Origin of the sequence: Halalkalirubrum salinum (genome assembly GCF_005543295.1) — an archaeon.
Classification (GTDB): Archaea; Halobacteriota; Halobacteria; order Halobacteriales; family Haloferacaceae; genus Halalkalirubrum; species Halalkalirubrum salinum.
Genome location: NZ_SRSG01000029.1, coordinates 1 through 55212, shown reverse-complemented (window position 1 = coordinate 55212; position 55212 = coordinate 1). Strand labels below are relative to the sequence as shown.

At 59.6% G+C, this 55212-nt stretch carries 58 protein-coding genes and 1 tRNA gene (1 of these 59 only partly in view); 23 read left to right on the top strand and 36 right to left on the bottom strand.

Features of this window, described 5'->3' with window-relative positions; translation table 11 throughout:
• Nucleotides 1–123, bottom strand: the 5' portion of a protein-coding gene (locus tag E5K03_RS11405; RefSeq protein ID WP_138006969.1) for a J domain-containing protein. 483 nt of this gene lie to the left of the window's left edge; the window shows 123 of its 606 coding nt (coding positions 1–123); its start codon is at nucleotides 121–123; its stop codon lies beyond the left edge, outside the window.
• Between the two features lie 79 nt (nucleotides 124–202).
• On the bottom strand, nucleotides 203–460 hold the full coding sequence (locus E5K03_RS11400; RefSeq protein WP_138006968.1) for an MTH865 family protein: 258 nt from the start codon (nucleotides 458–460) through the stop codon (nucleotides 203–205).
• Between the two features lie 123 nt (nucleotides 461–583).
• Here E5K03_RS11400 and E5K03_RS11395 point away from each other — a divergent pair, with 123 nt between their 5' ends.
• Together E5K03_RS11395 and E5K03_RS11390 are read left to right on the top strand one after the other, a co-directional pair.
• The gene (locus E5K03_RS11395) at nucleotides 584–1633 is read left to right on the top strand and encodes a M42 family metallopeptidase (RefSeq protein ID WP_138006967.1); all 1050 of its coding nucleotides are present in this window, start codon (nucleotides 584–586) and stop codon (nucleotides 1631–1633) included.
• A gap of 67 nt (nucleotides 1634–1700) precedes the next feature.
• Nucleotides 1701–2333 carry a halocyanin domain-containing protein gene (locus tag E5K03_RS11390; protein WP_138006966.1) on the top strand — a complete coding sequence of 211 codons (633 nt, stop codon included), beginning with the start codon at nucleotides 1701–1703 and terminating at the stop codon, nucleotides 2331–2333.
• Nucleotides 2334–2358: 25 nt separating this feature from the next.
• Here E5K03_RS11390 and E5K03_RS11385 read toward each other — a convergent pair whose 3' ends face one another.
• On the bottom strand, nucleotides 2359–3432 hold the full coding sequence (locus E5K03_RS11385; RefSeq protein ID WP_138006965.1) for a glycosyltransferase family 4 protein: 1074 nt from the start codon (nucleotides 3430–3432) through the stop codon (nucleotides 2359–2361).
• Between the two features lie 104 nt (nucleotides 3433–3536).
• Here E5K03_RS11385 and E5K03_RS11380 point away from each other — a divergent pair, with 104 nt between their 5' ends.
• Entirely contained in the window at nucleotides 3537–3956 is a 420-nt protein-coding gene (locus E5K03_RS11380; protein ID WP_138006964.1) for a cobalamin B12-binding domain-containing protein, read from the top strand.
• A gap of 6 nt (nucleotides 3957–3962) precedes the next feature.
• Nucleotides 3963–5027, top strand: coding sequence for a methylmalonyl Co-A mutase-associated GTPase MeaB (meaB, locus tag E5K03_RS11375; RefSeq protein WP_138006963.1), 1065 nt, complete (start codon nucleotides 3963–3965; stop codon nucleotides 5025–5027).
• Nucleotides 5028–5043: 16 nt separating this feature from the next.
• Here the strand turns inward: meaB and E5K03_RS11370 are convergent, their stop codons facing one another.
• Together E5K03_RS11370 and E5K03_RS11365 are read right to left on the bottom strand one after the other, a co-directional pair.
• On the bottom strand, nucleotides 5044–7503 hold the full coding sequence (locus E5K03_RS11370) for an efflux RND transporter permease subunit (protein ID WP_138006962.1): 2460 nt from the start codon (nucleotides 7501–7503) through the stop codon (nucleotides 5044–5046).
• A complete protein-coding gene (locus E5K03_RS11365) occupies nucleotides 7504–9261 on the bottom strand; it encodes a COG1361 S-layer family protein (protein WP_138006961.1) in 1758 nt (585 codons plus the stop codon). It lies immediately after the preceding gene.
• A gap of 190 nt (nucleotides 9262–9451) precedes the next feature.
• Here E5K03_RS11365 and E5K03_RS11360 point away from each other — a divergent pair, with 190 nt between their 5' ends.
• Nucleotides 9452–10261, top strand: coding sequence for a TrmB family transcriptional regulator (locus E5K03_RS11360; protein ID WP_138006960.1), 810 nt, complete (start codon nucleotides 9452–9454; stop codon nucleotides 10259–10261).
• Between the two features lie 91 nt (nucleotides 10262–10352).
• Nucleotides 10353–11279, top strand: a complete 927-nt coding sequence (locus E5K03_RS11355) for an alpha/beta fold hydrolase (protein WP_138006959.1) — start codon at nucleotides 10353–10355, stop codon at nucleotides 11277–11279.
• Between the two features lie 27 nt (nucleotides 11280–11306).
• On the opposite strand, the gene E5K03_RS11350 is transcribed toward E5K03_RS11355, so the two are convergent.
• The 7 genes from E5K03_RS11350 to E5K03_RS11320 form a co-directional block, all read right to left on the bottom strand.
• On the bottom strand, nucleotides 11307–11732 hold the full coding sequence (locus E5K03_RS11350; RefSeq protein ID WP_138006958.1) for a Zn-ribbon domain-containing OB-fold protein: 426 nt from the start codon (nucleotides 11730–11732) through the stop codon (nucleotides 11307–11309).
• Nucleotides 11729–12895 carry a thiolase C-terminal domain-containing protein gene (locus tag E5K03_RS11345; protein ID WP_138006957.1) on the bottom strand — a complete coding sequence of 389 codons (1167 nt, stop codon included), beginning with the start codon at nucleotides 12893–12895 and terminating at the stop codon, nucleotides 11729–11731. The genes E5K03_RS11350 and E5K03_RS11345 overlap by 4 nt, the downstream gene beginning before the upstream one ends.
• A gap of 70 nt (nucleotides 12896–12965) precedes the next feature.
• The gene (locus tag E5K03_RS11340; RefSeq protein WP_138006956.1) at nucleotides 12966–13733 is read right to left on the bottom strand and encodes a proteasome assembly chaperone family protein; all 768 of its coding nucleotides are present in this window, start codon (nucleotides 13731–13733) and stop codon (nucleotides 12966–12968) included.
• A gap of 85 nt (nucleotides 13734–13818) precedes the next feature.
• Nucleotides 13819–14013 carry an RNA-protein complex protein Nop10 gene (locus E5K03_RS11335; protein ID WP_138006955.1) on the bottom strand — a complete coding sequence of 65 codons (195 nt, stop codon included), beginning with the start codon at nucleotides 14011–14013 and terminating at the stop codon, nucleotides 13819–13821.
• A gap of 33 nt (nucleotides 14014–14046) precedes the next feature.
• Nucleotides 14047–14847, bottom strand: coding sequence for a translation initiation factor IF-2 subunit alpha (locus E5K03_RS11330; RefSeq protein ID WP_138006954.1), 801 nt, complete (start codon nucleotides 14845–14847; stop codon nucleotides 14047–14049).
• A 3-nt stretch (nucleotides 14848–14850) separates the two neighbouring features.
• The gene (locus E5K03_RS11325) at nucleotides 14851–15024 is read right to left on the bottom strand and encodes a 30S ribosomal protein S27e (protein WP_138006953.1); all 174 of its coding nucleotides are present in this window, start codon (nucleotides 15022–15024) and stop codon (nucleotides 14851–14853) included.
• Nucleotides 15025–15026: 2 nt separating this feature from the next.
• Entirely contained in the window at nucleotides 15027–15311 is a 285-nt protein-coding gene (locus E5K03_RS11320; protein ID WP_138006952.1) for a 50S ribosomal protein L44e, read from the bottom strand.
• Nucleotides 15312–15445: 134 nt separating this feature from the next.
• Between E5K03_RS11320 and E5K03_RS11315 the strand changes: the two genes are divergently transcribed.
• Nucleotides 15446–15712 (top strand): HAH_0734 family protein, encoded by a 267-nt coding sequence (locus tag E5K03_RS11315; RefSeq protein WP_138006951.1) that lies wholly within the window; start codon nucleotides 15446–15448, stop codon nucleotides 15710–15712.
• Here E5K03_RS11315 and E5K03_RS11310 read toward each other — a convergent pair whose 3' ends face one another.
• Entirely contained in the window at nucleotides 15713–16252 is a 540-nt protein-coding gene (locus tag E5K03_RS11310) for a DUF7097 family protein (protein ID WP_138006950.1), read from the bottom strand.
• A 222-nt stretch (nucleotides 16253–16474) separates the two neighbouring features.
• Here E5K03_RS11310 and E5K03_RS11300 point away from each other — a divergent pair, with 222 nt between their 5' ends.
• From E5K03_RS11300 to E5K03_RS11285, 4 genes are all read left to right on the top strand, one after another.
• A complete protein-coding gene (locus E5K03_RS11300; RefSeq protein ID WP_138006948.1) occupies nucleotides 16475–16825 on the top strand; it encodes a DUF192 domain-containing protein in 351 nt (116 codons plus the stop codon).
• Nucleotides 16826–16952: 127 nt separating this feature from the next.
• Complete coding sequence (locus E5K03_RS11295; RefSeq protein ID WP_138006947.1) at nucleotides 16953–18515, top strand: (R)-citramalate synthase; 1563 nt, start codon at nucleotides 16953–16955, stop codon at nucleotides 18513–18515.
• Nucleotides 18516–18534: 19 nt separating this feature from the next.
• The gene (locus tag E5K03_RS11290; protein ID WP_240730008.1) at nucleotides 18535–18897 is read left to right on the top strand and encodes a hypothetical protein; all 363 of its coding nucleotides are present in this window, start codon (nucleotides 18535–18537) and stop codon (nucleotides 18895–18897) included.
• Between the two features lie 110 nt (nucleotides 18898–19007).
• Nucleotides 19008–19769, top strand: a complete 762-nt coding sequence (locus E5K03_RS11285; protein WP_138006946.1) for a hypothetical protein — start codon at nucleotides 19008–19010, stop codon at nucleotides 19767–19769.
• Between the two features lie 399 nt (nucleotides 19770–20168).
• Here the strand turns inward: E5K03_RS11285 and E5K03_RS11280 are convergent.
• Nucleotides 20169–20253 (bottom strand) — tRNA-Ser (locus tag E5K03_RS11280).
• Between the two features lie 244 nt (nucleotides 20254–20497).
• On the opposite strand from E5K03_RS11280, the gene E5K03_RS11275 reads away from it, so the two are divergent.
• Entirely contained in the window at nucleotides 20498–21466 is a 969-nt protein-coding gene (locus E5K03_RS11275; RefSeq protein ID WP_138006945.1) for an AAA family ATPase, read from the top strand.
• Between the two features lie 57 nt (nucleotides 21467–21523).
• Here the strand turns inward: E5K03_RS11275 and E5K03_RS11270 are convergent, their stop codons facing one another.
• The 7 genes from E5K03_RS11270 to E5K03_RS11240 all read right to left on the bottom strand — a co-directional run bounded on the left by E5K03_RS11270 (nucleotide 21524) and on the right by E5K03_RS11240 (nucleotide 28816).
• Nucleotides 21524–22051: a DUF7519 family protein gene (locus tag E5K03_RS11270; protein WP_138006944.1), complete on the bottom strand. Its 528-nt coding sequence runs from the start codon at nucleotides 22049–22051 to the stop codon at nucleotides 21524–21526.
• Nucleotides 22048–23313 (bottom strand): DUF58 domain-containing protein, encoded by a 1266-nt coding sequence (locus tag E5K03_RS11265; RefSeq protein ID WP_138006943.1) that lies wholly within the window; start codon nucleotides 23311–23313, stop codon nucleotides 22048–22050. The genes E5K03_RS11270 and E5K03_RS11265 overlap by 4 nt, the downstream gene beginning before the upstream one ends.
• Nucleotides 23310–23969, bottom strand: a complete 660-nt coding sequence (locus E5K03_RS11260; protein ID WP_138006942.1) for a DUF7269 family protein — start codon at nucleotides 23967–23969, stop codon at nucleotides 23310–23312. Before E5K03_RS11260 ends, E5K03_RS11265 begins: the two co-directional genes overlap by 4 nt.
• Nucleotides 23962–24924: a DUF4129 domain-containing protein gene (locus tag E5K03_RS11255; protein WP_138006941.1), complete on the bottom strand. Its 963-nt coding sequence runs from the start codon at nucleotides 24922–24924 to the stop codon at nucleotides 23962–23964. Before E5K03_RS11255 ends, E5K03_RS11260 begins: the two co-directional genes overlap by 8 nt.
• A 61-nt stretch (nucleotides 24925–24985) precedes the next feature.
• Entirely contained in the window at nucleotides 24986–25729 is a 744-nt protein-coding gene (locus E5K03_RS11250) for a hypothetical protein (RefSeq protein ID WP_138006940.1), read from the bottom strand.
• 2 nt (nucleotides 25730–25731) lie between these two features.
• Nucleotides 25732–28272, bottom strand: coding sequence for a DNA topoisomerase I (locus E5K03_RS11245; RefSeq protein WP_138006939.1), 2541 nt, complete (start codon nucleotides 28270–28272; stop codon nucleotides 25732–25734).
• 94 nt (nucleotides 28273–28366) lie between these two features.
• Nucleotides 28367–28816: a universal stress protein gene (locus tag E5K03_RS11240; RefSeq protein WP_240730007.1), complete on the bottom strand. Its 450-nt coding sequence runs from the start codon at nucleotides 28814–28816 to the stop codon at nucleotides 28367–28369.
• A gap of 180 nt (nucleotides 28817–28996) precedes the next feature.
• Between E5K03_RS11240 and E5K03_RS11235 the strand changes: the two genes are divergently transcribed.
• Nucleotides 28997–29317: a hypothetical protein gene (locus E5K03_RS11235; protein WP_138006938.1), complete on the top strand. Its 321-nt coding sequence runs from the start codon at nucleotides 28997–28999 to the stop codon at nucleotides 29315–29317.
• 29 nt (nucleotides 29318–29346) lie between these two features.
• On the opposite strand, the gene E5K03_RS11230 is transcribed toward E5K03_RS11235, so the two are convergent.
• The gene (locus E5K03_RS11230) at nucleotides 29347–31161 is read right to left on the bottom strand and encodes a S9 family peptidase (RefSeq protein ID WP_138006937.1); all 1815 of its coding nucleotides are present in this window, start codon (nucleotides 31159–31161) and stop codon (nucleotides 29347–29349) included.
• A gap of 125 nt (nucleotides 31162–31286) precedes the next feature.
• Between E5K03_RS11230 and E5K03_RS11225 the strand changes: the two genes are divergently transcribed.
• Nucleotides 31287–31961, top strand: coding sequence for an NAD-dependent epimerase/dehydratase family protein (locus E5K03_RS11225; protein ID WP_138006936.1), 675 nt, complete (start codon nucleotides 31287–31289; stop codon nucleotides 31959–31961).
• Between the two features lie 33 nt (nucleotides 31962–31994).
• Nucleotides 31995–33398 carry an MATE family efflux transporter gene (locus tag E5K03_RS11220; RefSeq protein ID WP_138006981.1) on the top strand — a complete coding sequence of 468 codons (1404 nt, stop codon included), beginning with the start codon at nucleotides 31995–31997 and terminating at the stop codon, nucleotides 33396–33398.
• Between the two features lie 37 nt (nucleotides 33399–33435).
• On the opposite strand, the gene E5K03_RS11215 is transcribed toward E5K03_RS11220, so the two are convergent.
• The 9 genes from E5K03_RS11215 to E5K03_RS11175 form a co-directional block, all read right to left on the bottom strand.
• Entirely contained in the window at nucleotides 33436–33681 is a 246-nt protein-coding gene (locus E5K03_RS11215) for a hypothetical protein (protein WP_138006935.1), read from the bottom strand.
• Complete coding sequence (locus E5K03_RS11210) at nucleotides 33678–34796, bottom strand: PASTA domain-containing protein (protein ID WP_138006934.1); 1119 nt, start codon at nucleotides 34794–34796, stop codon at nucleotides 33678–33680. Before E5K03_RS11210 ends, E5K03_RS11215 begins: the two co-directional genes overlap by 4 nt.
• The gene (locus E5K03_RS11205; protein WP_138006933.1) at nucleotides 34796–35170 is read right to left on the bottom strand and encodes a hypothetical protein; all 375 of its coding nucleotides are present in this window, start codon (nucleotides 35168–35170) and stop codon (nucleotides 34796–34798) included. Before E5K03_RS11205 ends, E5K03_RS11210 begins: the two co-directional genes overlap by 1 nt.
• 9 nt (nucleotides 35171–35179) lie before the next feature.
• Entirely contained in the window at nucleotides 35180–35833 is a 654-nt protein-coding gene (locus E5K03_RS11200; protein ID WP_137197130.1) for a hypothetical protein, read from the bottom strand.
• A gap of 169 nt (nucleotides 35834–36002) precedes the next feature.
• Nucleotides 36003–36764, bottom strand: a complete 762-nt coding sequence (locus E5K03_RS11195) for a cytochrome bc complex cytochrome b subunit (RefSeq protein ID WP_137197131.1) — start codon at nucleotides 36762–36764, stop codon at nucleotides 36003–36005.
• Nucleotides 36765–36770: 6 nt separating this feature from the next.
• A complete protein-coding gene (locus E5K03_RS11190; protein WP_138006932.1) occupies nucleotides 36771–37565 on the bottom strand; it encodes a cytochrome b in 795 nt (264 codons plus the stop codon).
• A gap of 7 nt (nucleotides 37566–37572) precedes the next feature.
• A complete protein-coding gene (locus tag E5K03_RS11185; protein ID WP_138006931.1) occupies nucleotides 37573–37962 on the bottom strand; it encodes a DUF7318 family protein in 390 nt (129 codons plus the stop codon).
• A complete protein-coding gene (locus E5K03_RS11180; RefSeq protein WP_138006930.1) occupies nucleotides 37962–38603 on the bottom strand; it encodes a halocyanin domain-containing protein in 642 nt (213 codons plus the stop codon). The genes E5K03_RS11185 and E5K03_RS11180 overlap by 1 nt, the downstream gene beginning before the upstream one ends.
• A gap of 74 nt (nucleotides 38604–38677) precedes the next feature.
• Nucleotides 38678–39544 (bottom strand): DUF7319 domain-containing protein, encoded by an 867-nt coding sequence (locus tag E5K03_RS11175; RefSeq protein ID WP_138006929.1) that lies wholly within the window; start codon nucleotides 39542–39544, stop codon nucleotides 38678–38680.
• A 105-nt stretch (nucleotides 39545–39649) separates the two neighbouring features.
• On the opposite strand from E5K03_RS11175, the gene E5K03_RS11170 reads away from it, so the two are divergent.
• Nucleotides 39650–40138: a DUF7321 family protein gene (locus tag E5K03_RS11170; RefSeq protein ID WP_138006928.1), complete on the top strand. Its 489-nt coding sequence runs from the start codon at nucleotides 39650–39652 to the stop codon at nucleotides 40136–40138.
• A gap of 44 nt (nucleotides 40139–40182) precedes the next feature.
• On the opposite strand, the gene nth is transcribed toward E5K03_RS11170, so the two are convergent.
• The gene (nth, locus tag E5K03_RS11165; protein ID WP_138006927.1) at nucleotides 40183–40866 is read right to left on the bottom strand and encodes an endonuclease III; all 684 of its coding nucleotides are present in this window, start codon (nucleotides 40864–40866) and stop codon (nucleotides 40183–40185) included.
• A 111-nt stretch (nucleotides 40867–40977) separates the two neighbouring features.
• Between nth and E5K03_RS17720 the strand changes: the two genes are divergently transcribed.
• The gene (locus E5K03_RS17720) at nucleotides 40978–41109 is read left to right on the top strand and encodes a hypothetical protein (RefSeq protein WP_265338728.1); all 132 of its coding nucleotides are present in this window, start codon (nucleotides 40978–40980) and stop codon (nucleotides 41107–41109) included.
• A gap of 66 nt (nucleotides 41110–41175) precedes the next feature.
• On the opposite strand, the gene pan1 is transcribed toward E5K03_RS17720, so the two are convergent.
• On the bottom strand, nucleotides 41176–42390 hold the full coding sequence (pan1, locus tag E5K03_RS11160) for a proteasome-activating nucleotidase Pan1 (RefSeq protein ID WP_138006926.1): 1215 nt from the start codon (nucleotides 42388–42390) through the stop codon (nucleotides 41176–41178).
• A 138-nt stretch (nucleotides 42391–42528) separates the two neighbouring features.
• Between pan1 and E5K03_RS11155 the strand changes: the two genes are divergently transcribed.
• The 4 genes from E5K03_RS11155 (at nucleotide 42529) to rad50 (ending at nucleotide 47318) form a co-directional block, all read left to right on the top strand.
• A complete protein-coding gene (locus E5K03_RS11155; RefSeq protein ID WP_138006925.1) occupies nucleotides 42529–42789 on the top strand; it encodes a MarR family transcriptional regulator in 261 nt (86 codons plus the stop codon).
• Between the two features lie 124 nt (nucleotides 42790–42913).
• Nucleotides 42914–43153: a hypothetical protein gene (locus E5K03_RS11150; protein ID WP_138006924.1), complete on the top strand. Its 240-nt coding sequence runs from the start codon at nucleotides 42914–42916 to the stop codon at nucleotides 43151–43153.
• 110 nt (nucleotides 43154–43263) lie between these two features.
• A complete protein-coding gene (mre11, locus tag E5K03_RS11145; protein ID WP_138006923.1) occupies nucleotides 43264–44640 on the top strand; it encodes a DNA double-strand break repair protein Mre11 in 1377 nt (458 codons plus the stop codon).
• Nucleotides 44637–47318: a DNA double-strand break repair ATPase Rad50 gene (gene rad50, locus E5K03_RS11140; protein ID WP_138006922.1), complete on the top strand. Its 2682-nt coding sequence runs from the start codon at nucleotides 44637–44639 to the stop codon at nucleotides 47316–47318. Before mre11 ends, rad50 begins: the two co-directional genes overlap by 4 nt.
• 6 nt (nucleotides 47319–47324) lie before the next feature.
• Here the strand turns inward: rad50 and E5K03_RS11135 are convergent, their stop codons facing one another.
• The 3 genes from E5K03_RS11135 to E5K03_RS11125 form a co-directional block, all read right to left on the bottom strand.
• Nucleotides 47325–47807 carry a DUF7346 family protein gene (locus E5K03_RS11135; RefSeq protein WP_138006921.1) on the bottom strand — a complete coding sequence of 161 codons (483 nt, stop codon included), beginning with the start codon at nucleotides 47805–47807 and terminating at the stop codon, nucleotides 47325–47327.
• Between the two features lie 25 nt (nucleotides 47808–47832).
• Nucleotides 47833–48234, bottom strand: coding sequence for a DUF7322 domain-containing protein (locus E5K03_RS11130; protein ID WP_138006920.1), 402 nt, complete (start codon nucleotides 48232–48234; stop codon nucleotides 47833–47835).
• Nucleotides 48235–48348: 114 nt separating this feature from the next.
• Complete coding sequence (locus E5K03_RS11125; protein ID WP_138006919.1) at nucleotides 48349–48528, bottom strand: DUF7331 family protein; 180 nt, start codon at nucleotides 48526–48528, stop codon at nucleotides 48349–48351.
• 271 nt (nucleotides 48529–48799) lie between these two features.
• Between E5K03_RS11125 and E5K03_RS11120 the strand changes: the two genes are divergently transcribed.
• Together E5K03_RS11120 and E5K03_RS11115 are read left to right on the top strand one after the other, a co-directional pair.
• Nucleotides 48800–53938: a DNA polymerase domain-containing protein gene (locus E5K03_RS11120; RefSeq protein WP_138006918.1), complete on the top strand. Its 5139-nt coding sequence runs from the start codon at nucleotides 48800–48802 to the stop codon at nucleotides 53936–53938.
• 197 nt (nucleotides 53939–54135) lie between these two features.
• Nucleotides 54136–55056: an ABC transporter ATP-binding protein gene (locus E5K03_RS11115; RefSeq protein WP_138006917.1), complete on the top strand. Its 921-nt coding sequence runs from the start codon at nucleotides 54136–54138 to the stop codon at nucleotides 55054–55056.
• Nucleotides 55057–55212 lie beyond the last annotated feature (156 nt).

The window sequence follows — 55212 nt, the reverse complement described above, 5'->3', positions numbered from 1 at the left end:
GGGTGCCGGAAAGAATCGTTCGCCGAAATAAAACGCGCTCCCAACGGCGATCGAAGCGCCAACTCCACCTAACACGCCGAAAAGGAACCAGGAGGGAATTGTCGAAAGAGCGTCAAGCGGCACACTGTGCAGTAGAACGTCGGGAAACAAGAATTGCTCGCTCGCGTGGGTCGATCGGCTGAAATCCGTGCTCGTAGCTAATTTAGATCATATCTTCGGCTTTGAGTCCCTCGATCACGTTGTCAACGAGGTCTTCAACGTTGTCGTAAGGGAACTCTTGGTGGCTACCGAGCTTTGCGGCCATCTCCATCGCGGTGAAGCTCACGTCGCCCGCCTCAAATTTTGTACCGGGGCCGTTCGGAAGTGCCGGCACGAGATCCATCTGGTTACTCACGGGGAAGTCCGCACCCTCGAACGCCTCAGTGAACTGCTCTCGAAGCTCCGCTTCAACATCTGTCATACCTGCACATGCACGTATCGGAGTCAAAAGCGTTCCGGAATCACTCCAAACTAATTGAAAGTTTTACCGATCGCGCTCGCCGGGAACTCGGCGTTTTAGTATCCACCAGCCGAATCACTCGGTATGGAGTTTGATTTCGACCTGCTGTGTGAGCTGACTGAAACGAGCGGCGTTGCCGGCTACGAGGATCGGGTACGGACGATCGTGCGCCGAGAGTTCGCTGAAACCGTCGACGACGTTCAGACTGACGCGATGGGTAACGTCGTTGGAACGATCGAAGGCGATTCACCCTACTCTGTCGCGGTTGCGGCGCACATGGACGAGATTGGGTTCATGGTTCGGCACATCACCGACGAAGGATTCGTTCAGCTCGACGCCCTCGGTGGGTTCGATCCGCGCGTGCTCCGCGCCCAGCGAGTCACCGTCCACACCGACGACGAGGACCTCACCGGAGTCATCGGGTCGGTTCCGCCCCACACACTTACCGACGAGCAGCGATCGGCCGACGACAAGGTCAAAGACGTCTACGTCGATCTCGGCCTCGACGGAGAGACAGTCGAGGATCGCGTCTCCGTCGGTGACCTGGTCACACTCCAGCAGACGACGATCGAGATGGGCGAGATGGTCACCGGCAAGGCGCTCGACGATCGCGTCTGTCTGTTAGCCATGCTCGAAGCGGCGCGTCGGATCGAGGACCCTGCGGTGACGATCCACTTTGCGGCAACCGTTCAAGAGGAGGTGGGCCTGCGCGGCGCGACAGCGCTCGGGGTCGACATCGATCCAGATCTGGCGATCGCGCTCGACGTGACCGTCGCAAACGACGTGCCGACGATCGGCAGCGAGGCCGACGCAGTGACGTCGCTCGGGGATGGTGTGGCGATCAAGCTGAAAGACTCTTCAGTCATCACGAGCCCGAAGGTCCACCGACGGATGAAAACGCTCGCCGAGGATCGTGAGATCCCGTTCCAACTCGAGGTGCTTCCCGCCGGTGGCACCGACACCGCCGGATTCCAGAACACCCACGGCGCGACGCCCGTTGGTGCGCTGTCAATCCCGACGCGGTATCTGCACACAGTGACTGAAACCGCCCACGTCGACGATATCGACGCGACGATCGAGCTGCTCACCGCGCTTTTAGAAACCGAGACGGGCGAACACAACTATACCCTGTAGTGTAGCGGCCACCAATCGACGACGGCGAACCAAAGTATTCACTACGATCGGATACAAACCCCGAGGTATGAGCGAAAACGCAGACGTTTCTCGCCGGGGATTCATGCGCGCTGCGACCGGAGCGGCGGCCGGCGGTGCCGCCGTTGCAGGCGTCTCCGGAACGGCAGCGGCACAGGAAGAAGAGCCCGACTGGGGCAGTTGGTTCGGTGAAACGAATGAAGGCACCTACGAGGACGCCCGCGGCTCCGACGAGGTCACGGTCTCGGTCGGTGCAGGTAGCGATGGGCTCGCCTTCGATGCGACCGGTGTGTGGGTCGATCCGGGAACGACGATCGTCTTCGAGTGGACAGGAGAGGGTGGTGGCCACAACGTCGTTGCCCAAGACGGGCCGGCGGAAGGCGACCTCGACAGCGGCGATCCAGTCGACGAGGAAGGCGAAACGTACGAGTTCGAGGCAACTGAAGACCACGAGGGGATCACCCAGTACGTGTGCGTGCCACACGAAGACCTCGGAATGATCGGCGGCGTCGCTGTCGGCGAGGTTGAAACAGTTGAGGCCGGCGGTGGTGGGGGCGGCGGTCCACCATCAGTGCCAGATTCCGCGCTCACGCTTGGCGTGGCCTCGTTCGTCGCAATGGTCTCGACGCTCGCGTTCGCGTTGTTTTTCTTGAAGTACGGCGGCGACTACGACGATCAGTAACCGTCGCTCGAACGGATTAGGCGTCTCAGAACAGTCCGCGGTTCGATCGCGCCCGCTCGTACACCGACTGGTAGCGATCAACCACCGACTCATAGCTGTACGCCTCGTAGGCCTCGTCGATCTGTTTTCGTTCGAGCGATCGGGTTGCAATGACCTCGTCGGCCAACTCCTGCGGGGAGGTGACCAACCGCCCACGCGTCCCCTGCAGTTTTGATTTGCCCTCAACGAGTTCGTGGGCGCTGGAGCCGACCTGATACTCGACAATTCCAACGCACCCACACGCCAATCCCCACAGGAGATCCGTCGCAAAGGGTTCGAATTCGGCCGTTTGGGCGAACACGTGCGCTCCTTTCATGTATGCGACACGCTCGTCGATCGGCAGATCACCGACAAACTCGACCTTGTCGTCGATTCGCAGATCTGCAGCGGTCTGAACAGCCGTATCCTTGTTTGGGCCATCACCAATAACGACTGCCGACCAGTCGCGGCGGCGCAACTCTGCGAGCGCCAACAGGAACGTCTCGACGTTGGCGTGCTCGTCGAGTCGCCGGCTGTAGACCAGATCCACATCCGAAGCAGGTCGTGTCTCTCGGATGAGGTCCATGTTGATGCCTTCGGGGATGACATCCAGAGCTGATTCGCGTGCGCCGTGTTCGCGGACCATCGTTGCGACCATTCGCGAGGGAACGACGATCCGATCGCACCCAGAGACCGCCTTGCGATAGCCACGCACGGGATCGCTATCGACATCTGACCACCAGTCGACGACGACCGGTACCCGGAGGAACGTCGCGGTTGCGTTGGCCGCCCGAACGTGTGCCGGTGGGCTGTTGATCGCGTGGATTACGTCCGGTGAGAGTTTTCGGAGCGCAAACGGCAGCTTCGTCGCAAACGCTCGCAGCGATCGGTCGTCGGTGATCGCCCGGTAGGTGATTCCGTGTTGCTCGAACGTCTGGTGTTCGCCGTCCCACCACCGCGCACAGCAGACGAAAACGTCGTGATCGAGCCGAGCAAGCGCCCGCGCGAGCCGGTGGAGTCGGACAACAGCGGGGGTATCGCGCCAGTGTGGCGTCTCCATCGACACGAACACGATACGCATACGCCATTGGAAGGACCGTCTGGTGAAAAACCCACCCGATCTGATAATCGAATTGTCCCTGATTTTCCGTTAGAGTCAAGCGATTGGTAGCCGAATGAGCCGCTATGAGCACAGATACCGCGCAACGGTCGATCCGCTGTCTCGTGGCGAAGGTCGGACTCGACGGCCACGATCGCGGCGCGCACGTCATCGCCCGTGCGTTCCGAGACGCGGGATTCGAGGTAATCTACTCGGGATTACACCGCGCACCCGAAGAGATCGTTCAGGCGGCTGTCCAAGAGGATGTTGACGTTCTCGGTATCTCGATCCTGTCGGGCGCGCACAACACCCTCGTTCCGAAGGTGATCGAGGGGCTCAAATCGTACGATGCCCTCGAAGATACGCTCATCATCGTCGGGGGAATCGTTCCTGAAGACGACCGTGAGAAGCTTAGATCACTCGGCGTCGCAGAGATTTTCGGGCCGGGGACGCCGATGGAAGAGACGATCGAGTTTGTCCGCGAAAATGCCCCGGAGCGTCCCTGAGCCTCGATGAGTCGGGTTGATCAAGACGAGCTTATTTCGGCGCTGTTGGCAGGGAAACACCGTGCGCTCGCACGAGCCATCACGAAGATCGAAAACCGATCGCCAGGGTACCGCGAACTCGTCTCCGAACTCCACAGACACACTGGCACAGCGAGTGTTGTCGGGATCACCGGCAGTCCGGGCGCAGGGAAATCGACACTCGTCGACAAACTCGCAAAACGCTACCGCGATCGAGGCGAGACTGTCGGTGTCATCGCAGTCGACCCCTCCTCGCCGTACACCGGTGGCGCAGTGTTAGGCGATCGCATCCGGATGGCCTCAAACGTCGGCGACATGGACGTCTTCTTCCGATCGATGAGTGCCCGCGGCCAGCTCGGTGGACTCTCGACGGCGACCGCCGACGCAGTCAAAGCCCTCGATGCGTTTGGAAAAGACCGGATTCTGATCGAAACCGTCGGCGCAGGCCAAAGCGAGGTCGACATCGTCAAAACGGCCGATACGGTCGTCGTCCTCGTCCAGCCTGGCTCAGGTGACGACGTACAGATGCTCAAAGCGGGGATCTTAGAGATCAGCGACGTCTTCGTCGTCAACAAAGCCGACATGTCTGGGGCAGCCAAAACCGTCGCGGACCTCGAAGAGATGATCCACATGCGCAACGATCCCACCCACGGCCTGCAGACGGGCCACCACGGATTTGAGATACCCGATCACCTCAACCGCGCTGATCCAGCCGACGAGGGCGATCGCTGGGAGCCGCCGGTTGTCGAAACAGTCGCCACAGCGGGAGACGGGCTTGCGGATTTACTCACGGCGCTGTCGTCGCATCGCGAGCACCTCGAAACGACGGGCGGGCTGGATCGAAACGCGCGAATCCGGGCAGCCGAAGAGATCAGACAACACCTCCGATCGGATGCTGCGACACTCTTAGAGGCAGAAATCGATCGACGTGGCGGCATCGACGCGCTTGCGGAGCGAGTTGCGGCTCGCGAGACAGACCCCTACACGATCGCCGACGAACTTTTAGAGCCGCTTCGAGAGACGATCAAACCACGCTCTGATCGACAGGAGTAGTCTCCGCGACTCGCTTTTAGGGGAGACGCTCTCGAATCCGACCGACTGCCAGCAACATCGGTTGGCGATCGATGATCGAAACCCAAACCACGAGCGCAGGCGGGAGCACGATCAGTGATGCGAGGTACGCAAGAATAATACTCACTGCTGTTAACAATCCAAACTGTCCCAAAAGGGGGGTAATTGCGAGCACCAGTACTCCCGTCCCGAAAGCAGTCGTCGCCATCGTTCCGGTGAGCGCACCACCGGTTCCACGGAGTGTCGTCACAACGGCGTGGTTGACGTCACCAGTCTCTTCGTACACATCGTAGAATCGGTGGGTAACGTGGACCGTGTAGTCTACTCCGAGCCCGATTGTGATGGCCAGTATCGTCGCTGTGAGCGCGTTGAATGGGATTTCCGCGAATCGCATCGAGGCAGTCAACACCGATATTGCAACCGTCACTGGAACAAGTGTGACGAGCCCAAGTGATGGACGGCCCAAAAAGACGCCGAATAAAACAATAAGGAAGACTGCCGAGAGCCCGATCGCCGTAGCAAGCGAGACGATTGCCGAGTCGAAGATTTCGTCGGCCACCGCCTGGAACACGATGATTTGGCCGGTTGCTATCGCGTCGCCGCGGTACCGCTCAGCGACAGCGCGGGCGTCAGCGGTGATTTCATCGTCAGCAGCGTCTGAGCGGACCTCGTAGACGACCCGAGTCGCACGGTTATCGTCAGTGAGGTACTGGTCAGTGAATCCCTCGAAGTCTGAATCGCGCAGTTCGCTGTATATCCGATCGGTATTACGATTCGGCTGGCCGCCATCGAGTGCCGATTGGTCGACGAGCGCAGCGAATTCTGGATCCTCATCGGCGTAGGCGTCGATTGGGTCGGCGACGCTGTCCGTTCGTGCGCGGCCATCGGCTTCAACAAACGTTGACGGCGGGTCTACCTCGGCGCGTTCAAGCGACCGCAGCGCCGTATCGTCTGCCATGCGTGTCTCAATATAGATCGTGACCGTGTCGTCTTCGGAGCTCTCAAAGGTCTCTTCTAAGAAATTGATCGTGCCGGTAACCGTGTACGCTTGTGGTTCAAGCGGTCCCGGCAGATACTGGACGTACATGGGCTCTTCAGACGGCGGGAGAAAGTCCTCGTCCTCGAAGGTAGTGTCAACCCCGGATCCGTACACCGCCGCCCCACCAGCAAGCACCAGCATGAAGGCGACGAATATCGCAGGTGCAGGCCGCGACAGCCGATACAATCCTGGCAGTACCGATCCAAGAATAGATCCCTCCGATCCCATGGGTCTGTCACTGAACACTGGGACGCCACGATCGAGCCGCCACTCGTCGACCACAAGTTTGGCTGCTGGCAAAAATCCGACAAAGATGACCAACGTGAACACGATCCCGATCGCGGCGACGATTCCGAACTCTCGAAGGGGATCAAGGCCGCTTGTCAGGTTCGCAAGAAAGCCAATAATTGTCGTTCCCGCAATAATCGAATACGCGATTGACAGCTGTTGTAACGAAGTTTCCATTGCTGTCTCGGGGTCACTACCAGTGATCCGCTCCTCACGGTACCTGTTGATTGTGTGAATGCCAAAATCGATACCAATCGCAAGCAGCAGAACCGGCACCGAAATTAACACGTCCGAGAATGCGATTCCGACGTACCCAGTAAATCCAAACGTCCAGATGATCGTCATGACCAGTGCGATCGCGCCGAGAAGGAAGTCAAAAGGATCACGATACGCGTACGCCAACAGCCCGAGGATGATCACGAGTGCGGCCGGGACGACGATCGCCAACGAGTCGAAAATAACGCTTTCAAACTCATCGTCGACAATACCACTGCCAAAGACAGTCACATCGCCAGGAGACCGCTCGGCGATGGTTTGAGCGTCTGTTTGGACAGTGGTCAGATCCGGCTCTTCCGGGAAGTCATGGGTAAAGACAGCGAGGGATGCAGAGGCAGTTCCGGACTCCGGGTTGTAATCGTCTGCGAGGAGAGTCGAAAACGCCGGGTCTTCACCGGCATCGATGACCGCATTGCGGACTTCACCCTCAGTCGAACCCTCTATTGCCGATCGTTGTGCAGCGATCGTGTCCGCATCCGGATCGAGTTCTTGGGCAACATCGGAGGCGGGTGAATTAAATTCCGAAACACGGAGGTCATCGCGGTTTTCGATCCGCTCAGCAGTCTCGAGCATATTGAGAAGCCCCCTGCGGTCAAGCACGTTCGTATCGCGTTGGATGAGCTGTGTGCTCGGATCGTCACCACCGAAGGCCGGCTCAAACTGTTCGTTGACCTGATCGAGCGCGTCGGACTCAGGAATATCGTCTGCAAACTGATCGCTCCCTGCCTCAGACTCTAACAGTGCCATTCCCGGCGCAAATGCAACCGTGATGAGGAGACAGACAACGACGATCTGTCGACGTCGATCGATCGTGGCCGTCGCGCTGTGTTTGAGGAGGCGTTCGGTGCGTCCCATCTACTTGAGGCGGCGCTGGAGCCAGTCACGGGACCGCGTAGCCGCAGTTGCAATTCGACCACGAGTATAAACGACTGCAATCCCGAACACTCCGACACTGAGGAGAATAATCGATCGTCGGTCCGCCGTGAGCGCGGTGAGCACTGACTCGAGGAGTCCAGGGTCCGTCGATTCGACGACATCGACAGGCAGTCGATAGGTGTCTGTGAGCTGCTCGTCCCCATCCTCATCGAGATATCGGAGATCAATGCTTGTGGCGTACGTCTTTGCGGAGGCGCTGCCGTCAATCTCGACTTCGAAGCTCATTGTCGTAGACTCGTTTGGCTCGAGGGCGGTTACGAACGCCTCGTCGTCGGTTGCATCCAGCGGATCGTTTGCGAAGAGCTTCGCCTGGACGTCTTCGACGCGCTCGTCGCCAGTATTTTCGACGACAACATCATACCGAACGGTGTCGCCGGGAGTTGCGTTCGACGGCACGGTTGCGTTTGGTGTCGCTGGCGATACCGCAAAGACATCTTGCTCCTCCGCGACGGGGACGACAACATCGAGTGGATCCGAAACCGAAACATCTCCGTCAGCTGTGCGGTACCGCGTTGCGATGTTCAGTGTGCGATTGCCAGCGAGGGCGTCGGTTCGGATTCCTGCTTCAAGTGTTACTGTGGCGGACTCACCAACATCGAGTGTGCCAACAGTCGCCTGGGTTTCCCGCGGAACAACGTTCGGGTCGGTCGGCACCGCCTCTTCAGTTACCCCTTCAACCGCCGGGGCCTCGTTGTCGAATACGACGATCACGTCCTGAGCGGGCACTGGTCCATCGTTCGTGACCTCTGCAGTAAAGTGTCCGTCCTCGCCGATCTGCAACGAGCTGTTTATTCCTTGAGCGCCAAACGATTGTTCGCCGAGTGGTGTGACCCCGGTCCGAACCGTTCGTGCGGTCGCGTCCGCAGACTCGTTGTCACGGTACGCAACGTCGAGTTCGAACGTCGAAGGACGTTCTGTCGAATCGGCGGCCGCATCCATTCGGTAGGTAAAGGTTCGGTTCTCACCGGGTTCCCACCGATCGACGAACGTGTCAGTTGTTCCTGAGTCCGTCGAAAACGAAATATCTCCGTCGACTGGCGTCGCCGTGACGTCTGTATCACGTGCGAGGCCGTCCGCGACGTTCCGCATCGTCACGTTTACCAGCCCGGATGTGCCTGCTTGAACCGTCGAATTGATGTCAACGACGGCAAACTGTGCACGATCCGTGATCTCTACTTCGACGTAGACTGTTTCTGTCTCGTCGCGCTCGTCTTGGATCGTGGAACCGTCTTCGATCTCTGAATTGTAAGCGTGGCGGTACTCCAACTCGATCGGCACCTTGTAGACGCCCGGCTCAGCGTCAGCATCCGGAACGACGGTGAACGAAACGGGGCCAGTTGTTCCTTCGCCGATATCACCGACGGCTTGTTCGCCTGTCCGAACGTCGAATGGGACATCGTCCTCAGTTTCGTCGTCTGTAACGATGCGGGCAGTGGCAGACTGCGCCGTAATAACGTCAGTTTCGAGATCCTCACGGCCGCGATCGCTGAGATCACCGCGGTTGTTGAACGTAACGTCGAGGCTGGCTTCTTCACCCGGAACGAACGCAGTCTCTGGCGCATACGCTTCAATTTCCGGTTCACCACGGGAATCGTCAACATCCTGAGCGGTTCCGATTCCAGAGACAATGACGGCAGTTACAAACAAACAGATAGCCGCCAACTGGAGCGCTCTCATATGTACGTAGATATGATTATGCCACGTACGTGTAATACACTTCGCAAACAGGAGGAAACAAATTATTTGTTTCTTGATAAGTATGCCACTGTGCAGACGAACCAGAGAGAATAGTACGCCGACAGATTCTGGCCCAAGAGCGCGGTGAGTCGATCGTACGCTTTTTTGTGTTCAGTTCCTGTGAGAATGTATGGAAACACTTCACGAGTTGGGGCTGTCGAGTTACGAAGAGCGATCGTACCGGGCATTGCTTTCGCTCGGGAGCGGGACTGCCTCGGATGTTGTCGAAGAAAGTGGTGTTCCGACTGGGAGGATCTATGACTCACTTGGTGGCTTAGAGTCACGTGGGTTGGTCCGAGTACACACCACCGAAAAGCCAAAACGGTATGTCCCTGTCGAACCGGAGACGGCAGTATCGCGACTTGTTGAATCGCGTACTTCCGAACTGTCAGCCGAAATCGATCGGCTGGAGGCGAACCAATCAACACTCGTTGAATCGCTCTCAGGTATCGATCAGCCGGTCGATGACTTCTGGACCGCTGCGGTAGGACCCGATGATTCACTCGATCTCCTGTTAGAGCGGCTCGATACGGCAGCAGAATCCATTGTGCTCACCGCTGCGGGAGTCTCCGAGCAGTTCGACGTCGACAATGAAGGAACGGCGTTGCTTGAATGGCTACTTGACGCAATCAACGACGGAATCGACGTCTCTGTGTTGCTCTCACCGCCAGTGTACGCTGACGCGGTTTCGGCAGTCGATGCTGAAACAGCCGCATTCACGATTGCCAAGCCACCGTTCGAACTCCGCGTCAGCGATGCAGTGTACGGAAATTTCTATCTCATTGATCGCGCCGAGGTCTGTCTTGAGGTTCCAGATCCGATACAGCCGAACCACCTTTTCGGCATGCTCAACCTCCGCACGCCACGGTTTTCCGCCCGGGTCGCCGACGGATTTGAATCGATCTGGGCGGCAGCTGAGCCGATCGAATCGATCGAATGAGTACGACAGATGGCGGACAGCACGCAGTCTCTGTGTGAGCGACCACCGGTTCGAAGAGGGGTTTAACACTCCTGACGGACTATTCGTCTGTATGAATCTTCGACGAGCGATCGGCTACACGGCAGCCGGACTCGGTGGACTCGTAGCGGTCAACCGGCAACTCCGAAACAGCGCTCCAGAACTCGAAGCACCACTTACGGGTAGCCACGACGTGTATCGTTGGCGCGGGATGGACATCGCCTACACGGAGGCTGGCGATCCGGGCACCCAGACTGTCGTCTTGCTCCACGGGATCAATGCAGCCGGATCGAGCGGCGAGTTTCGAGCAGTATTTGACGAACTGGCCGAGGAGTATCACGTCGTTGCGCCTGACCTTCCGGGCTTTGGCTGTTCGGATCGACCGCCGCTTCGGTACTCTGCGGCGCTGTACGAAGACTTCGTGACCGAGTTCCTCGCAGAATACGACGAACCAGCCGTGGTTGCCTCCTCACTCACAAGCGCGTACGCGGCCACCGCGGCCACCGAGACGGCGGTGTCGTCGCTGTTTTTGATCTGCCCGACGGCGATCGCCGGGCCCGAGCCGCCGAAGGGCTGGCTCCACACGCTGGTTCGATCGCCGATCGTCGGCGAAGCGCTGTACAACCTCATCGCCTCGAAGCCGTCGATCCGCTACTTCAACGATGATCACGGCTACTACGACGCCTCGAAGGCTGGGCAAGAGTGGCAGGACTACGAATGGGCAACCGCCCACCAGCCGAACGCCCGCTACGCGCCGGCATCGTTCATTAGCGGCTATCTCAACTCGGATATCGATCTCGCAGAGACGCTCTCATCACTTTCGATTCCCGTGACGATGGTCTGGGGACGCGAGACAGACATCACGCCGCTGTCTGACGGGCGCGAGCTGGCACAGGAAACGGATGCACGCCTTGTCGTTTTCGATCGCGCGATGTTGCTTCCGCACGTCGAATTTCCCGAGGAGTTCCTCTCGGTCGCAACTGAAGCGCTCCAAGAGTAGTCGATCGCCACGTTCGATTGCAGTCCGCTACGAATCCTCGACTGGTCGAAAGACCACGAGCCGATCGTCTGTCGTCTCGCGGGTTTCGACGCCGATCCGTACCTGCTGGCCCGTTTTGACTGCCACAGGATCCCGTCCGCGGACGATTCCAGATACCCTGACAGGACCGAAATCAATCATTGCGGTGGCATAGGGCACATCGTCGGCAAAGCCGGGCGCTGCGACGTGGACGACGGAAACGGACACGATCACCCCCGACTCGGGAAGCGGTTTGTGTGTCAACGCTGGGGAACCAGTGTGTGGACAGACCCGCCGCGGCGGCAGCGAGCCGTATCCGGCCGGAGATTCGAGATAGTATCCCTCCCCATTGGCGATCGCGTCCAGCCACTCCTCGTAGGAGCCGTGTTCACTCGACCACGCGGTCTCGTCAGCAGAGTCACGATCGTCAGTCATCGGTCCACCTCCAGCACGTGAACGACAGCACTCGCGACTGTCCCGCCGGCGTTGTGCGTGACGCCTACTGTCGCCTCAGGGACGTGATCGCTGTTCGGATGATCGCCGCGCAACAGCCGCGTCATCTCGGCGATCTGGCTCCCGCCGGTCGCGCCCACCGGATGGCCTTTCGCTTTTAACCCGCCCGAGAGGTTGATCGGACGCTGGCCGTCAGCAGTCGTTTCACCGCGGCGGGCTGCGCCGATCCCCTCACCTGGTTCATAGAAGCCAAGCGATTCGATCGCGAGCACCTCCGCGATCGTGAAACAGTCGTGGACCTCTGCGACATCGACATCTTCGGGGCCGACTCCCGCGTCCTCGTAGGCCGCAGTTGCAGCTGTCGTGGCTGCGGGAGTCTGGGCGATGTGGGTTCGTTCCGCAAGCGCCGCCCGATCGCCGCCCTGGCCACTGCCGGTGATGGTAACCGGCGCGTCAAGGTCATATTCCTCGACGTACGATTCGGAGACGAGAACGAGCGCACTCGCGCCGTCAGTGATCGGACAGGCGTCGAATAGCCCGAGCGGCGACGCCACCATCGGCGCGTCAAGGGCCTCCGCGACACTGATCTCGCGCTGGTACTGCGCGTACTCGTTCACCAACGCGTTCTCGTGATTCTTCGAGGCGATGTGGGCCAGATCGGTTCGATCGCCGCCGAAGGCATCGAAGTACGCCTGTGCCATCAGCGCGTACGCACCGGGGAAGGTCACGCCCGCACGAACCTCAAAGAGTTCGTCGGCAGCAATCGCTAATGCATCCGTCACCGCCGGCGTGTCGAGATTCGTCATTCGCTCTGTGCCCCCAGCGAGGACCACGTCCGCATCACCTGCCCGGATCGCCCGGACGGCCTGACGGACGGCCACGCCGGCGGACGCACACGCCGACTCGTACCTCGTTGCCGGACACTGGACGCCCGCGGCGTCGGCGAGAATTGGACCCTGGTGGCCCTGTCGCTCCGCGTCAACACCCATGAAGTTCCCGACCGCGAGTTCCTCAACAGCCGATCGATCGACATTGGCGTCCGCAAACGCACGATCGGCTGCCTCGGCGAACAGTTCTCTGCCGGTTCGTGCTGGCGTGCGGCCAAAGTGTGTGAGCCCGACACCGGCCACGCGTACGGGTTCCATACCCAGACGGTCCTCGTGGAAGGGGTATATGTTTGCCGGCTACGGCGGTCCGATCGACAACCGCGCGCGATCAGCCGATATATCGGAGTTCGTCGTCAGTTGGCAGTTGGGCCTGCTGTTGGTCTTGCATCTCGCGGATCTTCCCGACGACCTCTTCCATCTCTTCTGCACGATCTTCGAGCGAGCCGAAGTCAACCTCGAAGTCGAGGATTTCCTGGAGGACCTCAAGAACTGCCTGTGCGCTTTTCGGATCGACGAGATAGCCGCTCGTCTCACCCATCAGACAGACCGAATCGAAGCCGCGACGACCTCCAAGTCCGAGGATCAGCCCGCTGACGCCGACGATCCCACCGGCGGGCTCGTCAGGACGAAACTCGACGCCTGCGTCCTCCAGCGCAGCCTTTTGTTCTGCGGCCGTTACCGCCCCCAACACGGTGTACTCTTCGACGAGTTCGCCGGTCGGAACGCCACCGAGTGCGAAGGCTCGCTGGGAACCAAACTCCTCAGCAACATCGAGGATTGCGTCCGTCAGCCGGTAGTGGCCGTCGTTCGTCGACGCCTGGTGATCGCCGGTCAACACCAGCAGATCCGGGCCGTCTCCGTCGGTGTATACCGCGTGGAACGACGCGCAGGTGAGTGAGGCGATGCCTTCGTCGTCGATGTCCACTTGCGGCGGAAACTCGTCGGCGTAGAGTCGAGCGACCAGTTCGCTGTCCAACTCTTCGAGGAGGTGCTCGGCGGCGAGTTTCCCCACGTGACCGACGCCTGGCAATCCCTCGATCAACACCGGCTCCGCCAACTCCGGTGATTCGACGTACTCGATATCGATCGAATCCATGCTATGTACTCGTGCGTGCGCCGCATAAGATACCGTCGGAACCGATCGATCCGATCGGGCTTTTTATCCGATGAAAAATACGTGGCTACTCACGGCCGTCGTGAGCGCGTTTTTGTTTTCGGGTCCGCCGGTATTCGCCGTAGGAATCTTCCGGACTAAATGGTGCGGGCGCACTGTTTTCGGTGGGCGCCCCACAGTCGGGGCAGGTCGATCCGAGCGAGTACACCGGTCGATCGTGTGCATCGCGCCACGCCGAGCACACTCGGATATCAGATTTCATGAATATAGTTGAGAGCCACAGGGGCAGATACGGTTACTCGTCGTCTTCGTGTCGTTCTCGGTGGAAGTCGCCCTCGCCGCCGATCGTCTCGATCGCTTCCTCGGCGCGCTTGGCGCTGGCTTCGAGTTCTGCCTCGGCGGTCTTGTAATCGGGCGCTTTGACCGTGATCCGGTACTCTGGTGAGCCGACGTACGAGACCGACAGTTCGACCTCGTCTGGAACTTCGCCGTTGCCCTCCGCCGCCTGTAGCGCCTCCTTGATCGCGTCAACGCCGTCGCCGGTCGCGATCGACAGGTCAACGTAGCCAGTGACATTCACGTACGGCACAGAGACGTTCTCGCGGGCAGTCGAGACGATCGCCTCGATCTCCTCGTCGTCGAGATCCGTGTCTTCGAGGGCTTCCGTGCCGTGGATCGCCGCCGCCTCGAAGGCCTCGTACATCGTCTCGTACTCCGCGAGCATGGCGTTCGCGACGGCGCTGTAGGTCTCGTCGTCAACGTCCTCGCCGAGGGCGAGCAGCATCCAGTTGTCTGCTTTCTGTTCGTTTTTCCACTCCTGGATCTTCTCTTTGTGTTGGTGTTCGTTGACGTCTTTGATCGAAAGGTCGATCTGCTGGGAGGATTCGTTGACCTCTAACACCTTTGCAACCACAGTCTGTCCTTCTCGGACGTGATCGCGAACGTTCTTGATCCAGCCGCTGGCGACCTCACTGATGTGGGCAAGCCCGCGCTTGTCCTCGTACTCCTCGAGATCGACAAAGACGCCGAAGTCGGCGATTTCGTCGACTTTCCCCACCACGAGGTCGCCAGGTTCGGGCCAGCCGCTGTACTTCATCGGTTATCGTGCCTCGACAGTCTCGACGATCTCGTGTTCGATCTCGGCCTTGCCGCCGGTCGGGGTTGCGAGCGTGGTGCCGCAGACCGCACAGCCGACGAGGCTTGCAGCCTTTTCGAACACGATCTGTTCGTTCTCACAGTCGCCACATTTGACGCGAAGGTATGCTCCTGGCATGATTACTCCTGGAATTCGAGACGGCCGGCGCGCCATCCTTTTCGCATGTGGGCCTTGCCACAGTCGCTGCAGCGGTACTTGAGGTTCGTCTTCTTTGTCGGCTTGTCACCGCCGGGGACCTTCGAGAACTTCCCGGAGTTGCCGATCGTCGACGTCTGGCGGCGTCGCTGGCGGTCCTGGACTTTTTTCATCCCAGTCGATCGGCCGGTACGGACCTTTTCGACCTCGTGTTCCTGATGGGAGTTACAGTGCGGACAATACGTATTCAGTCGGCGTGGCATCTGCATAACGATCTACCTTGCCGGAGGTTTGGCATCGGACGTTAAAACCCGTTTGGTTCGCTCCGGACGCGAGCGATCGGGGGTCGATCCGATCTCGCCGCATCGAAGCCGTTAAGCGGTGACCTGCCGAACCACCGCTCATGCAACACCTCATCGTGAGAGGGGATCCCGGTATTCGCAAGGGAGCGATTATCAACTACGATGGGACCGAACAGATCTGTTTTTCCATCCAACGACAGGGCGACTGGCACGGCCCTGACGAGGTCCAACTGTGGTGTACGATCGGCACCGAAGACGAGTACGAAAGCTTCCAAAAACGCGAATACGTTCCGCATTTCCTCGAGGTCGAGACGATCGACGCTGCGGCACTCGACGTGGTGCAGGCCCGCAACGAGCTGTCTGTCTGATCACTGATCGCTCGGTTCGCCGTACCGATCGAGCGCTGAGTCAAATCCGAACTCTGTCTGTTCTTTCGATCGCCGCGCTTCCCGTTCGGCGATCGCCTCCAGGTCCGGAGACGCATCGTCGTCGATCCGAGCGAAGCTATTGTGAACCTTCCCGTGACACCACCGGCAGAGCGAAACAGTTAGCTCGTGGGTTGGGTCATCGCTCTCGGGGTGGTCCGAGCCGCTGCCATAGGAGAGATGGTGTTCTTCGATCAGGGGGCGGTCGGCCTCGTGGGCGATCCGAATCTCTTCGAGCCCACACCGAACGCACTCGCTCTCGTCAGTCGTCCAGCGGTACTTCGGACACGCCCGCCAGTCGCCGGACTCGCCGACGTGACACCGGAACTCGTCGGCCGCACGATCGGCCGCGAACGACGGATCGGCTCCGGCGTACTCCAGCGCGAATCGACAGCGTCCGTCGTCAGTGAGGTGGTCGCAGTGTCCCGCGACCTCGTAGGGGTCGTCTACACCGACCGGCGTCCCGTTCGGCGTCTGTGCCATACCTGCCGTAGCACACCTGCCCGAATATATGCTGCGGCACTCGGAGCATGAATACGACGGCGATCGCTCTCCGCCGCTCTCGAACCGATCGACACGACCGACACAACCGGCACGATCGACACGACCGACACAACCGGCACGATCGACACGACCGACACAACCGGCACGATCGACACGATCGAAACCCGTACGCCTATCATTCCAGACAGCCTGTGGCAATTCGTGAAGATCGTCCACCGAGACAGCGATGGCAACCGCGAGCCGATCGCGACGACCGGCGAGGTTGCGGATTCGTTCCTCAGCCAGGCGCGCGGGTTGATGTTTCGTCGATCAGTTCCTGAGGAATACGCGCTCGTCTTTCGGTTTGACGGGCTGAAGCGTCGGGACCTCCACATGGTGTTCGTTCCGTTTGCGATCGACGCGGTCTGGCTTGTCGACGGTGAGGTGACCCATGTCAAACAGCTCCGGCCATGGATCGGCCGTGGAAAAGCCCGTGCGGACACGATCATCGAACTCCCAGCTGGGGCGGCTGAATCGGTTGAACCGGGCGATTCGATCGAGATTGTCGATTAATCGCCGAAAAGAAGCCGAATCGGTGTCGATACCTACGATTTTATCGCCATCGTCCGTTTGATCCATGTAGTCGGCAGATATGGCTGAGAAGCCGCTCCTTTTAGTAGATCGAGCTACTGAGTCTCGAATGAATATATGTCTCGTGATCGATTTATTGGGGTCTTCCCCCGATAACCACCCACTCCCAGTCGACGACGTACAGCTGCTTGACACGACGCTTCGTGACGGCGAACAGGCCCCGGGCGTTTCTCTCACCCCTGAGGAGAAAATTGAGATCGCCCAGGCGCTCGACGCGGCGGGTATGTCGGTCATCGAGGCCGGTAGCGCCTGCACCAGCGAAGGCGAGCGAAACTGCATCCGCGCAGTTACTGATCTCGGGCTTGAGGCGAGAGTCACAAGTTTCGCCCGTGGTGTGCAATCTGATATCGACGACGCGCTTGCGTGCGACGTCGATGGCATCACACTCGTGGTTCCGTCCTCGGATCGCCACATCGAGACCAAGGTCGGAACGACCCACGAGGCGGTGATCGATCGCTCTGCAGAGCTGATCGACTACGCGAAGGATCACGGCCTCTGGGTCGAGTTCCTCGGCGAAGACGGCTCACGGGCGGATCCAGACTATCTGGTCGAACTGCTCGGATCGGGGCTTGAGGCGGGTGCCGATCGGATCTGCTTTGCGGACACAGTCGGCCACACCACGCCAGAGGCAACCTACCGGACCGTCTCACGGCTCACAGAACTCGGACCCACGAGCGTTCACACCCACGACGACCTTGGACTCGCAGTGGCGAACGCCCACGCCGGGCTCTCGGCCGGTGCAAATATGGTCCACGGCACGATCAACGGTATTGGCGAGCGTGCCGGCAACGTCGCCCTCGAGGAGGTTGCAATCGCACTCAGCCACGGCTACGGGATCGAAACGCTCGAACTCGAAGCCGTCTACGAGCTCGCAACAACGGTCGCCCGAAACACGGGCATTCCGCTCGCACCGAACAAGGCCGTCATCGGCCAGAACACGTTCACCCATGAAAGCGGCATCCACACCGATGGCATGTTGAAAGACGTGGCGACGTACGAGCCGTACCCGCCAGAGACCGTCGGCCGCGAACGCCGGCTCGTGCTCGGTAAACACGCCGGGCGTGCGGGTGTCGAGGCCGCACTGACAGAACACGGCGTCGACGTGACCGACGAGGAACTCGCTGCTGTCGTCGAGCGCGTCAAAGCCCTCGGCGATCGCGGCAAGCGCGTCACCGACGCCGACCTGTTGGCAATCGCCGAAGACGTCCAGGGTCGCGATCGCGATCGCTACGTCGAACTCATCGAGTTTTCGGCGATCAGCGGCACCAACGTCCCGACCGCGAGCGTGAAGCTCCGGGTCGGCGACGAGGAACATGTCGCCTCAGGCACCGGATCTGGGCCGGTCGACGCTGCCCTGAAGGCGGTGCGGACAGCGCTAGGCCAGCGTGCACACGCTGACTTAGAGTCCTACCACGTCGACGCAATCACTGGTGGGACAGACGCGGTCGTCACCGTCGAGGTCGAGATGTCCCGCGGCGATCACACGGTGTCTGTCGCCGCCTCGGAGGCAGACATCACGCAGGCGAGTGTGACCGCGATGGTCAACGCGCTCGATCGACTCCTCGTTGCCGCACCACCTGAGGAACCGGTTCCCGGGCCAGCCGACGACTGAACGAGAGCGAACGGCTGGTTTGAAATTCGGAGCGTATTTTATTCAGCCGGTCGAACGCGCTGACGTGTTCGTCGTCGATATCAAACCCTCGGCCCGAAAGCGAAACCCGAACGTCGGCGAGGTAGTAAACCGCGAGGGGTCGACACACACCTTCGAGAGTCGGCAGGCCGCCGAAACATGGGCCGAGGAGTTTGTTTCCTCGACGCGCGATCGCGTGTGGATCCAGGCCGCCCATCCAGCGGACCGATCGGACGTCGACGGCTATCTCCTCTCGCGAAACACCCGCGGCGCTGTCGAACAGCTCGAGCGCGCCTACGACAAGCGGCGACGACGGCTCCGCGGCGGCGATCAATCCGCCCAGTCTGGGTTGCCGATCGAGTAGCCAGGTAGCCGAACACCGGAGGCGCCCAGCCGAATGGACGGATATTCCCGTCCGGGCGACGAGAGTCAGGATATGCAGCAATCTATCGTAAACAGCGGTGAGTTCGCTCGATGACGCCAAATCGTGTCGATTTCATCGTCGATCTGTTGTATGGGGCCTTGATTTTCGTCGCCGTCGTACTCATGCTTGCCGTCGGAACGATCACAGGGATCGCCTTCGGAATCGGGGTTCTCGTGTCGTACGTTATCCATATCGCCTGGAAGATGATGCGGTTCGACCCCGACTGGATGACACGTGAGGTCGAAAGGACGGTTGGTGATTCGGTTCGCAAGGAGGTCGAGAAATCGGTTGAGGATACCGTTAGCAAGGAAGTCAAAAAAACAGTCGGTGACTCGGTCGAAAAGACGGTCGAAGATACCGTTAGCAAAGAAGTCGAGAAATCGGTCGAGGATTCGGTCGAAAAGACGGTGAAAGATACCGTCGAAAAAACGGTCGAAGATACCGTCGAAAAGGAGGTGGAGAAATCAGTCGGCGATTCGGTTGAGAAGACGGTCGAAGATACCGTCGAAAAGCAGGTCCGCAAGTCTGTCGAGGACACTATGAGCAACGAAATAACAGGGGTGGCCGACCAAGTCGGGCGGATCGTAAGCGACGAGGTGACGAATCAGATTGGTGAGTCGGTGAGCACAGAGGTCGAAAATGCCGTCGGCCGGCAGGTAAAAGAGGCGGTCGCCGCGGAGGCGCGAAAGGCGATCGAAGGGAAGGAATCAGACTCAGACACGACCGATACGCTGTCAGATGGCGACGAAGAGAACGAGGGAGACGACGAGTCAGATAGCGATGCAGCGGACAACGAAAAGAAGGACAAATAACATCACACTGGGTTCGATCGGCGATAAAAACGCCGAGAGTGAGATTTGAACCGTAGTCGCTTCGCTCCTTGATTCAAATCTCACGGCTCACGCACAACCACTCACGGATCCGAAATTCACAGAGGAATCTCAGAGTGATGTTTACGATAAAAACGCCGAGGGTGAGATTTGAACCGCAGTCGCTTCGCTCCTTGATTCAAATCTCACGGCTCACGCACAACCACTCACGGATCCGAAATTCACAGAGGAATCTCAGAGTGATGTTTACGATAAAAACGCCGAGGGTGAGATTTGAACCGCAGTCGCTCCGCTCCTTGGTTCAAATCTCACGGCTCACGCACAGCCGCTCACGGGTCCGAGATCCCCAGAGGGATCTCGGAGTAGTGTTCGCGGCAGAAGCGCCGAGGGTGAGATTTGAACTCACGTGTCCGAATGGACAGTAGATTTCGAATCTACCGCCTTGGCCAGGCTAGGCTACCTCGGCGTACATTCGCATCTGGCTGCCGCGGAATATAAACGCTTTCGATCGCACGCGGGCGCCGTGTGTCGATCGCTCTTGGTCGAGCACGCCGACACTCCTGAGCATGCAAGCCACCAGTTCTCGGGCGAGCACGCTGACAGTCCATGAACAAGCACGCCACCCGTCCTCAATCAAACACCGAACAAATGCCGAACAGCCTAGAGCGATATCCAACAACTGCTAAGTCGATCGCGCCTCCTTGTCCGGCATGGAACGACAGGAAGCCACCGCCGCCTGCCGCGAGGTGACAGACGCGATCGGCGCTGCTGTCATCTGCGAGGAAGCGTTCCTCGATCGCGTCCTCCTCGGGCTGCTCGCGCGCGGACACGTCCTCTTAGAAGACGTCCCCGGCACCGGAAAGACCCTCACCGCCAGAAGCGTCGCAACCGCGCTCGGACTCGAGTTCTCCCGCGTCCAGTTCACGCCTGATTTGCTCCCCTCCGACGTGACAGGCACGAACATCTACGACGAGTCCGACGGCAGTTTCTCGTTCTCGCCAGGGCCGATCTTCGCAAACGTCGTCCTCGCTGACGAGATCAACCGCGCGCCGCCGAAAACACAGGCCGCCCTGCTCGAAGCAATGGAAGAGGGCCAAGTCACCGTCGACGGCGAGACCCACCAGCTGCCGTCCCCGTTTTTTGTAATGGCCACCCAGAACCCTGTCGAAAGCGAGGGTGCGTTCCCGCTCCCGGAGGCTCAACTCGATCGCTTCGCGGTCAAAACGAGCCTCGGCTATCCCGATCACGACGGCGAGGTCGAACTCCTCGAACGGCGCGTCGGTCGGATCGATCGCAGCCCCTCGGTCCGATCGGTGCTCTCACCTGAAGCGGTCAGCGCCCTCCGGCAGGCACCCGAATCGATCCGTGTCGATCCCGATCTCTTCGATTACATGGTCGACATTGCACAGGCAACCCGCGCGGACCGACGTGTCGACGTTGGCGTGTCACCACGTGGTACCCAGCGACTGTTAGAAACCGCCCGCGCGCAGGCGATCCTCGCCGGACGATCGTTCGTTACCCCTGACGACATCACAGCGATCGCCGAGCCTGTGCTCGCACACCGACTCGTGCTTACACCAGACGCACTCGTCAACGATATCAGTCGATCGTCGATCGTCGCTGACGTGCTCGATCGGGTGCCAGTCCCAACCGTCGACCCGGAGTCGATCGGCGCGTAGATCAGCACAACAGTGTCTCACGGACACGCGCTATTGCTCACCGAAACGCGCCAACGCTCACCGAAACGCGGAGACGACAATTACCGCACCAAAAAGCAACAAAACGACCGCAGTCGTCGGCTGCCCGCCCGCGGTCGCGGCGTACAGTCCATAGCCCACTGCGGCTGAAGCGATCCCAACAGCGAGAATCATCGCGGCGTGGACAGACTCAAAGCGCGCGGTAGATGCATCCCCGCCGACCCGATCGCCGAGTTCGATCGCCGTCTCTGCGAGATCCCACGCGAGGACGGCACACACCGCCGCAACGAGCAGCGGCTCCGGGGTGGCTCCGGTGACACCCGCAGTGACGAGCCCACCGACCGACAGCAGTGATCCAGCGTGGACGATCCGTAGCCGCCCGAACCGTACGCCAACCGAAAGGACGATCGCCCCAGTGAATGCGAGTGCTGCACCTTCGATCGATACCAGTGCGAGCATCGCCGTCGCGATTGCGGCGAGCACGACGGCCCCGATCGCGCTCCGCGGCGAGGGGGTTCGATCGATCTCTCCATCCACTAGTTCATCGTCAGGCCGCTCCGTACTCATCGTGACCACCGCCGTTCGGCTGCGGCGATCGCGACACGGAGCGGTTCCTCGCCCCAGTCGACAACCCGTATCCCAGCCCGACGCAGCCGCATGAGCTGAAGTTCACGTTCCAGACGGGCGAATCGAGAGCCGATGCTCGTATCACCAGTCTCGTTCGGGCTGACGATCGTCACGAGGTGACCGTGGGCGTCAAGTCGACGCGCAGTTCGGGCGGCGGTCTGATCGCTAAGGGGGGTCAAAAAGACCACTTGAGCGTCCCTCCGCAGACGCCGTCGGATCCGGTTGAACCAGAGCGGCCAATAAAATTTGCCGTCACTGGGCGTACTCGCAAACGCTTGATGCGATCCAAGCTGTTCGCGAAGTCGAACGCCGTGGGCGGTGCCCGCCCCTGGAGCGATCCAGCAGTCTGACGGTGACATCGCTCCGAGGCCGACACGATCGCCATTGCCAACGAGTGCGGTAAACAGTTGGCCCGCGGCGTCGACACTCCGCTCGACAGCGTTTTGTCCCGCCGTATTTCGAGCGACATACGCCTCCTCCCGTGAATCAACGAGGAGAACGACCGTCGCCGCACGCTCCTCGCGGAGTTCGAGGGTGGAGAGCTCACCAGTTCGTGCACGACGGTTCCAGTCGATCCGCTTGACCGGATCGCCTGCACGGTATTCGCGGGTCGAATGAAACTCCACACCCGAACCGCCCACGTCGGTCACAACGCGGCCGCTGTACTGCGTTGTCAATCCCCGAAGCGGCAGGTCTGAGCCGGCCTCGAAGGTTGGGATACAGCGGACCATCGTTTCGACTGCTCGCTCGACGTATCGCTCACGTGAGCCGCTTGGGTTGCGCGTGACAATCCGTACGTCTTTCCAGGTGTGCTCTCCGCGGACAGCGGTGACGGTGTATTCCACGGTCGCCGCTTCGCCAGGGGCCAGCGCGGCCGCCATCCGTGCCGGCCGGCCGGTCGCCTCCAGCCCAGGAGGGACACCGTCAACGATCCGCATATCTGAAAGCCATGTCTCACCAACGTTTCGCACAGTGAGTGAAACGTCGACCTCATCACCCGGATCAGGTGCGTCCTCTGAAAGCGTCCGATCGATCTCGAGCGTCGGTTCGGGTGCGTCGCCAAACGCCGCAAACGCCGCGTAGCCGACCCCAACAACGCCGACAAGTACGAGTGCAGGGGCTCGAATTGCGATTCCAATTCCGACGACGAGCAGAATCACGCCGTTGAGACCAACCCAACGGTTCGTGTCGAAAGCCCTCATTCGTGGGAATCCTCCGGTGATAATCGTGTCTGTGGTCGCCGGCGGTTCGAAGACGTATCGCGTTTCGTCTGGACCGTAGTGGAATCCCACAACGCCTCGATCGCGTCGATCGATCGTTCAATGCCGATCGCGTACACCGACTGTCGACGGAGGAACGCTCGAGCTCGGATCGCAATGGAAAACCGTCCGTGTGAGAGAAAGGCTGCAGCCGCAGTGTCTGTGGGCCACCTACCAGATTCAACGGCATCCCGTGCAGCGGCCTCGTCGCGGTCAGTGCGGGCGACAAGCGCCGCAACCGCAAGCTCACGAAACCGTGTTCTGAGCTGGCGCCGATGGCTTGCAGCGCTCCGATCGCCGCGTAGTGCCCGCGCGGTCTTCTCATCGATCTCCGCACCCGGCGTCGGGACCGTTACGCGACGTTCGGGATCACCGAAGGACGTTCGCACACGATCGGCCCGACGAGCACCTGAGACGTACCGAAGCCCCTGTATCGCCGCAAACGCCCCAACGAGCGACAAAAACACCTCAGGAACTGACAGTGCTGCAGCAAACTCGCTGACGATCAGCGCGATTACGCCTGAACTGATCAGTACGATCCCACTCGTCGCAGTCCACCCGATCGCGCCAACGAGACCGCCGCGGCTGCGGTCAGCCATCAGTATCCTCCGCGTACGTCTGTTCAATCCGTCGCAAAGCCGCGACGGCTCGCTGTTCGCGCTCGGGCGTGACAGCTGCGCCGCCGTAGCGGACCGCCTCGAACACCGCGGTGAGTGCTTCAACATCAGCCGGATCCATTCCTGCATCAACTGCGGCAGCGGCGAACGCGGCGGGAGTGCTCGTCTCGGGCGAAGGGACGTCGAGCGATCGGGCCATCTCCGCCCACGCGTGGTACACTTCATTCTCGACCGCGCCAGTGGCCTCAATCCGATCGGCCGCCTCGCCTGCGTGTTCGCCGATCGAAGCAATCTCCTCGGTGGTCGCTTCGTCGTCATCGGTCGCTGTGGCGTCGCTAGCGAGGTCTCCGGTCGGTTCGCGACCGCCGACTGCAAAGAGAAACACGCTCAGCACCAACGCAACAACGAGCACCAGCCCGAACACAGCCGTCGGCAGTGGGACAGTCGTCGCCTCGCCGTTCTGGCCGTCACCAGACTCTCCCTCACCGCCGAAGAGTCCGCCCACGCCACCGCCGCTGGCGGAATTACCAAGCGAGATCGAGAGCTCGAACGGATCGCCACAGATCGCAAGCATGGCGTAGAACGGCCCAGCGAGAAGTCCGATCGCGAGCATGACAACACCCGCAGCAAACAGCGATCGAGTCTCAAGATATGCGAGCCCGCCAATGACGAACCACACGAGCAAGACGATCGCGATCGCTCGTGGCTCCAAGAGGGATTCAACGCAGCCGACCGGCGGCGCGAACGATGGTTCTTGTTGCTCGTCCGTCGATTCCTCGGTTGACTCAGGTCCGCCCCCAAATAGGCTGCCACTGGAGCTGCCAGTTGAGCCGTCATCTCCGACCGGTACTGTGGTGTCAACGGTCGCTGCGCCGATCGCAAGCGCCGCTACCGCGAGGAGGGCCACCACGAGCGTGGCAAGCGAGGTCCGATCCACGCAGATGCTTCGGGCATGGCCGAATTAGTCGTTTCGGCCGACAGACGGCTGTCGAGACGGCTCACCGATCGAGCCCAGCCTCCAAGCGCCGCCGCTCGGCCGATAGAATCCGCTCCCAGACGTCGAACAACGCGCTGTTCAGTCCGTACCCCTCGTTTATTCCCCGGACCCAGCGATCGTCGGCAAACAACAGCGCCTGGAATCGTCGGACATCTTGCGAGAATGGCTGACCGTCGGCGTAGTGGGCGACCGTCTCCTCGTATGTCCGATCGACGAGCGACTGCGGGACCTCGATGCCCGACTCACGAGCGACGTGGACGAACCACTCCAAGTGGAGAATCGCGTCCGCAAACACGAATCGATCGGCGAACCCAGAGACGTGGCTCACTGCTGTCTTCCCATTGAATCGCACGTCTCGGGGCCGCGAGAAGGTCGGAGCCCGAACAGACGTGCGATTTGCAGGGTTGCTCACCAGCGATTGGGCGGTCCGAGTAAGCCTGATATCGACGTACTTCACGGGCGCAATGAGCACCGCCTCGTACCAAAGCGGCATCCACTCACAGAACGGCTCACAGAATCGCGCATCAGCGAGGAGGTCGGCGACGATCGATCGCCGGAGCGACTCGGAAGCGTCCGAGCCACCAACACCCTGTTCGAGTGCCTGAACGCCAGCCTCGTAGTCAACAAACTCGCTCGTGTCAAAACCCATCCCATCAGCCACAGTCTCGACGTACTCCGCACCGAACAGATACCAGTCGGCGAAGTGTGCGGGCCGCCACAGCCGACACAGCGAAAAGACCGTCACAGTCAGTCCGCCTTGGCCTGCCAGCTGCGGACGGTGTCGGGGCCAATACCGTCGACAGAGGTCGCGATATCGTCCGGGTCCGCCTCCTTCAGCGAACTGACGTCGTCAATTCCGGCGTCTTTGAGCTTCTCGGCAGTCTTTTCGCCGATTCCCTTGATCGATTCGAGTTCGTTGGCGTCGGGCTGGCGGGCCTGAAACTCGCGATAGTTGCAGATCGGACAGCCGAGTTCCCACGGCTCGTCGCCGTTGTGGATCACGAGTTCGGGCAGGTCGTGTTCCTCACAGAGCTCGTCTGTCACCTCAATCTCGCCGCGACGCGGCAGCGGCAACGAGTACTCACAGTCGGGATAGCGGGTGCAGCCGACGAGTCGCGAGCCCGATCGGAGCTGTTTGATCGCCAACTCGCCGCCGTGTTCTTCCCCGCAGTCCGGACAGACACCAATCACCTCGTCATCGGCCTCATCAGCCTCATCAGCCTTACACTGCGGACAACCGTGGGTGAACGTCTTGCGGCCGGCGAGCATCTTCACGTGTCGCAGGCTATGGTCCTCACATTCTTCGTCGAGGATGAGCGGCTTGCCGGTCGACGGCAGCGGCAGGGTGTACTCACAGCTTGGGTAGCCGTCACAGCCAATGAAGTACGAACCGTAGCGGCTCTTTCTGAGGAGCAGATCCTCGCCGCAGTCAGGGCACGGGCCGATCGTCTTGTCGGCCTTGAGTGACTTCTGGAGGTGCTCGCCGACCTCCTCGCCGGATTCCATCAGCTCCTCGAAGACGAGTTCGAGCATCTCACGGGATTCTTTCGTGACTTCGTCGTAGTCTTTCTCGCCCGCGGCAATCGCCTGCATATCCGCCTCCAGTTGCGCGGTCATCTCTTCGCTCACGATCCGATCGGCAAAGCGCTCGGATGCCTCGACGACCGCCTTCGCGAGCATGGTCGGCCGCGGCGGATCGTTTTCGATGTAGCCACGATCATACAGCTTCTCGATTACGTGATGTCGCGTTGACTTCGTGCCAATCCCCATCCCCTCCATGGTCTCGATCAGCCTCGATTGGCCGTAGCGTCGTGGCGGCTGGGTCTGTTTGTCTTCGAGGCGCACGTCGGCGATCGACAGCGTCTGGCCTTCGGTCACGTCGGGGACGAACGTCTCGCCCGCGTTGGAGTACGGGTAGACGGCATGGTAGCCGTCCTCGACGAGCCGTTTGCCGTTGGCCTTCATCGAGAGGTCCGTGATCGTCTCGCCGCCGTCGGTCGCGATCGTTGCGTCAGGGACAACAGCAACCACGCGGAGGTGTTCCCAGGTTGCTGCCTCGGCGACAGTCGCAAAGAATCGACGAACCACGAGTTCGTAGACCTCGCGTTCGGCCTCCGAAAGGTCCGAGCCTGCGGGGAGTTCGCCAGTCGGATGGATCGGCGGGTGGTCGGTCGTCTCTTCGTCACCGGCGGTGGGGTCGATCGACTCCTGTTCGAGCAGCGACTCAGCATCATCACCAAACTGCCGACTCGCCGCGAGCGCTTCAAGTAGCTTGTGGGGATCAAGATCATCCGGGTAGACGGTGTTGTCCGTCCGCGGGTAAGTGATGTACCCGGCCGTGTAGAGGTCCTCGGCGATGCTCATCGCCCGCTGGGCGGAGTAGCCAAGCGAACCGGCCGCCCGGATGAACTGCGTGGTGTTGAACGGCGTCGGCGGGCTGTCCGTCCTCGTTCGCCGGCGAACCGCGTCGACGATCGTCTCCGGAGTGGTCGAAAGCGCCTCGTAGACCGCGTGCGCGCGACCGCCGTCCCACAGCCGCTCGGCCTCGTTTTCGTCCTCGTCGAGGTAGAAATACTGCGCCTCGAAGCCCGCGCCGTCGTCGTTCGTGAGATCACAGAACAGCTCCCAGTAGTCTTCGGGATCGAACGCTTCGATCTCGCGCTCGCGATCGACGATCAGCTTCAGCGTCGGTCCCTGCACCCGCCCGACAGAGATGAAATCGTTTCCAAGCTGGCGGGCCGAAAGCGAGAGAAACCGCGTGAGCGCCGCCCCCCAGATCAGATCGATTACCTGTCTGGCCTCTCCCGCGGCGGCGAGATTGAAGTCGAGCTCTTCGGGGTTCGCAAAGGCTTCCTCGACCTCTCGTTTCGTAATTGACGAGAAGCGAACACGATCGATCGGGACGTCCTCGTTGACCTCTCGGACGAGCTCGTAGGCCTCTTTGCCGATTAGTTCGCCCTCTCGGTCGTAGTCGGTGGCGATCGTCACCGCTGACGCTCTGCGGGCAAGCCGGCGGAGGGCGGCGACGATATTCTCGCGGGTGGGTTGTTTGTCGATCGGGGCGTCGATAAGTTCGACTGGCTCAACGTCGCGCCAGTCGTTGTACTCGGGCGGGAAATCGACGCCGACAACGTGTCCGGAGAGGCCGACACAGCGCGTGCCGCCCCACTTGTAGACGTTGACGCCGTTCATTCGCTCCGCATCGGCAGAATCGCCGCTGAGGATCTCGGCGATCCGTCTGGCGGCGTTGTCCTTTTCTGTGATAATCAGTTCGGGACCACGACTCATTGAGGCGGGCTACGCCGTCTTGTGGTCTAAACCTTTCGTGGGGCCATGTACCGTGGGTAGCGATCGCGGTGGAGGTGGCTACCGGTGGCCCTCGCTACTCTGGACCAACGACAAGTACCGGGACATCGAGGGAGCTGGTTAGTCGATCGGCCACTGGCGTCGGCTTGACAACACGCTCTAGGCCGGTGTGTTTCGGCGAGGCCACGACAACCAGATCGATATCGTGATCCTCGACGTAATTAATCGCCTCAGCGTGGGGCGTGCCGTATCGGAAGTGTTTGGTCACGTCGACGCCACGATCGTCAGCGATCGATTCAACGGACTCGACGGCGGCTTCGCCGGCTTGCTCGCGGCGCTCGACGACCATGTCCAAGTGTTCTGCGGTGTCGACGACATAGAGCGCATGAACGTCTGCACGTGATCCGGCAGCGAGGCTGACAGCGGTCTCTGCAGCCGAGTCGACAGCCGCGTCATCAGTGGTGACGACGCAAATGCGATCGAACAGCGATACCGAACTCGATGGAGGTGATGCGTGGATTGACATTCGTTGTTATTCACGATAGTCCACACGTATTGCAACAATGGTGTACATTTCGTGTTGAATATCGTATTTTCCTGTAAATATGTAGGTACTGCAGCTACATTAATTTCATCGACAGAGAAAATAATTAACATCATCATCCACGCCCATCGCCTTTTTGTTCACGTTGGGCGTACCAGTAGTATGCTCAGATTCCTTGTCGGTGTGATCGGTTTGTTCGAACTCTGCTATCCCCGTCGTGCAGTGTCGATCTGGACACGGATTGCCTACGAAAACGGCGAGGACGCAGAGCCGCGAAGCTGGCTGTTGACTGCGGCAAAAGTCGAAGGCACACTGTTGGTGTTACTCGTGGTCGCGTGGCCATTGGTCGGTGCTGTGAGCGACCGGTCAGCGGATACTGCTGCAGAGACTGACGAAGAAGACCTGTCGATTGACACCGCTGACGACGAAAACCCGGAAAACAGCACCGCTGACGACGAAGACACCGAGATCGATATTATCTAACTCACCGAATAGCACCACCAACAGTCGGTTTATTGAACGTGACGGTCGAGAAACCCCGCTACCTGTTCGAACTCTTCGATCAGGTTCGATCGATCGGTCGTGTGGTGGCCTTCATCTTCGAAAATAAGCGTCTCGACAGGCACGTCTCGCGATCGCAGCGCCTCGGCGATCTGTTCAGTTTCTCCTACGGGAACGCGTGGGTCGTTCGCGCCGTGTTGGATGAACAACGGACAGTCGATCGCAGCAACGTCGTGAATCGGACTAATCTCCTGTAAAACATCGCGATCAGTATCCAGAGAGCCGTATTCAGCTTCGCGGTGGCTCCGTCGCCACTCCCCGGTGTTTTCGAGGAAGGTCTCGAAGTCTGCGATCCCAACGAACTCGACGGCCGCGCGCCACAGGTCCGGATAGCGGGAGATCGCCGAAAGTACCATGAACCCGCCGTAGGAGCGTCCGTAGGCGACGATCCGATCGGAATCGACAGCTGGCTGTTCGGCGAGCCACTCGACGGCGGCACGGATGTCGCGGACCGAGTCCAGCCGCCTGTCGACGTCGTCGAGGCGCGTGTACGCCGTGCCGTATCCCGAGGAGCCGCGAACGTTCGGTTCGAAGATCGCATACCCCTGCTGGAGGAAGTACTGCCCGATCGGGTAGAACCACGGCCGGCGCTGGTGATGGGGGCCGCCGTGGATGTCGACGATCACCGGCGTCTCTCCCGTAGATGCGTCGGCTGGCAGCGTCCAGTACGCCGAGATGTCTCGCCCGTCGAACGTCTCATAGCGGATCGTCTCGGGCGATCGAAACCGCTCCTCGGGGATGCCAAGCGTTCCAACAGGGACGTACGGTTTCGGTCGTTCACTCTCCCCGTCGTCGGCGTCTGTAGGTCCAACCGCAATGTTGTGTGGCGTCGATCGCGACGAATGAGCGATCGCGTAGCGCTCGCCACCGTTCGATACTGTGACCGATTCGATCACAGCCTCCTCGAGTGCTGGCTCGGCGGTGACAGCAACTGTGGTCCCGTCTCCCGAGAGCCGCCCGAGGTGCAGCGTGCTGTAGCCGTCGACATTGCGCGTGTACGCGATCGTTCCCGTACTGCGATCGAGATCGAATCCATCGACGTTCCAATCTCCGCCGTCGACGACCGTCGCGACCTGGCCGGTGTCGGGATCCATCCGCGCGAGTACGAGCGTGTCGCTCGGCTCGTCAGTGAGACAGTAGATCGCGCCGTTCGGCCCGAACATCGCTGACTCGTACCGTGTGGTATCGTCGCGGTTCAGTTTCGTCTGTGTCCCGTCAGCAATCGAGATCACAAAGACATCCTGTGCGTTGCTCGATCGCGCCTTCGTGGCGAGCAGTCGATTGCCATCGGGACTCCATCCCTCGATCGAGAGAAAGCCGCCGTCACCCTCGCGGACAAGCGTCGCCGAATCGGGGTCGCCCAAGCGCTCCTGTACGTACACGTCGAACGTCTGGGGATCGCGTCGATTGGCAGTGAAGGCGATGCGATCGCCGTCTGGCGACCACCCACCCCACAGGTGGATCGACGAGAGGTCGTCTGTGAGTGTGTGCTGCTCACCCGTGTCGAGATTGTAGCGGAATAGCTGGTCGCGTTCGTCGCTACCGGCGTCCATCCCGAAGACAAACTCCTCACTGGTCGGTGAAGCTACCACGGTCGAGAACCGCTCGGACTCGGCGGTGAGCCGTTGGGGGTCGCTCGCAGCGTCAGCACGGTACCAGGCCTGCGGCGTCCCCGTCGTGTCGCGGAGGTACACCAACCCACCATTGGGGGTGAACGAGGGGGTTGTAGCGGCGTCGATGCTCAAAAACCGGCTGACCGGGAACATGCGAGATGTCCCGCGGCGATCGACTAAAGCGTTCGTCACCCAGCAATCGCAGCAGACACTCTGATTACAGCGGCCCTCCGAGCCGCAACCATAACGACAAGGTAACCGCGGCCCATATTCAGCGTATGACTCAGCTCCTCGTCGTTGGCGGCAGCGGCTTTCTCGGTCGTTCGATCTGCCGGCACGCCGTCGCGGACGGCCACACCGTCCGAAGTGTCTCGAAAAGTGGCCGACCCGATTCGTCCCACGCAGACCTCCGACCCGGAACCGAATCCTGGATCGATGCAGTCGAGTGGACCAGCGCCGACCTGTTTAGTCCGCACACCTGGCGCGATCGCCTCCGTGGCTGTGATCTCGTCATCCACTCAGTCGGGACCGCTCACGAAGCCCCGACCGAAGGCGTCACGTTCGAGCGAATAAACGGCGATTCGACGATTCTCACAGCGCTTGAGGCCGAACGGGCCGGTGTCGAGTCCTTTGCATTCCTTTCGTCAGCGGCGAACTACCCGACAGCCCGACGAGCATATCTGCGATCGAAGCGTCGCGCGGAACGAGCGATTTCGGATCTCAATCTCGAGCTGACGGTGCTTCGTCCTGGACCAGTGTACGGCCCCGGACAGCCGCATTTCCCTGGCGCGGTCAACACGCTTTTTGAATGGATCGATCGGGTCCCAATGCTCTCCGAGCGGCTTGGCGACGCCCAGCCACTGCCGGTCGACCACGTCGCACGGGTGACACTCGACGCGGCGCTAGAGGACGATCGTCGCCTCCTGACGACCGAAGACATCGCGCGGGCGTGATCGGCGGTGGCTGACGCACGCAAGCGCGTCGACATGACGACCGGCGCGATCACACCACGGCTGTTCACGCTTGCGTATCCGCTCGTCCTCGGCAACTTGCTGCAGACGTTTTACAACCTCGCGGATATGTTCTGGGTCGGCCGCGTGAATGATACCGCGGTCGCGGCCGTCTCGCTCATGTTTCCGCTGTCGTGGATGTTCGTCTCGACCGCGATGGGGATCACCGCGGCGACAATTGCGCTCGTCTCCCAGCACGTCGGCGCGGGCAACGATCGGCGGGCAGACCACGTCGTGGCCCAGACGACGCTGCTCGCGCTCGCGGTCTCTGTTGTACTCGCGGCTGTCGGCTTCGCGGTTCGTCACGACCTGTTGACGCTCATGGGCGCACGAGATCAAGTGTTCGTCGAGGCACTTGCGTACATCGAGGTCGTATTTTTCACCATTCCGCTGACGTTCCTGTTTTTCGCGTTCCGATCGTCGCTACAAGGAGCGGGCGATACGAAAACGGCAATGTGGCTCATGATCGTCTCCGCCGGCTTCAACGTGGTTTTCGATCCGTTTCTTATCCTCGGGTGGGGGCCGTTCCCCGAACTCGGGACCCAAGGTGCGGCGGTTGCAACGTTGGTGGCACGGTTCATCGCCGCTGCCGGCGGGATATACGTCCTCTTACGCGGCGGCTTCGGCGTCCAACTCCGCGTTCGTGACCTCCGGCCACACCCCGAAATTTTGAAAAAACTCGTCGGGATCGGCTACCCGGCTACGATCGACGGGTGGGCGCGATCGTTCGCCGCGGTCGCGATGGCCTCGCTCGTCGCGCGGTTCAGCGTCGCGGCGATCGCTGCCTACGGCATTGGCGTCCGGATGATGTCGGTCTCGTGGTCCGTCGCGGGTGCGGTCGGACAGGCGACGGCGACCGGCGTGGGACAAAACCTCGGCGCAGAGACGCCCGATCGGGCCGTCGAGGTGACGTGGAAGGCGACCGCCGGAACAATGGGTGTATTGTTCGCCGCGGCAGCGATTGTCGTCGCGTTTCCCGCCGCCGCAATGGGGATTTTCATCAGCGAACAGGCTGTGATCGACGAGGGCATTCGGTTCCTGCGAATCATCGCCCCGTCGTGGGCCTTCTTTGGCGGAGTGATGGTGATCCAGGGGGCATTCCGCGGCGCTGGTGTGACAAAAGTCGCAATGGTCCTGTCGTTCCTCTCGCGGTGGATTTTCCGGATCCCGCTGGCGGTTGTCCTCGCGTTCGCGTGGGTCGTGACGATTCCTGGGACGACGACATCGATCGCCGCCCTTGACATGGGCGTCCGCGGACTGTGGATCGCCTACGCGACCGCCGCGGTGCTCTCGTTCGCCGTCGCTGTAGGCTGGTTTACTCTCGGAACGTGGAAGGGCGGGGTTGTCGAAAAGCCGGCTGATCGAACGCCGGGAGATTGACGGCCCCGGTACAGCCGCGACCCGATCGGGCCAGCGATCACCGAGATTGACTGGTGACAGGAAGCTGTACCGCACCGACGTGGTTGACTCCGGGAGCCGCTCCGAGTTGATCGGCGACTGGTCGGTCTGCTCGAAACAGGATCGAACGGGCGTGGACGAGCGCGATCGATCCCCCGCCCGATTCGATCGTTCGAATCACCCGTTCGATCGCTTCCGGACAAGCCTCCGGCTCAAATTCCAGGACAAACGTCTCTCTGGTGGGAGCGCCTTCACGCTCGCTCATTTGGATTCCTCGGCCAGTTTTGTAGCGAGCTCTCGCCAGCGTTCGGCGCGGGTTTTCGAGACGCTTGCCACGTCGGCGATCGTCTCGATGTCGGCGCGTTGGATGTCACTCACCGTCTCGATCCCGACTGAGCCCAGTCGATCGGAGTACGTTGGACCAATGCCGGTGATCGCAGACACGGGCTGTGTTGTGGCTGTCGGCTGCGTCCGTTCGTCTGTCGGCTGCGTCCGTTCGTCTGTCGGCTGCGTCCGTTCGTCTGTCGGGCTGGTTCGGTCGGGCCGATCGGTGCGGTCTCGATCGATCGTTTCGCCTTTCTCGTCGTTAGTATCTACGCGCTTGGTGTGTTCGGCCTCCTCGCTGGTGTCTTCGCTCTTGGTATGTTCGGCCGTAGTACTGGCCTCGGAGTCTTCTCCACTGCCGGCGGCTTCGCTAACGACCAGATCGATCTCCGTGCCCGGTTGGGCAACGTCACCGGGGCGGGGGAACTGCTCGACCACACGGCCCGCCGGCTCACCCACAATAACCTCTCGATCGCCAACGGCGAACCCAGCCTCTGTGAGCAGTCGGGTAGCGCTCTCGATCGATCGCCCCTGAACATCCGGAATCCGTTGGTACATGAGTGCATCGTCGGAGTCACGCTTTTCGACACCGAAACGAATTGTGCTGAGATTGGCTGCCACAAACTCCTCAGTGGGCCCTGGGAGGCGGATGCGGGGTTCGTCGTCCTCGTAGGCGAGGTTCGCCTTCAGCTCGACACTGTAGTCCGTAATTTCGTATCCCTGCGCAGAAAGCGCCTCGCTTGCGGTCAGCCGCTCGGAAAACGCAGAGACAACGCGATCGGGATCGATTGCGGGGCGGTCCGCTTGCAGCTGGTCGAGGCGTTCGCGGAGCCGATCTCTGTCGCGTTCGAGCGCGGTGGCCCGGTATTGTAGCTCGCTGTGTTCGGCTTCTAACTCGATGATCCGATCGCGGAACTGTGTCTCAAGCCGCTCTTTGGTGTGAACGATACCAGCGAGTTCGCGCTCCTCGGTTCGGGAGAGTTTGTCGGTATTGATCGCTGGCAGCTCCGCGGTGATCGCCGTTTTCAGCCCGGAGGACCGATCACGCGAAGCCATTAGCGCTCTCCGCCGGGCGGTACAGGCGCGATCTGGACTCGAACCGTACTCGTCGCATTGATCGTCGTTTCGCGACTGCGGCGCGATCCAGGGGGTGAAGCAGCAATAATGGGTCGGTAGGCCCTGACCTCTCCAGCATCGTCGTACACCTCACGCCCGTGGAGCGACAGCTCAACGGAAAGGTCTGCCTCAGCAGCGGCAAACCGAAACCACGGCGCTTCGAGGCCAGCCGGAAGCGCACCCGCCTCGACAGCGGCACGGTATTCTCGTTCGATCGCCATCGATCGTTCATCAAGTGCGACCTGCCCCTCAGCCACGCCCACCGCGAGCGCTTCGATCACCTCGGGGATCGGCCGGGAAAGCCATCGATCCATTGGGACCGATCAGGCCTCCTGGTCAGGTTCGGCTCTGATCACGTTTGGCACCGCCCCACTCGGCGCAGGCTTCGGGACCAATCGCGTATTTAGTCGGCACGCAGCGTTAGCGCTCAGTCCGTACACCTGACTGTCGTACTCGGTGTGAGTCTTGACGGTAAGGCTCGTCTGTTGTCGCTTGTTGGTTTGGGATCGACTCCCACCAGCACGACCGCCGAGCGACAACGGGCCGATCGAGAGACTCACGCCCCCGCCACCGCCGAATTTTCGCTGCGACGTTTCGAGCTTCGTCTCGAGATCGCGGCTGAAATCCGAACTTCGGCTGCCGCTCTGTTCTCGGGTGTACCAGCGGACCCAAAACCGGAGATCGATCTCGGTTTCAGCGAACTCATAAAACGTCGGAGTGATGCCATACGCCAACAGTGAAAGCGGTGCATCGTTCGTCACCGTTTCGACGTTGGTCACGTTGCCGTCATCGTCGGTTTCCTCGATAAGACTCAAAATGACTGAGTCTGGATCAAGCTTCATATCCGCGAGTGTCTGGGCGGTCTGTGCAGAGTTAATGTCGAGGGCGGTCTGGCCGTCAGCGATCGCAAGCGCGGACTGTCTGACCAACTCGGCGAACGGTATCTCTTTGACGATCTCGTTGACTGGGTCTGCCATGGGTGTTCTCCAGTCTCAACTCTCTATGGGTTATTAAATGTTCTCTAGCATAGTCGTAGATATCCGTTTAGTGTCATATTGCCAAGTTACAACGGATTCAAACAGAAAATCGCGATAGTGCGATTCGAAAAGAAAGGCTACGACTTCAGTCGGTAGAGGAGTTACTCTGTTACTTTGGTGGCCTGAGCCGGTAGTACCGCCGGTTAAGGTCGTACATGTACCCCTCTCGCATGGTCTTGAGCACTGCGTACGTGATGATTCCTGACACGATCGGCAACACGAACGCGAGGTTGAGCTGCAGCGCAAGCGACAGCGGAATCAGGTTCTGAACCGCGATCGCGGCGATCGTGATCGAGAACACAAAGCCGCCGACACCGATCGCCGCCCAGAAGGGCTGTTCGACCGGACGCCGGGCGCTGCCTTTGTTCAGGAACGGCACAACGGCCACGGCGCTGACGACGACCACGTTTGCGAGCACGCCGTACAGCTGATCGGAGATGATCTTGTCGCCGCCGAGAATCTCCAATCCAGGGTTCAGGGGGTTGAGCTTGAGGAGTCCGAACGACCAGTAGAGATACCAGTCGGGTAGAATAACCTCTGGCGTCTTGCTGGGATTTGCCGGCGCACCGAGGTGCGGCGGCACCGTCGCGGCGATCAACAGAATGACGCCGCTAAAGAACATCGTAATCGCGAGGTTGCGGATGACCTCGTGAGGCCACGTCGGGAATCCGAGCACGTCGCGTTCGACGTAGTCAGATTCGGTTCGGAGGTCTTGATCCTCCCGACGGGCCCGCTCGAAGTACTCGTAGGTGAGCCGCGAGAGCCCGGTGCTTCGCGTCTTGCGTTCCATCCAGGATGGCGTCTCGTCGTCGGGTGCGACCGCGCCCGAGCCGCCGGATTGCACGTCAGGTTTGGTTTCTTCGTCACTCATGGTTGATCAGTGTGGCTCCGCGATGCCCTGCATCCAGACGATGCCGACGTGGAGCGCGATGAGCGCCGTCACCACGAACGGCAACACGAACACGTGCAGGATGTACATCCGAACGATTGTTGCTTCTCCGAGGGTAAACCCTCCGAAGACGAGCTGTGCACCCCATTCGCCGACGATCGGCACTGCAAGCGCCATCTCGACACCAATCTGGCCGGCCCAGAACGCGAGCTGGTTCCACGGCAGGAGGTAGCCGGTATACCCGAACACCAGCGTCAGGCTGATGAGCACGATGCCGAGGATCCAGTTGAGCTCACGCGGCTCTTTGTACGCACCGGTGAAATACACGCGGATCATGTGCAAGAACACTGCTGCGGTCATGAACTGTGCGGACCAGCGGTGCAAGCTCCGGAGGTAGAACCCGAAGTTGAGGTCCGTCGTAATCGCCACCACGGAGTTGTACGCCATGCTCGGATCGCCGGCTGTTGACGGCGTATAATAAAACCCGAGTAACGCGCCGGTCGCCGCCGCGATAATGTACGCGACGATCGAAAAGAACCCGAGTGAGTACAGCGGGTACCAGTACCAGAACTTGTTATCGAGGTTGTACTGTTCGGTGTGGCTCTTCGGCATCTGAAGGTTGACCCGATAGTACAACGTCTCCAGCACCTCGAGGTAGTCGACGATCCGGAGCCGCTGATCCAGATAGATAAGCGACATCAGGAACGTCGTCTCGATCGGAGTCAAATCCTTGCGCTTGAGCCACGCATTGTGATCGAATTCGTCTTTTTTTTCTAAACTCATCGGAAACTCACCGTTTGTAGTACGGGTAGATCGCCCGTTTGACTGTGTCCCACACGTCCTCTGTATCGACCTGCTTGCCGTCGGCGTCTCCTTCGCGGATGTAGAGATCTTCCCACTTGCGCCGGCGCTTTTTGACGATCATGACGTCTGGAAGGAACTCCTTGCGATACAGCGCAAGGATGAATCCGAGGTCCATGAAGATGATCGCCAACACCGCCCCGAGGAATCGATTACCGAACTCCGAAAGCCCCCAGCCGGACATAAATCCGTAGACCAATAAGAAGACAAAAACGACTTCGATTACGGTAAGGAGGACAATTGCGATCGCTGCGGCGGTGTTCTCTCTGGCGGGTTCGTATCGGTGAATATCACCGTAGGTACTGCCTGAAGACGACATTATTGCCCCCTCCCGGTGTTCGGCGACTCACCGTATTTGAGCACGAAAAATGTGAACACAAAACTCATTACGAGCCCGAGTAGGGTAATCACGCCGAGCCAGTGTTTCTGGAGCGGAACACCAACTTCACCGATTTCTTCTGGCCACGCACCACCGCCTTCTCCGCCGGCCTCAACTGTTTCGACCTCGCCGACTGCCACACCGCCGATCATTCCGAGACCCTCGTGGGGCACACAGACGTACTGCGTGATACCTTCGTGGTCTTCGGTCGCTTCGAACTCGTAGGTGTGGCCTTCTTCGTCGATCGCGTCGCCGCTGTCGAGGTCACCCTCCGCCGGCCCATCTTGAGCAACAACGTTGTGGCCACCGCCCTCTCCGGTCCACTCGAAAATAATCGTCGTTCCCGGATCGACCCAGACGCCGGTCGCGTCGAACGAGAGGCCATCGCTGCCTGCACCGACCTCCACAGTAACCTCGTCGGATCCGCGGGCGTCCTCGTAGGACCCAGTATTTGTATCGCCAAACCAACTACCCCAGTCGGGCTCTTCCTCCTGAGCGGCGGCCGTCCCGCTCGCGGCCGTGACGGCCGTTGCGGCGGCGGCTGACCCACCGGCTGTGCGCATAAAGTCCCGCCGTTTCATACAGCTACTGGTCAGGATGGGACGTGCTTAAACCCACCGACTACGGTCGATCGGAGACCATCGAGTACGGCGGTTCAGTCGCGTGAAATCGGCTCATTTCCTTCGGTGCTGTCTGGCTCTTGGGACGGCAACATCTCGGGACGCTCACCACCCTCAAGCTGTACCGCACGGAGCCGGTTTCGATACTGCTCAGAACGGAAGCGATCTGAGAGCCGTGCGTTCGCAACAGTCATGAACAAAAACAGCCCGATCGCGATGAATACACCTGCAAGCAACAGGACGACGAGGTTGCCTCGATCGATGAATCCTGGCAGGGCCCAAGCGACGATCGCGGCGAGTCCCGCGAGGATCTGTCCAGCAGCGATAATCTGCAACATGAGGTTGCCGAGTTCGCCGCTCTGTTCTGTGACCTCCTCAGGACTTGGGAGCTCGTAGCGCTCGGGTGGCTCCTGTGGGGTGTACTCCTCCATTGAACAGAGTGCAACCGTCGGCTTCACGTCGCGCAGGACGGTTCCTCGGCCCTCAACGCTGCCGTCAGGGTAAACCGTGGCGTATCCCTCGTCGGAGTACGCGAGGAGCCGCGGGCCCTCCTCGTCGCTGAGTCGCTCCAGTACGGCAAACACTTCACGGGTAGCGATGCGGGATTTGAGGTCCTGTTCGACCCGATCCAGCAGTTCAATCCCGGTAATCCAGGTGTCAGGGTCGAACGCCACGTCCCACTCCTCAGCGGTCATCTTGGCCATGTCAGCCGGCCTGAAGTCGTCAAAGTCGTACTTTTCATCGACCTCCCGGCGGAGCGCTTCGAGATCGTCGGCGGGGGATGGCTCGGACTCGTCGTCTGTGGGTCCATCTTCGCGGTCAGTCGGCGGCGATCGTGTTTCACCGTCACCGTCGGCGGCTGTGGACGCATCGTCAGTCCGGTCGTCCGAGGCCTCGCTCATAACTGTACTCTTCGCACTGCGTACTCGTTAGCGTGACGATTGTCGTGCGTCGAATCTCCAGCAGATTCGGATCATTTAGGACTGCGCCAACCCTACCATCGCGTAATGGTAAGCGACGCGGCGATCGCGACGATCGTGGGGATCCTCGTGACGTGCAGCCTTCCGTTCTATCTCAAGGGCGCGTGGATTATGATCGACGCCGAAACCGTCACGTGGGGGGTGCTCACGCATCACCTCAAGTATATTTTTGTCGGGCTCACGCTGACGACAGTGCCGATGGTCACGTGGATGATCCCGCGGCTCTTCGTGCAACTCAATGGGATCAGCGCACTTCACGCGGTATTAGGGCTGCAGGCGTACGCAATGTTGTTGTTTGGTCTAACCGGAATCGTGCGGGTCTTTCAGGCCAAGCGCGAGGCCGATATGTACCACGATCCCGATCCGGACGTGGATATCGACGAGCTCCACGAAAAGATGAGCCACTGGCGCAAGCGGATCCGGGTCGGCGTGTTCGGCTACGTAATCTTTTGGCTCCTCGCGTGGACCACGGGCGTCGTGCGCTACGGCATTCGGTATCTCACACAGTACTTCTGAGAGGCGAGCACGACGCGGTCAGGCGTGCCAGTCTCACCACGATTTCACCATGGATCGCCGCTGGCCAGGTCGACCTCGTTGTCGTCCTTCGAGGACGGACAGATATCTTCGAGCACACAGTCACCGCAGTCAGGGCTGATCGCCGTACACGTCTCGCGGCCGTGGCTGATCATCAGGTGAGTGAAGTCTTTCCAGTCCTCCTCAGGAACGATCGACATCAGATCGGCCTCGATCGGGCCCGGATACTCCTCGGTGGTGAGTCCGAGCCGCCGAGTGATTCGTTGAACGTGTGTGTCAACGACGATTCCTTCGACAATCTCATGGCCGTGCTGGAGCACAACGTTCGCCGTCTTGCGGCCAACACCAGCAAGGTCGGTCAGTTCGTCCATCGTGTCGGGGACCTCGCCGTCGTGTATCTCGACGATGTCTGTGCAGGCCGATCGGATGTACTTCGCTTTGTTATTGAAGTACGTAATAGACGAGATTGCCTCCGCCAACTCGTCTTGGTCTGCGTTCGCGAACTCCTCCGCAGAGGTGTACGTCTCGAAGAGATCCGCAGTAACGCTGTTGACCCGCTCGTCAGTACACTGTGCAGAAAGCATGACCGCAATGAGCAACTCAAGACGGGTGGAGAAGTTCAGTGAGATCGTGGTATCCGGATACGCGTCGTAGAGTCGATCAATAACTTCGAGCGTCTGGTCTTCGCGGGGCGAAAGCGGCGTTCCCATACCGCGTACTTTGCCCACGGAAGATTGAATGGTTCGATCCCCGAACAGACTTCCGGCCGGTAGACAACAGTCGGGGCAAAGGCTATGACGATCGCTGCACGTCAGTAGTACATGAATATCTCGGAATTCGATCACGGCTCGTGGTACGCGATCGGGAGTGTTGCAGTCGGCTACACGCTGCTTTTAGCGATTATTTTCGTCGCGCTGTTTATGATTCCGTACGCCGTGTTCCTCGCGCTGTAGCGATCAGAGGATGTGTAGCGATCGGTATAAAACAGCCAACTGCTCAATTGGGATTTCTCCCGCAGATCAGGCGAACGCCAACGAGTCGCCCGTGTCCTCGTCTTCGATATTGACCTTCTCCCACGCGTCGATGAAGTCACCCATGTAGATCTCGGTCCGGTCGTCGCGGATCGCGAACATCCCCGCCTCCGTACAGATCGCCTTGATATCCGCCCCAGAGGCGTCGTGGACGAGTTCGGCGAGTTCGACGAAGTCGACATCTTCGGCGACATTCATGTTCCGGGTGTGGATCTGGAAGATGAGCTCGCGGCCCTCGGCGTCAGGCTTTGGCACCTCGATGAGCCGATCGAACCGGCCGGGCCGGAGGATCGCCTCGTCGAGCATATCGAAGCGGTTAGTCGCGGCGATGATCCGAACCTCGCCGCGATCCTCGAATCCGTCCATCTCCGAAAGGAGTTGCATCATCGTCCGCTGGACCTCGGCGTCTCCAGAAGTCTTCGAGTCAGTCCGCTTCGAGGCGATCGCGTCGATCTCGTCGATGAACAACACGGCCGGCTCGTTCTCGCGGGCGACCTCGAAGAGGTCACGGACGAGCTTTGCGCCTTCGCCGATGAACTTGTGGACGAGTTCGGAGCCGGCCATCTTGATGAACGAGGCGTCGGTCTGGTTCGCGACGGCCTTTGCGAGCATCGTCTTACCGGTTCCCGGCGGCCCGTACAGCAGAACACCTGACGGGGGCTTGATCCCGACCTGCTCGAACATCTCGGGGTGCTTCAGCGGCATCTCGACAGTCTCTCTGACCTCTGTCATCTGCTCGTCGAGCCCGCCGATGTCGTTGTACGTCACGTCCGGAGAGTGATCGACCTGCATCACGCGAGCGCGGACATCGGTTTCGTTGTCGAGGCGCTTGACGATCGAGAGCGAGTTGTTGACCGCGACGCGAGCGTCGGGCTCGAGTTCCTCGCGCATCTCGTCTGTGACTTCCGTCAGCGCTTCCTGGTTGTTGCCGTGCTGTTTGATGACGACGCCGTCGCCAGTCATCTCTTGGACCGTTGCGACAAAAAGCGGCGACTGCTTGAGCTTTTTGTTCTCGTGGGTCAACCGCTCGAGCTTCTGTTGGTACTTGTTGTTCTCCGCATTTGCGTCAAGCAGCTTGTCGCGCATTTCCTCGTTTTGGGACTCAAGGACTGACAGCCGCTCCTGGAGGGCGTCGATTTGTTCTTGTTGGGACATCGTCTCCTCATCGTACGGGAGATCGACTTCGTCCACCGTGTCTGTCATTGCGTTTTATACGGCGGAGAGAAATAAGAGGTTTCGGGTCACCGCCTTATTTCGGGATACTCGAAAATGGAATGACCGATAGTAATCAAATGCTATAGCAACTATTATTACACAGCATCGCACTAGTATGGATACGAAATGAGTGCCACCAAGACCGTACCAGCCGAGGAATCGAGCGATCGCTGGGAATCAGTTCGTGAGTTGCCACCGAGTGCAAAGCTCGTCGCAAAGGTATTGGACTACAACGACACGCTAACCCAGAGTCAGTTGGCCGAAGAAACCCTTCTTCCGGCACGGACAGTTCGGTACGCGCTGACCCGTCTCGAAGAGGAGAACGTCGTCGACTCGCGATTCTCGTTTTCTGACGCGCGAAAGCGGCTCTACACGCTCGCGATTTAGTACGTCTGCTCACGTACACTTCGTCAGGATCACTCCGCTCTGGTCGGCCCTCCGTCCACTCAAGACTGGTTGCATAGTGTCCGCCACGGCGGCACTTTACACCTGATTGAGACCCAAACAGCGTATGCGATTGATCGAACTCGTTCTCAACGCGTTCCGAACAAAAACGGCAATCGCCGCTGCGCCGTACGAAACCATCATCCGCGAAGCGGATCGTCTCGCTGAAGAAACCGAAGATGCCCCGAGCGAGGCGTTTCTCGATCGGCTCGCGCAGGCGATCGACACCGCGGATGCAGCGGGCAAAGACAGCCTCGCAGAACACGGCCAGGGCTTGTTCGATGAACTTCGATCGCGATCGCGCTAATCGTGCAAGTACGCTCTTGGGATCGGCCGGCGAGACGGTCGATCAGCCGCGTTTCACTTCCGCCGCACTCGCGGAACGCCTATGAGTCCCGACGGACAAAGCGGAGATAGATGACACGGGTGATTCACACCGGCGACACCCACATTGGGTATCGGCAGTACCACTCGCCGGAGCGACGACAGGACTTCCTCGACGCCTTCGAAGCGGTGATCGACGATGCAATCGACGACGGCGTCGACGCGGTGATTCACGCGGGCGATTTGTTTCACGATCGTCGCCCAGAACTGCACGACCTGCTGGGGACCCTGTCGATCCTTCGACGGCTCGACGACGCGGGAATCCCGTTTCTCGCAGTAGTCGGTAACCACGAATCGACCCGCAGCGGGCAGTGGCTCGATCTCTTCGAGCGGCTGGGACTTGCGACCCGTCTGGGGGCCGAACCGATCGAACTTGGGGAGGTTGCGTTCTACGGCCTCGATCACGTCCCCGAATCGCGCCGCGACGAACTTACTTACCAGTTCGATCCGAGCGGCGCGGCACACGACGTACTCGTGAGCCATGGCCTGTTCACGCCGTTTGCACACGCCAACTGGAACACTGAACACGTCCTGGAGGCTTCGACCGTGCCGTTCGACGCGGTCCTGCTCGGAGACAACCACGCACCCGGCGTCGAGACGGTCGACGACACGTGGGTAACGTACTGTGGATCGACCGAGCGCGCGAGCGCGAGCGAACGCGATCCTCGAGGGTACAACCTCATTGAGTTCGGCGATCGGATCGACATCCGTCGCCGGTCGATCGACACTCGGCCGTTCGTCTTCATTGACGTCGAGCTTGGCGAATGCGAGGGGCCGGCGGTCGTCCGCGAACGGCTCCGACAACACGACGCCACCGACGCGGTGGTCATCGTCAAACTCACCGGTGAGGGAGAGCCAGTCACCCCTGCTGAAATTGAGGCGGAGGCGATCGATCGCGGCGCCCTGGTCGCGCGCGTGAGCGATGACAGAAACAAGGGGGCAAACGCAGCCGCCGACCTCGGCGTCGAGTTCGCTGATCCCGATGCGGCGGTCGACGAAGCGATCGCAGACATGGGGCTGTCGACCGCTGGCGAGGCGATCGACGAACTTGTCCGGACAGAAACGATCGCGGATACAAACATCCGTGAGCGGACGAAACAGCACGTGAGTGAACTGCTCGAGGAGGGCTTCGAAGCGTTCGAACCGGTCGTGGGCGACGACCAAGAGCCCCAACCCAAAACCGACGATCAAGAATCTCAATCAGAGAATAACGATCGGGAGTCCAAACCGAATGCCGAACCAGAATCAACGACAACGGACAGCTCAGGCGCAGAAACCGGAGTAAAGAGTCCGACTGGAGAGACGGAGGCATCGGCAGAATCGACTTCAGAAGAGCCGGAGCAAGGTGGGGACAGGGAAACGCCGAAACAAAACGTCGACGGCCAGGCGTCAATGGGTGAATATCTATGAGAGTGACACGCCTGTTCGTCGAGCACTTCAAACCCTACGGAGAGGGGACGATCAAACTTCGCGACGGCGTGACCGTGATCCACGGCGTCAACGGCAGCGGGAAGTCTTCGCTTCTGGAAGCGGTGTTTTTCGCCCTCTACGGCTCGAAGGCCCTCGACGGGACGCTCAACGACGTGATGACGAACGGCGCGGACGAGTCGACTATCGAACTCGGCTTCGTCCACAACGGCGACGAGTACGAGATCCGACGCGAGTTGAAACGATCGGGCGATCGCGTTTCCACCCGAACGTGCGTACTCGAAGGGCCAGACGTGTCGATCGACGGCGCGCGTGACGTGCGGGAGTTTGTGACGGAACTGTTGCGCATGGACGCAGAAGCGTTCGTCAACTGCGCATACGTCCAACAGGGAGAGGTAAACAAGCTGATCAATGCGACGCCGGCACAGCGCCAGCGAATGATCGACGACCTCCTCCAGCTTGGTGTCCTCGAAATGTACCGAAACCGCGCTGGACAGGCACGACTCGGCGTTGAGGACGTGCGCTTGAATGCCGAAGGGGCGCTCGAAGCGGTCGAAGAACAGATCGAATCAAAAGAAAACGACGATCCGTATAGCCGGCTCAACGCGATCGAATCGAAGATCAACGACGTTGACAAACGGATCGAACACTACGAAACACAGCGCAGCGAGGCCGAATCGACCAGAGACGAGGCCGACACGACGCTGTCGGCGTACGAAGAACAGCGCGAGCGGCTCGAATCGATCGAAGAATCGATCGCTGAAATTGAATCCGATATCGCCGAGACCGCTGCCGAGCGTGAGACACTCCAAGAGAAGATCGTCGAGGCGCGCGAACAAATCGGCGAGATAGACGACCAGATCGACGAAATCTGTGCATCGCTCGACATCGAAGCGACCGATCCAGCGTCGATTAATAACTACCGGACAGATTTAGAGGACAAAAAAGCCGAGTGCGAATCCGATCGCGAGGAGGCAACGGTTGAGAAAACAGCGTTCGAAAATCAGGCTAACGCGCTCGAAGAGAAGGCCGAACGACTGCGCAAGGAGGCCCAGCGTCAGGAAACCGAAGCGGAACAGCTCGAATCGCAAGCCCAAGCGCTCGCCGAACAGATCCAAGAGCGTGAGGCAAAACGCACTGGGCTCATCGACGAACAAGAGACGCTTCGTGAGCGCTTCGACGAAACGCCAGTGGCATACGGCGAGGCGTCGACGTATCTCGAAACCCAGCAGTCGACTCGCCAGGAGCTTGTAACCGAACGAGCGGAGCTGAATGCGTCGATCGATGCGCTCCGATCGGATATCGAGGAAGCAGAGGCACTGCGGGAGGCAGGCAAGTGTCCCGAGTGTGGTCAGCCGGTCGAGGAGTCGCCGCACGTCGACAGGATCGAGGAAGACAGAGCAGAGCTCGAAAACAAACTCGAAGCGCGCGAATCGCTTGAAGAACAGATCACCACAACCGAAGAGACGATCGAAACCGCAGAAACGCTCGTCGAGGCCGAATCGCGGATCGACGAGATCGACAGGACAGTCGAACTGCTCGACGAACGGCTTGAGGAGATGCGCGAGACCCAACGTGACAACCAAGACGAGGCGGCTACGAAGCGCGAAACGGTCGAAGAGCGCCGATCGGAGGCCGAATCGATCGCTGCGGACGCAACACAAAAACGCGAGGACGCTGCCGCGGCCGACGAACGAATCGAGGCGATCGGCGATCGGCTCGATAATATCGATGCCGAGCTCGATCGAATCGATCGGGTTGAGTCTCTTCGCGACGATCGAGCCGCGATCGAAGAGCAAAGAGAGTGGCTCCACGAGAAACGTGAAGCGCTCAAGTCCAGAAACGACGAGCGCCGCGAGTGGCTCACAGCGCGCCGCACCGAACGCGACGAATTGAAAGATTCGGTCGACGATGCGGCAATCGAGGTGGCCCGCGAGCGAAAGCAGAAAGCAGTGGACTATATCAAACAGGTGACCGCTGAGCTGGAGTCGCTGGCCGAGCGCCGTGACGATCTGACAGATACCCGTGGCGCAATCAGAGCCGACATCGAGCAGCTCGAATCACTCAGGGATCGCCAGGAGGCACTGTCGGCCCGCCTCGACGCACTCAATTCACTCACTGAGGAGACGACGGCGATCGAGTCGCTGTACGGCGAGTTACGAGCGAGCCTTCGACAGCAGAACGTCGACACACTCGAACGGATGCTCAACGAGATATTCGAGCTCGTCTACGCTAATGACGCCTACTCGCACATCGAACTCGACGGCGACTACGAGCTATCGGTGTTTCAAAAGGACGGCGATCGCCTCGATCCCGAGCAGCTTTCGGGCGGCGAACGCGCGCTTTTCAACCTCAGTCTCCGCTGTGCCATCTACCGGCTGCTCGCGGAGGGGATCGACGGCGCGGCTCCGACGCCCCCACTGATTCTCGACGAGCCGACCGTCTTCTTGGATACGGGTCACGTCTCGCGGCTGGTGGATCTGGTTGCCGAAATGCGCGGGTTCGGGGTCAGCCAGATCCTCATCGTGAGCCACGATGACGAGCTGATCGCTGCAGCGGACGATCTGGTCACCGTCGAGAAGGATCCCACGACGAACCGATCGACGGTACGCCGAGAGCCCGCACCCGCGCTGTCGGCGCTGCAGTCCGCAGACGACTGATTCTCGTTACTCCTCGGCTGTCGTGCCGGCCGATCGATCCGTCGTCGATTCGCCCCGATCTGATTCGATCGATCGAAGCGTGTTGACACCGTCGACCGCAAGCGGGGTAGCTTCGTAGCCGCGGGTGCCGGCGACGTGGGTCTCATCAACGAGTCCCGCCGCCCGGAACTCCGAGAGTAACCCGAGGAGATCGCTCTCGCAGAGGTCAGAGACGGCAACGAGATCGACAGCAGCGATCGGTCCGCGGTCAACCACGGTGACGAGGAGGCCGATCGAGCGGTCGTTGTGTGTCGCCGAAAGAATTCGACGAACCGGGGCCGGAATCGCCAACGCGGCCGTCGTGAGCGCCGATTCATCCGAAACGAGTTCGAGTTCCGATCGTGGGCGATACAGCTCCGTGCCGGATTTGGGGTCGTATAGGAGGGCAGACTCACTGGACTCTTTTCGGAGGAGGTACGTCTTGCCGTCTGCGTCGCGGACCGTTCGCATGGACAACTCTCTGAGCGGCAGGAAGTTAGCCGTTTTGTGGTGGTCCCCGATCGGATTTGGCGGCCACGTACGCGTTGTGGGCGCGGTACTGTCGATAGGTCTGTGCGATCGCGAAAAGTCCGATGACGAGCAGTATTCCGCCGAGGTTGAGGTCGCCTCGGAAGATCATAAACATCGCACCGAGACTCGTCGACAGCAAGCCGACGTTTGCGAAGATCACCGCGACGACGAATCGCTTCGTGATGGCAGGGTCGGTGTTCTTAATCGCCTGTTCGAGCTGCTTGGACTCCGCTTCGATGTCGGTAGTGAATTCCCCGTCGCCCGTGGATCCGAGAAGCGGAATTCCGCCCAGCTCCTCGCCATCGGATGCATACCGATTGACGTAGTCGGCGACCCGATCAGATGGTCCCTTTCCGTCGTTGCTCATTGCACATTGTCAGAGAGCTAGCCGCAAAAACGTTGGTTTGTGCGCGGCGATCGTTGAAAGAGGATTGATCTGCACAGACCGTAGTGGGGACCAGGCGGGCCTGTGTAGTCGGAATCAGGCGTAGTCCTTGAGCCGAACGACGCTCGAGGATTCGAGCCATGCGAGGGGATTCTGTGCGTCATAGAATACCACGCCGTTCTCAACGTCGTACGTCTCGACGGTTGTCTCGCCCGCCGGTAGGGCGGGAACTCCGTCGGCACGATCCAACTCGTTGTCGTTGGCGCGGTTTGTCATACCAACACATGGTATATCATAACAGGCTATATGTCTTTTGTTCAGTACAACGTTTTGCCGGACCCAAACGATCGAACAGGATCAACTATCGTAGCGTTTGCAATTATTTTTTCACTTCGATTCAGAAACTACCGGCTCACGCACTCTCAGACTGCATTTCGAGGTGGTTGTTGCAAAGCGTTGCAAACATTACTATAGTGACAATCGAACGAGATTGATTGACGACCATCGAATGGCCGTCCTTTTTATCGAGCAGGGCGGTACGTGTGGTATGACGCAGTCGGATCTCGGTCAGTTCGGTTCTGCGAGTGATCCGGAGTCGGCAGCCGATGTCGCCGAAGCCGCGACGGTCGCTGGAAACGGAGAAGGCCACGTGAGCGACGTGGTCAACGTCGAAGACGCCCGCTTTCCCGACGCGACGGGATACGTGGAACTGGCGATCACGCAAGTCGACTACACGATCGAAGGATCGGGTCGAAGCGAATATCCAGTGATCCACGTCTTTGGGCGGACGGCCGAGGGCACGGCCGAACACGTCCGTGTGCTCGGCTTCGAGCCGTATTTTTACACGCCGACAGAGACCCTCGACACTGACCCCGTCGAGGAATACGATGTCATTCTTGACGCCCGTGACACCGACGAAAACGGCGATCGGTTCGAGAGTATCCGCGGCGAGGCACTCACCAAGATCATCGCGCGAACACCACGAGATGTCGGACAGATACGCGACGATTTTGAGCACTACGAAGCCGACATACTCTTTCCAAATCGGTTTTTGATCGACAAGGGCCTCGGCGGTGGTATTCGAGTCCCAGCACGTCGCCTCGAAGATGATGGGCCGATTCAGATTCCCCACGAGGAGGCCGAACCGGCCGAGGTTGACGCCGATATTCGGGTCAACATGTTCGATATCGAGGTCGACGATCGAAACGGCTTCCCCGAGGACGGTGAGGAGCCGATCGTCTGTCTCACGAGTCACGACTCTCTCGACGACACCTACATCGGCTGGCTGTACGAAGCACCCGTGGGCGACGGACGCTCACCCGACGACCTGTCGGAGTACGAGCCGCTTCGCGAAGACACTGACATCGAGATTCGATCGTTCGACAGCGAGGAAGCAATGCTCGAGGGATTCCTTGAGTACATTGAGCAGACCGACCCTGATCTCCTGTCCGGGTGGAATTTTGAGGACTTCGACGCGCCGTACCTGCTCGATCGGATGGAGCTGTTGAATCCGAGAACCGACGTGGATCTCTCGATCGAGCGACTCTCCCGCGTTGATGAGGTCTGGCGATCGGGATGGGGCGGTCCCGACATCAAAGGGCGGGTCGTCTTCGATCTGCTGTACGCGTACAAACGGACCCAGTTCACCGAGTTGGAGTCCTACCGACTCGATGCAGTCGGCGAGTTAGAACTCGACGTCGGCAAGGAGCGGTACTCCGGAGACATCGGCGATTTGTGGGAGAACGACCCGACCCGGCTGCTCGAGTACAATGTTCGGGACGTCGAGTTGTGTGTCGAGATCGATCGCAAGCAGGCGATCATCCCCTTCTGGGACGAGGTGCGAAAGTTCGTCGGCTGTAAGCTCGAAGACGCGCCGACGCCGGGGGACGCAGTCGACGTGTACGTCCTGCACAAAGCCCACGGGAAGTTTGCCCTGCCGACGAAGGGCCAACAAGAAACTGAAGACTTCGAGGGTGGGGCGGTCTTCGATCCGATCACCGGCGTTCGCGAGAACGTTACGGTACTAGATTTAAAGAGCCTCTACCCAATGTGCATGGTAACAATTAACGCGGGCCCGGAGACGAAGGTCGAGGAGGATTTTGATGGCGAGACCTATCGTGCACCGAATGGGACCCGGTTCCGCAAAGAGCCTGACGGGATCATGCGTGAGATGGTCGACGAACTCTTGACAGAACGCGAAGAGAAAAAATCACTGCGGAACGAGTACGATCCTGGATCGGAGCCGTACGTCCAGTACGACAGACAGCAGGGCGCGGTGAAGGTCATCATGAACTGCTTCACCCCGGACACGGACGTCCTGACGCCGGAGGGTGTCCGATCGATCACCGAACTGGACGTCGGAGACCACGTGTACTCGCTCGATCCGGACACGATGACGATGCAAGTCAAGCCCGTAACCGAGACCCACTCGTATCCGGAGTATCGCGGTGACCTCGTCGACCTCGATACGGATGGGGTCGACTTCCGTGTGACGCCGAATCATCGGATGCTCGTACGGGACCTCGACGAGGACGCGAGCACCGGGAAAGGGTGGGAATTTATCGAGGCAGGCGACCTCGATGCGGACGGACACTACGAACTGCCGCAGGGGTGGGCGTACGACGAGCCGATCGATTCCGCGGAGACACTCGATCTCCGCGAACTGGCCGAAGACACGACAGGGATCGCCCGAATTGAAACAGATGGATCGGGAGCCGTTGCAGCGCCGACTGGACCACAGACCGGCAAAGAGCGCGTCGATCGCGTCAATCACAGCGATCGCGTCAATCACGTCGATCGAGCGGCGTTCGTCAAATTGCTCGGTTGGTATATTACCGGCGGGGAACTGACTCCTACAGAGACCGACCCATACCAGATCACAATTTCGGTGGACGATCGATCGAACCTGGACGCCGTGGAGGCAGTCGTGGACGAACTCGTCTCGAACTATCATCGAGACGATGGAGCGGTTCACTTTTCGAGTGAGCGCCTGTATCGCGTGCTCGAACGCTGTTGCGGGAGCAGTGAGAAGAAGACGATTCCAGACGTCGTGTTCGAGAGTTCGAAAGACGTTCGACGCGCGTTCCTTGACGTGTTGGTTGCTGGTGGTGGGCAGTACGAAGACGGCGGGCGATCGTTCACGTACACGACCGAGAGTCAGGACCTTCGCGACGACGTGTTGCGGCTGTGTCTCACGTTGGGCCACACCGGACAGTACACACGGGAAGAGGGGGTATGGCACGTTCGATCGGATCAGGCGCAGAAACCCACCGTCCGGATGGATCGGGATAGCTCGATCGCAACTGCGACAGATGGCGTCTACTGCGTAACGGTCGCTGACAACCACACGCTGCTTGCGGGGCGAAACGGGACGTTCCAGTTCGTCGGCCAGTCGCTGTACGGCGTGACCGGGTGGGATCGGTTCCGTCTGTACGACAAAGAGGGCGCAGCAGCGGTCACCGCAACCGGGAGAGAGGTTATCAATTTCACAGAGACGGCCGCGAATGAGTTGGACTACGATGTCGCATACGGCGACAGTGTCACCGGCGATCGGCCCGTAGTTGTTCGAGATCCAGACGGGATGATGCAGGTCAAGCCAATCCGAGAGTTGTTTGCGATGGCGACCGCCGAGCCCGCTGAGAGTGATCTGGTCGTTACTGCAGACGGTGGCGTCGTCAGCGAAACACAGCGCGGAAAAAATCGTCGATCGCTTCCAGGGTGGGAAGCACTATCGCTGGCGGATAATGGGACTCCGGAGTGGCAGCCCATTTCGCAGGTAATCAGACATCAAACCGATACGCCAGTCGTTCGTCTCCAACACAAGTTTGGAGAGTCAGAAACGACCACTGATCACTCCTATATTGTCGAGGAGGATGGACGCTACGTCGAATCATCGCCGGGAGACGTGACAGAGCCGCTGCGAATTCCGGACGTACCAGCGGTCGAGACGATCGAGACGATCGACGTGTATGAGGTACTCTCTGGGTATACGAGAGCATACGCTGATGGACGAAGCGTTGGAACAGCGAATGCAGAAACGAAAGTAAACCGAGTCCATGCAGATGATGATCGTGTCTGGTTCGGACATGCTCATCACGGTGCTCTCGATACCAAAGTTACCGTCCAGCGGTATATTGATCTCAACTCCGAGGATGGCAAAGCACTGGTTCGGCTGTTAGCGGCATACGTGACAGAAGGAAGTGCCTCGACGATCGAAACAACTGATACAAAGTTTGGCGTGAGTATTTCCGAAAGCCGCCGGTCATGGCTGCAGCAACTGCAATCGGATTACCAGCGACTCTTCGAAGGCGCAAAAACGAGCATTATTTCGTCTGATTCGAAGACAAAACGGACTGTCGAATGGAACGACGGTGAAGCCTCGACGACATACAACGATGAGACGTTAAAACTACAGATGATGAACGAGCTCTCGGCAGTATTCTTCCGAGAGTTTGCTGGGCAAACCTCACGAGGAAAGCGTGTCCCGAATTGTGTGTACCATTTGCCGGAAGAGCTGCAGGCGTTGTTCATCACAACAGCCGTTGAGGGGGACGGATCACGGAAGTTCCCTCGATATAGTGATGAATACTGTGAACGAAACTTCGATTTCGAGACGACAAGCCGTGAACTCGCAGCGGGGCTCTCAATGTTACTCACACAACGGGGGCAGAAACATTCACTTAAATACCGGAGTGAGAAGAAAAGCTACACAATCAGAACATGTGACTTCTATCGATCTGGGCGCGATCCAGTTGTAGAACAGATTGAGCATGATGGATATGTGTACGATCTGAGCGTCGAGACAAACCAGAATTTTGTCGATGGAGTTGGTGGGATCGTCCTCCATAACACTGATTCCGTTATGTTAGAGCTTGGCCGTGATGTGGAAAAATCCAAGGCGATCGACCAGTCGTTCGACATTGAGGAGTATATAAACGGACGATATGACGACTTCGCGCACGAAGAGTTGAATGCAGAAGTCCACCGATTCCAGATCGAGTTCGAGAAGCTCTATCGGCGCTTTTTCCAGGCAGGGCGCAAGAAGCGCTACGCGGGCCACATCATCTGGAAGGAGGGCAAAGACGTCGACGACATCGACATCACCGGCTTCGAGTACAAACGATCGGACATCGCCCAGATCACAAAAGAGGTCCAACTGAACGTGATCGAGACGATCGTCACAGGCGAGGATATTGAAGCAGATCTCGAGGAAGTAAAGACGTATCTCAACGAGATCATCACCGGCTTTTTAAACGGCGAGCGATCGCTGGAGGAGATCGGCATTCCAGGCGGCATCGGCAAGCGGCTGTCGAACTACGATACCGACACCGCCCAGGTGCGCGGTGCGAAGTACGCAAACCACATGCTTGGGACGAATTTTGATCGCGGCTCGAAGCCGAAACGGCTGTACCTGAAAAAGGTCCATCCGGATTTCTGGCAGCGGATGGAAAACGAGCGTGGGCTCAATCCACAGACAGACCTGCTGTACGGCGAGTTCAAGCGGAATCCGGACGTAATCTGTTTCGAGTACGCCGACCAGGTTCCAGCGGAGTTCGAAATCGACTGGGAGAAGATGCTCGAAAAGACGCTGAAAGGGCCGATTGAGCGCGTCATCGAGGCGCTCGGGATGTCGTGGGACGAGGTCAAAAGCGGCCAAGAGCAGACGGGTCTTGGCAGCTTCATGTAGCTGCAACGGTTGTTTCTTTGATCGGTTCCCGGAAATCAAGTGAATATTATTCGGTGGAGAAATAATATACTTGAAAAAGAAGATAAGCTGTTTTGAATTTCGCAAACAAACTTTTCTAAGAGAGAACTACAGCGGGTAAATGCGTAACCATTATGCATCCAAACCCCTATCGTTCAGTTACGAGGGACAACATTACAATGGCAACACTCGAAATCAAAAACCTTCACGCTGAAGTGGCTGAAGAGGACGGCGAAACGATTCTTCGCGGCGTCGATCTTACGGTTAAATCCGGCGAGATCCACGCGCTTATGGGACCGAACGGCTCCGGCAAATCGACAACAGCAAAGATCATCGCCGGCCATCCAGCCTATCGCGTCACCGACGGGGAAATACTGCTGCATCTCGATGAAGAAGACGTTGCCGACATCGACGAAGAGCTAGACGAAGACGATTACACCTGGAATCTCCTCGAACTTGAACCGAACGAGCGAGCAGCACTGGGCATCTTCCTTGGCTTCCAGTACCCAGCAGAGATCGAAGGCGTAACCATGACGAACTTCCTCCGCCAGGCGCTGAACGCGAAGGCCGACGAGCGCGAGGAGCTCTTCGAAGACGAGGACGAAGAGGCCGCCGAGGCCGAAGAAGAGGATACTGGCTATGATACCTCCCCGATGGAAGGTCCGGCCGACGACGGCGAAATTGGCGTTGCGGAGTTCCAACAGTTGCTCAAAGAGAAGATGGAGCTGCTCGACATGGACGAGAAGTTCGCTCGCCGCTACCTCAACGCCGGCTTCTCCGGCGGTGAGAAGAAACAAAACGAGGTCCTGCAGGCTGCAATTCTCGAGCCGGCGGTCGCCGTACTCGACGAGATCGACTCGGGGCTCGACATCGATCGCCTCCAGGACGTCTCGAAGGGGATCAACGCACTGCGCGACGAGCAGGGTACGGGTATCCTGCAGATCACCCACTACCAGCGAATCCTCGACTACGTCGAACCCGACCACGTCCACGTCATGCTCGACGGCAAAGTCGTCAAGAGCGGCGACGCCTCGCTGGCCGAGGAGCTCGAAGACAAAGGATATGACTGGATCCGCGAGGAAGTATACCAGGCTGCGTAACCAATTACAATTACGCACAGGCATATACGTTAGCAAACGAAACTACACATCATGAGTTCAGAAGACCACCTCAAACAGACAGATACCGAAGCTCGCTTCGAGTTCAAGAAAGAACAGAAGTCCGCGTTCCAGGCCGAAAAAGGCCTCACCGAAGAG

What these genes read in the sequence shown, in the direction of transcription:
- E5K03_RS11400 (WP_138006968.1), bottom strand. Translation starts at nt 460, where the DNA reads ATGACAGATGTTGAAGCGGAGCTTCGAGAGCAGTTCACTGAGGCGTTC.
- E5K03_RS11395 (WP_138006967.1), top strand. Translation starts at nt 584, where the DNA reads ATGGAGTTTGATTTCGACCTGCTGTGTGAGCTGACTGAAACGAGCGGC.
- E5K03_RS11390 (WP_138006966.1), top strand. Translation starts at nt 1,701, where the DNA reads ATGAGCGAAAACGCAGACGTTTCTCGCCGGGGATTCATGCGCGCTGCG.
- E5K03_RS11385 (WP_138006965.1), bottom strand. Translation starts at nt 3,432, where the DNA reads ATGCGTATCGTGTTCGTGTCGATGGAGACGCCACACTGGCGCGATACC.
- E5K03_RS11380 (WP_138006964.1), top strand. Translation starts at nt 3,537, where the DNA reads ATGAGCACAGATACCGCGCAACGGTCGATCCGCTGTCTCGTGGCGAAG.
- meaB (WP_138006963.1), top strand. Translation starts at nt 3,963, where the DNA reads ATGAGTCGGGTTGATCAAGACGAGCTTATTTCGGCGCTGTTGGCAGGG.
- E5K03_RS11370 (WP_138006962.1), bottom strand. Translation starts at nt 7,503, where the DNA reads ATGGGACGCACCGAACGCCTCCTCAAACACAGCGCGACGGCCACGATC.
- E5K03_RS11365 (WP_138006961.1), bottom strand. Translation starts at nt 9,261, where the DNA reads ATGAGAGCGCTCCAGTTGGCGGCTATCTGTTTGTTTGTAACTGCCGTC.
- E5K03_RS11360 (WP_138006960.1), top strand. Translation starts at nt 9,452, where the DNA reads ATGGAAACACTTCACGAGTTGGGGCTGTCGAGTTACGAAGAGCGATCG.
- E5K03_RS11355 (WP_138006959.1), top strand. Translation starts at nt 10,353, where the DNA reads ATGAATCTTCGACGAGCGATCGGCTACACGGCAGCCGGACTCGGTGGA.
- E5K03_RS11350 (WP_138006958.1), bottom strand. Translation starts at nt 11,732, where the DNA reads ATGACTGACGATCGTGACTCTGCTGACGAGACCGCGTGGTCGAGTGAA.
- E5K03_RS11345 (WP_138006957.1), bottom strand. Translation starts at nt 12,895, where the DNA reads ATGGAACCCGTACGCGTGGCCGGTGTCGGGCTCACACACTTTGGCCGC.
- E5K03_RS11340 (WP_138006956.1), bottom strand. Translation starts at nt 13,733, where the DNA reads ATGGATTCGATCGATATCGAGTACGTCGAATCACCGGAGTTGGCGGAG.
- E5K03_RS11335 (WP_138006955.1), bottom strand. Translation starts at nt 14,013, where the DNA reads ATGAAATCTGATATCCGAGTGTGCTCGGCGTGGCGCGATGCACACGAT.
- E5K03_RS11330 (WP_138006954.1), bottom strand. Translation starts at nt 14,847, where the DNA reads ATGAAGTACAGCGGCTGGCCCGAACCTGGCGACCTCGTGGTGGGGAAA.
- E5K03_RS11325 (WP_138006953.1), bottom strand. Translation starts at nt 15,024, where the DNA reads ATGCCAGGAGCATACCTTCGCGTCAAATGTGGCGACTGTGAGAACGAA.
- E5K03_RS11320 (WP_138006952.1), bottom strand. Translation starts at nt 15,311, where the DNA reads ATGCAGATGCCACGCCGACTGAATACGTATTGTCCGCACTGTAACTCC.
- E5K03_RS11315 (WP_138006951.1), top strand. Translation starts at nt 15,446, where the DNA reads ATGCAACACCTCATCGTGAGAGGGGATCCCGGTATTCGCAAGGGAGCG.
- E5K03_RS11310 (WP_138006950.1), bottom strand. Translation starts at nt 16,252, where the DNA reads ATGGCACAGACGCCGAACGGGACGCCGGTCGGTGTAGACGACCCCTAC.
- E5K03_RS11295 (WP_138006947.1), top strand. Translation starts at nt 16,953, where the DNA reads ATGAATATATGTCTCGTGATCGATTTATTGGGGTCTTCCCCCGATAAC.
- E5K03_RS11285 (WP_138006946.1), top strand. Translation starts at nt 19,008, where the DNA reads ATGACGCCAAATCGTGTCGATTTCATCGTCGATCTGTTGTATGGGGCC.
- E5K03_RS11275 (WP_138006945.1), top strand. Translation starts at nt 20,498, where the DNA reads ATGGAACGACAGGAAGCCACCGCCGCCTGCCGCGAGGTGACAGACGCG.
- E5K03_RS11270 (WP_138006944.1), bottom strand. Translation starts at nt 22,051, where the DNA reads ATGAGTACGGAGCGGCCTGACGATGAACTAGTGGATGGAGAGATCGAT.
- E5K03_RS11265 (WP_138006943.1), bottom strand. Translation starts at nt 23,313, where the DNA reads ATGAGGGCTTTCGACACGAACCGTTGGGTTGGTCTCAACGGCGTGATT.
- E5K03_RS11260 (WP_138006942.1), bottom strand. Translation starts at nt 23,969, where the DNA reads ATGGCTGACCGCAGCCGCGGCGGTCTCGTTGGCGCGATCGGGTGGACT.
- E5K03_RS11245 (WP_138006939.1), bottom strand. Translation starts at nt 28,272, where the DNA reads ATGAGTCGTGGTCCCGAACTGATTATCACAGAAAAGGACAACGCCGCC.
- E5K03_RS11240 (WP_240730007.1), bottom strand. Translation starts at nt 28,816, where the DNA reads ATGTCAATCCACGCATCACCTCCATCGAGTTCGGTATCGCTGTTCGAT.
- E5K03_RS11235 (WP_138006938.1), top strand. Translation starts at nt 28,997, where the DNA reads ATGCTCAGATTCCTTGTCGGTGTGATCGGTTTGTTCGAACTCTGCTAT.
- E5K03_RS11230 (WP_138006937.1), bottom strand. Translation starts at nt 31,161, where the DNA reads ATGTTCCCGGTCAGCCGGTTTTTGAGCATCGACGCCGCTACAACCCCC.
- E5K03_RS11225 (WP_138006936.1), top strand. Translation starts at nt 31,287, where the DNA reads ATGACTCAGCTCCTCGTCGTTGGCGGCAGCGGCTTTCTCGGTCGTTCG.
- E5K03_RS11220 (WP_138006981.1), top strand. Translation starts at nt 31,995, where the DNA reads ATGACGACCGGCGCGATCACACCACGGCTGTTCACGCTTGCGTATCCG.
- E5K03_RS11215 (WP_138006935.1), bottom strand. Translation starts at nt 33,681, where the DNA reads ATGAGCGAGCGTGAAGGCGCTCCCACCAGAGAGACGTTTGTCCTGGAA.
- E5K03_RS11210 (WP_138006934.1), bottom strand. Translation starts at nt 34,796, where the DNA reads ATGGCTTCGCGTGATCGGTCCTCCGGGCTGAAAACGGCGATCACCGCG.
- E5K03_RS11205 (WP_138006933.1), bottom strand. Translation starts at nt 35,170, where the DNA reads ATGGATCGATGGCTTTCCCGGCCGATCCCCGAGGTGATCGAAGCGCTC.
- E5K03_RS11200 (WP_137197130.1), bottom strand. Translation starts at nt 35,833, where the DNA reads ATGGCAGACCCAGTCAACGAGATCGTCAAAGAGATACCGTTCGCCGAG.
- E5K03_RS11195 (WP_137197131.1), bottom strand. Translation starts at nt 36,764, where the DNA reads ATGAGTGACGAAGAAACCAAACCTGACGTGCAATCCGGCGGCTCGGGC.
- E5K03_RS11190 (WP_138006932.1), bottom strand. Translation starts at nt 37,565, where the DNA reads ATGAGTTTAGAAAAAAAAGACGAATTCGATCACAATGCGTGGCTCAAG.
- E5K03_RS11185 (WP_138006931.1), bottom strand. Translation starts at nt 37,962, where the DNA reads ATGTCGTCTTCAGGCAGTACCTACGGTGATATTCACCGATACGAACCC.
- E5K03_RS11180 (WP_138006930.1), bottom strand. Translation starts at nt 38,603, where the DNA reads ATGAAACGGCGGGACTTTATGCGCACAGCCGGTGGGTCAGCCGCCGCC.
- E5K03_RS11175 (WP_138006929.1), bottom strand. Translation starts at nt 39,544, where the DNA reads ATGAGCGAGGCCTCGGACGACCGGACTGACGATGCGTCCACAGCCGCC.
- E5K03_RS11170 (WP_138006928.1), top strand. Translation starts at nt 39,650, where the DNA reads ATGGTAAGCGACGCGGCGATCGCGACGATCGTGGGGATCCTCGTGACG.
- nth (WP_138006927.1), bottom strand. Translation starts at nt 40,866, where the DNA reads ATGGGAACGCCGCTTTCGCCCCGCGAAGACCAGACGCTCGAAGTTATT.
- E5K03_RS17720 (WP_265338728.1), top strand. Translation starts at nt 40,978, where the DNA reads ATGAATATCTCGGAATTCGATCACGGCTCGTGGTACGCGATCGGGAGT.
- pan1 (WP_138006926.1), bottom strand. Translation starts at nt 42,390, where the DNA reads ATGACAGACACGGTGGACGAAGTCGATCTCCCGTACGATGAGGAGACG.
- E5K03_RS11155 (WP_138006925.1), top strand. Translation starts at nt 42,529, where the DNA reads ATGAGTGCCACCAAGACCGTACCAGCCGAGGAATCGAGCGATCGCTGG.
- E5K03_RS11150 (WP_138006924.1), top strand. Translation starts at nt 42,914, where the DNA reads ATGCGATTGATCGAACTCGTTCTCAACGCGTTCCGAACAAAAACGGCA.
- mre11 (WP_138006923.1), top strand. Translation starts at nt 43,264, where the DNA reads ATGACACGGGTGATTCACACCGGCGACACCCACATTGGGTATCGGCAG.
- rad50 (WP_138006922.1), top strand. Translation starts at nt 44,637, where the DNA reads ATGAGAGTGACACGCCTGTTCGTCGAGCACTTCAAACCCTACGGAGAG.
- E5K03_RS11135 (WP_138006921.1), bottom strand. Translation starts at nt 47,807, where the DNA reads ATGCGAACGGTCCGCGACGCAGACGGCAAGACGTACCTCCTCCGAAAA.
- E5K03_RS11130 (WP_138006920.1), bottom strand. Translation starts at nt 48,234, where the DNA reads ATGAGCAACGACGGAAAGGGACCATCTGATCGGGTCGCCGACTACGTC.
- E5K03_RS11125 (WP_138006919.1), bottom strand. Translation starts at nt 48,528, where the DNA reads ATGACAAACCGCGCCAACGACAACGAGTTGGATCGTGCCGACGGAGTT.
- E5K03_RS11120 (WP_138006918.1), top strand. Translation starts at nt 48,800, where the DNA reads ATGACGCAGTCGGATCTCGGTCAGTTCGGTTCTGCGAGTGATCCGGAG.
- E5K03_RS11115 (WP_138006917.1), top strand. Translation starts at nt 54,136, where the DNA reads ATGGCAACACTCGAAATCAAAAACCTTCACGCTGAAGTGGCTGAAGAG.